Origin of the sequence: Streptomyces sp. NPDC001270 (assembly GCF_042896695.1) — a bacterium.
Classification (GTDB): Bacteria; Actinomycetota; Actinomycetes; order Streptomycetales; family Streptomycetaceae; genus Streptomyces.
This window is the reverse complement of sequence record NZ_JBIAXM010000005.1, coordinates 1-57,671: the sequence shown is the minus strand read 5'-3', so window position 1 is coordinate 57,671 and position 57,671 is coordinate 1. Positions and strand designations below refer to the sequence as shown.

The 57,671-nt window shown below is 72.6% G+C and carries 45 protein-coding genes and 2 pseudogenes (1 of these 47 running past the window's edge); 31 read left to right on the top strand and 16 right to left on the bottom strand.

Going from position 1 to position 57,671, the window contains the following annotated elements; all coding sequences use genetic code 11:
* Positions 1-939: the 5' portion of a helix-turn-helix domain-containing protein gene (locus tag ACFY2B_RS10280; RefSeq protein WP_390762705.1), read on the bottom strand. Its footprint begins 51 nt before the window's first position; 939 of the gene's 990 nt are visible here — the first part of the coding sequence; the start codon lies at positions 937-939; its stop codon lies beyond the left edge, outside the window.
* Between the two features lie 1,175 nt (positions 940-2,114).
* Between ACFY2B_RS10280 and ACFY2B_RS10275 the strand changes: the two genes are divergently transcribed.
* Both ACFY2B_RS10275 and ACFY2B_RS10270 read left to right on the top strand, forming a co-directional pair.
* Entirely contained in the window at positions 2,115-3,374 is a 1,260-nt protein-coding gene (locus tag ACFY2B_RS10275; protein WP_390762704.1) for a protein phosphatase 2C domain-containing protein, read from the top strand.
* Between the two features lie 91 nt (positions 3,375-3,465).
* Complete coding sequence (locus tag ACFY2B_RS10270; protein WP_390762703.1) at positions 3,466-5,208, top strand: pyruvate dehydrogenase; 1,743 nt, start codon at positions 3,466-3,468, stop codon at positions 5,206-5,208.
* A 234-nt stretch (positions 5,209-5,442) separates the two neighbouring features.
* Here the strand turns inward: ACFY2B_RS10270 and ACFY2B_RS10265 are convergent, their stop codons facing one another.
* Together ACFY2B_RS10265 and ACFY2B_RS10260 are read right to left on the bottom strand one after the other, a co-directional pair.
* A complete protein-coding gene (locus ACFY2B_RS10265) occupies positions 5,443-6,798 on the bottom strand; it encodes a hypothetical protein (RefSeq protein WP_390762702.1) in 1,356 nt (451 codons plus the stop codon).
* 721 nt (positions 6,799-7,519) lie between these two features.
* Positions 7,520-7,718, bottom strand: a pseudogene (locus ACFY2B_RS10260) (IS200/IS605 family accessory protein TnpB-related protein); the annotation flags it as partial.
* Between the two features lie 652 nt (positions 7,719-8,370).
* On the opposite strand from ACFY2B_RS10260, the gene ACFY2B_RS10255 reads away from it, so the two are divergent.
* Complete coding sequence (locus ACFY2B_RS10255) at positions 8,371-8,853, top strand: ATP-binding protein (protein ID WP_390762701.1); 483 nt, start codon at positions 8,371-8,373, stop codon at positions 8,851-8,853.
* 87 nt (positions 8,854-8,940) lie between these two features.
* On the opposite strand, the gene ACFY2B_RS10250 is transcribed toward ACFY2B_RS10255, so the two are convergent.
* On the bottom strand, positions 8,941-9,981 hold the full coding sequence (locus ACFY2B_RS10250; RefSeq protein ID WP_390762700.1) for a DUF2637 domain-containing protein: 1,041 nt from the start codon (positions 9,979-9,981) through the stop codon (positions 8,941-8,943).
* A 406-nt stretch (positions 9,982-10,387) separates the two neighbouring features.
* Here ACFY2B_RS10250 and ACFY2B_RS10245 point away from each other — a divergent pair, with 406 nt between their 5' ends.
* The gene (locus ACFY2B_RS10245) at positions 10,388-11,221 is read left to right on the top strand and encodes a GntR family transcriptional regulator (protein ID WP_390762699.1); all 834 of its coding nucleotides are present in this window, start codon (positions 10,388-10,390) and stop codon (positions 11,219-11,221) included.
* A gap of 85 nt (positions 11,222-11,306) precedes the next feature.
* Here ACFY2B_RS10245 and ACFY2B_RS10240 read toward each other — a convergent pair whose 3' ends face one another.
* Together ACFY2B_RS10240 and ACFY2B_RS10235 are read right to left on the bottom strand one after the other, a co-directional pair.
* Positions 11,307-12,074, bottom strand: coding sequence for a hypothetical protein (locus tag ACFY2B_RS10240; protein ID WP_390762698.1), 768 nt, complete (start codon positions 12,072-12,074; stop codon positions 11,307-11,309).
* A 167-nt stretch (positions 12,075-12,241) separates the two neighbouring features.
* On the bottom strand, positions 12,242-13,993 hold the full coding sequence (locus tag ACFY2B_RS10235; RefSeq protein WP_390762697.1) for a PucR family transcriptional regulator: 1,752 nt from the start codon (positions 13,991-13,993) through the stop codon (positions 12,242-12,244).
* A 343-nt stretch (positions 13,994-14,336) separates the two neighbouring features.
* Between ACFY2B_RS10235 and ACFY2B_RS10230 the strand changes: the two genes are divergently transcribed.
* The 5 genes from ACFY2B_RS10230 (at position 14,337) to ACFY2B_RS10210 (ending at position 21,097) form a co-directional block, all read left to right on the top strand.
* A complete protein-coding gene (locus ACFY2B_RS10230) occupies positions 14,337-15,227 on the top strand; it encodes an FAD binding domain-containing protein (protein WP_390762696.1) in 891 nt (296 codons plus the stop codon).
* Positions 15,227-15,796: a (2Fe-2S)-binding protein gene (locus ACFY2B_RS10225; RefSeq protein WP_390762695.1), complete on the top strand. Its 570-nt coding sequence runs from the start codon at positions 15,227-15,229 to the stop codon at positions 15,794-15,796. Before ACFY2B_RS10230 ends, ACFY2B_RS10225 begins: the two co-directional genes overlap by 1 nt.
* On the top strand, positions 15,793-18,180 hold the full coding sequence (locus tag ACFY2B_RS10220) for a xanthine dehydrogenase family protein molybdopterin-binding subunit (protein ID WP_390762964.1): 2,388 nt from the start codon (positions 15,793-15,795) through the stop codon (positions 18,178-18,180). The genes ACFY2B_RS10225 and ACFY2B_RS10220 overlap by 4 nt, the downstream gene beginning before the upstream one ends.
* Positions 18,181-18,405: 225 nt before the next feature.
* Positions 18,406-19,863, top strand: coding sequence for an NCS2 family permease (locus ACFY2B_RS10215; RefSeq protein ID WP_390762694.1), 1,458 nt, complete (start codon positions 18,406-18,408; stop codon positions 19,861-19,863).
* Positions 19,864-19,945: 82 nt separating this feature from the next.
* The gene (locus ACFY2B_RS10210) at positions 19,946-21,097 is read left to right on the top strand and encodes an XdhC family protein (protein WP_390762693.1); all 1,152 of its coding nucleotides are present in this window, start codon (positions 19,946-19,948) and stop codon (positions 21,095-21,097) included.
* A 293-nt stretch (positions 21,098-21,390) separates the two neighbouring features.
* Here the strand turns inward: ACFY2B_RS10210 and ACFY2B_RS10205 are convergent, their stop codons facing one another.
* Together ACFY2B_RS10205 and ACFY2B_RS10200 are read right to left on the bottom strand one after the other, a co-directional pair.
* Entirely contained in the window at positions 21,391-21,831 is a 441-nt protein-coding gene (locus ACFY2B_RS10205; RefSeq protein ID WP_390762692.1) for an SRPBCC family protein, read from the bottom strand.
* Between the two features lie 62 nt (positions 21,832-21,893).
* Positions 21,894-22,661, bottom strand: a complete 768-nt coding sequence (locus ACFY2B_RS10200) for a polysaccharide deacetylase family protein (RefSeq protein WP_390762963.1) — start codon at positions 22,659-22,661, stop codon at positions 21,894-21,896.
* A gap of 183 nt (positions 22,662-22,844) precedes the next feature.
* Between ACFY2B_RS10200 and ACFY2B_RS10195 the strand changes: the two genes are divergently transcribed.
* From ACFY2B_RS10195 to ACFY2B_RS10165, 7 genes are all read left to right on the top strand, one after another.
* Positions 22,845-23,486 (top strand): phosphoribosyltransferase, encoded by a 642-nt coding sequence (locus tag ACFY2B_RS10195; RefSeq protein ID WP_390762691.1) that lies wholly within the window; start codon positions 22,845-22,847, stop codon positions 23,484-23,486.
* A 48-nt stretch (positions 23,487-23,534) separates the two neighbouring features.
* Positions 23,535-24,005, top strand: a complete 471-nt coding sequence (locus ACFY2B_RS10190; RefSeq protein ID WP_390762962.1) for a TIGR03668 family PPOX class F420-dependent oxidoreductase — start codon at positions 23,535-23,537, stop codon at positions 24,003-24,005.
* 385 nt (positions 24,006-24,390) lie between these two features.
* A complete protein-coding gene (locus ACFY2B_RS10185) occupies positions 24,391-26,118 on the top strand; it encodes a trypsin-like peptidase domain-containing protein (protein WP_390762690.1) in 1,728 nt (575 codons plus the stop codon).
* Complete coding sequence (locus ACFY2B_RS10180) at positions 26,115-28,373, top strand: tetratricopeptide repeat protein (protein WP_390762689.1); 2,259 nt, start codon at positions 26,115-26,117, stop codon at positions 28,371-28,373. The genes ACFY2B_RS10185 and ACFY2B_RS10180 overlap by 4 nt, the downstream gene beginning before the upstream one ends.
* A gap of 31 nt (positions 28,374-28,404) precedes the next feature.
* Entirely contained in the window at positions 28,405-30,006 is a 1,602-nt protein-coding gene (locus ACFY2B_RS10175) for a VWA domain-containing protein (protein WP_390762688.1), read from the top strand.
* Positions 30,007-30,058: 52 nt separating this feature from the next.
* Positions 30,059-31,135, top strand: coding sequence for a hypothetical protein (locus ACFY2B_RS10170; protein ID WP_390762687.1), 1,077 nt, complete (start codon positions 30,059-30,061; stop codon positions 31,133-31,135).
* Complete coding sequence (locus tag ACFY2B_RS10165; protein ID WP_390762686.1) at positions 31,132-32,445, top strand: extracellular solute-binding protein; 1,314 nt, start codon at positions 31,132-31,134, stop codon at positions 32,443-32,445. Before ACFY2B_RS10170 ends, ACFY2B_RS10165 begins: the two co-directional genes overlap by 4 nt.
* Before the next feature lie 80 nt (positions 32,446-32,525).
* Here the strand turns inward: ACFY2B_RS10165 and ACFY2B_RS10160 are convergent, their stop codons facing one another.
* The 3 genes from ACFY2B_RS10160 to ACFY2B_RS10150 are packed head-to-tail and all read right to left on the bottom strand — an operon-like array spanning position 32,526 to position 36,477.
* On the bottom strand, positions 32,526-33,983 hold the full coding sequence (locus tag ACFY2B_RS10160; protein WP_390762685.1) for a benzaldehyde dehydrogenase: 1,458 nt from the start codon (positions 33,981-33,983) through the stop codon (positions 32,526-32,528).
* 50 nt (positions 33,984-34,033) lie between these two features.
* The gene (locus tag ACFY2B_RS10155) at positions 34,034-35,650 is read right to left on the bottom strand and encodes a thiamine pyrophosphate-dependent enzyme (RefSeq protein WP_390762684.1); all 1,617 of its coding nucleotides are present in this window, start codon (positions 35,648-35,650) and stop codon (positions 34,034-34,036) included.
* Complete coding sequence (locus ACFY2B_RS10150) at positions 35,647-36,477, bottom strand: FadR/GntR family transcriptional regulator (RefSeq protein ID WP_390762683.1); 831 nt, start codon at positions 36,475-36,477, stop codon at positions 35,647-35,649. Before ACFY2B_RS10150 ends, ACFY2B_RS10155 begins: the two co-directional genes overlap by 4 nt.
* 344 nt (positions 36,478-36,821) lie before the next feature.
* On the opposite strand from ACFY2B_RS10150, the gene ACFY2B_RS10145 reads away from it, so the two are divergent.
* Positions 36,822-37,253, top strand: a complete 432-nt coding sequence (locus ACFY2B_RS10145; protein WP_390762682.1) for a heme-binding protein — start codon at positions 36,822-36,824, stop codon at positions 37,251-37,253.
* A gap of 612 nt (positions 37,254-37,865) precedes the next feature.
* Here the strand turns inward: ACFY2B_RS10145 and ACFY2B_RS10140 are convergent.
* Positions 37,866-38,150, bottom strand: coding sequence for a hypothetical protein (locus tag ACFY2B_RS10140; RefSeq protein ID WP_390762681.1), 285 nt, complete (start codon positions 38,148-38,150; stop codon positions 37,866-37,868).
* 170 nt (positions 38,151-38,320) lie between these two features.
* Between ACFY2B_RS10140 and ACFY2B_RS10135 the strand changes: the two genes are divergently transcribed.
* Positions 38,321-38,758, top strand: a complete 438-nt coding sequence (locus ACFY2B_RS10135; RefSeq protein WP_390762680.1) for a Fur family transcriptional regulator — start codon at positions 38,321-38,323, stop codon at positions 38,756-38,758.
* A 33-nt stretch (positions 38,759-38,791) separates the two neighbouring features.
* The gene (katG, locus tag ACFY2B_RS10130; RefSeq protein ID WP_390762679.1) at positions 38,792-41,005 is read left to right on the top strand and encodes a catalase/peroxidase HPI; all 2,214 of its coding nucleotides are present in this window, start codon (positions 38,792-38,794) and stop codon (positions 41,003-41,005) included.
* Positions 41,006-41,111: 106 nt separating this feature from the next.
* Here katG and ACFY2B_RS10125 read toward each other — a convergent pair whose 3' ends face one another.
* The 3 genes from ACFY2B_RS10125 to ACFY2B_RS10115 all read right to left on the bottom strand — a co-directional run bounded on the left by ACFY2B_RS10125 (position 41,112) and on the right by ACFY2B_RS10115 (position 43,335).
* The gene (locus ACFY2B_RS10125) at positions 41,112-42,326 is read right to left on the bottom strand and encodes a hypothetical protein (RefSeq protein ID WP_390762678.1); all 1,215 of its coding nucleotides are present in this window, start codon (positions 42,324-42,326) and stop codon (positions 41,112-41,114) included.
* A gap of 126 nt (positions 42,327-42,452) precedes the next feature.
* Positions 42,453-42,869, bottom strand: coding sequence for a VOC family protein (locus ACFY2B_RS10120; RefSeq protein ID WP_390762677.1), 417 nt, complete (start codon positions 42,867-42,869; stop codon positions 42,453-42,455).
* 70 nt (positions 42,870-42,939) lie between these two features.
* On the bottom strand, positions 42,940-43,335 hold the full coding sequence (locus ACFY2B_RS10115; protein ID WP_390762676.1) for a helix-turn-helix transcriptional regulator: 396 nt from the start codon (positions 43,333-43,335) through the stop codon (positions 42,940-42,942).
* Between the two features lie 439 nt (positions 43,336-43,774).
* Between ACFY2B_RS10115 and ACFY2B_RS10110 the strand changes: the two genes are divergently transcribed.
* The 8 genes from ACFY2B_RS10110 (at position 43,775) to ACFY2B_RS10075 (ending at position 53,772) form a co-directional block, all read left to right on the top strand.
* The gene (locus tag ACFY2B_RS10110) at positions 43,775-46,162 is read left to right on the top strand and encodes an ATP-binding cassette domain-containing protein (protein WP_390762675.1); all 2,388 of its coding nucleotides are present in this window, start codon (positions 43,775-43,777) and stop codon (positions 46,160-46,162) included.
* A gap of 723 nt (positions 46,163-46,885) precedes the next feature.
* Positions 46,886-47,737 carry a hypothetical protein gene (locus ACFY2B_RS10105; RefSeq protein ID WP_390762674.1) on the top strand — a complete coding sequence of 284 codons (852 nt, stop codon included), beginning with the start codon at positions 46,886-46,888 and terminating at the stop codon, positions 47,735-47,737.
* A gap of 96 nt (positions 47,738-47,833) precedes the next feature.
* Positions 47,834-48,778 carry a fumarylacetoacetate hydrolase family protein gene (locus ACFY2B_RS10100; RefSeq protein ID WP_390762673.1) on the top strand — a complete coding sequence of 315 codons (945 nt, stop codon included), beginning with the start codon at positions 47,834-47,836 and terminating at the stop codon, positions 48,776-48,778.
* A gap of 17 nt (positions 48,779-48,795) precedes the next feature.
* A complete protein-coding gene (locus tag ACFY2B_RS10095) occupies positions 48,796-49,380 on the top strand; it encodes an NADPH-dependent FMN reductase (protein WP_390762672.1) in 585 nt (194 codons plus the stop codon).
* Positions 49,377-50,993, top strand: a complete 1,617-nt coding sequence (locus ACFY2B_RS10090) for a DHA2 family efflux MFS transporter permease subunit (protein ID WP_390762671.1) — start codon at positions 49,377-49,379, stop codon at positions 50,991-50,993. Before ACFY2B_RS10095 ends, ACFY2B_RS10090 begins: the two co-directional genes overlap by 4 nt.
* Positions 50,990-51,421 (top strand): heme-binding protein, encoded by a 432-nt coding sequence (locus ACFY2B_RS10085; RefSeq protein WP_376535352.1) that lies wholly within the window; start codon positions 50,990-50,992, stop codon positions 51,419-51,421. The genes ACFY2B_RS10090 and ACFY2B_RS10085 overlap by 4 nt, the downstream gene beginning before the upstream one ends.
* A 222-nt stretch (positions 51,422-51,643) precedes the next feature.
* Positions 51,644-53,173 carry an MFS transporter gene (locus ACFY2B_RS10080; RefSeq protein ID WP_390762670.1) on the top strand — a complete coding sequence of 510 codons (1,530 nt, stop codon included), beginning with the start codon at positions 51,644-51,646 and terminating at the stop codon, positions 53,171-53,173.
* Positions 53,174-53,373: 200 nt separating this feature from the next.
* Positions 53,374-53,772 (top strand): isochorismatase family protein, encoded by a 399-nt coding sequence (locus ACFY2B_RS10075; RefSeq protein WP_390762669.1) that lies wholly within the window; start codon positions 53,374-53,376, stop codon positions 53,770-53,772.
* Here ACFY2B_RS10075 and ACFY2B_RS10070 read toward each other — a convergent pair.
* Positions 53,737-54,750, bottom strand: coding sequence for a helix-turn-helix domain-containing protein (locus ACFY2B_RS10070; RefSeq protein WP_390762668.1), 1,014 nt, complete (start codon positions 54,748-54,750; stop codon positions 53,737-53,739). The genes ACFY2B_RS10075 and ACFY2B_RS10070 overlap by 36 nt on opposite strands.
* A gap of 357 nt (positions 54,751-55,107) precedes the next feature.
* Here ACFY2B_RS10070 and ACFY2B_RS10065 point away from each other — a divergent pair, with 357 nt between their 5' ends.
* The 4 genes and pseudogenes from ACFY2B_RS10065 to ACFY2B_RS10050 form a co-directional block, all read left to right on the top strand.
* Positions 55,108-55,257 carry a hypothetical protein gene (locus ACFY2B_RS10065; RefSeq protein WP_390762667.1) on the top strand — a complete coding sequence of 50 codons (150 nt, stop codon included), beginning with the start codon at positions 55,108-55,110 and terminating at the stop codon, positions 55,255-55,257.
* A gap of 254 nt (positions 55,258-55,511) precedes the next feature.
* Positions 55,512-55,601, top strand: a complete 90-nt coding sequence (kdpF, locus tag ACFY2B_RS10060; protein WP_009326374.1) for a K(+)-transporting ATPase subunit F — start codon at positions 55,512-55,514, stop codon at positions 55,599-55,601.
* 8 nt (positions 55,602-55,609) lie between these two features.
* Positions 55,610-57,274 carry a potassium-transporting ATPase subunit KdpA gene (gene kdpA, locus ACFY2B_RS10055; protein WP_390762666.1) on the top strand — a complete coding sequence of 555 codons (1,665 nt, stop codon included), beginning with the start codon at positions 55,610-55,612 and terminating at the stop codon, positions 57,272-57,274.
* Positions 57,275-57,306: 32 nt separating this feature from the next.
* Positions 57,307-57,671, top strand: a pseudogene (locus ACFY2B_RS10050) (potassium-transporting ATPase subunit B); the annotation flags it as partial.

The following is a 57,671-nucleotide window of genomic DNA, read 5'->3' as shown; positions in this document are numbered from 1 at the left end:
CAACTGCAGCCGGGTCGTCACCCCGGTCAGCTCCATCAGCCGCTTCACCCGCCGCTGTACGGTCCGCAGCCCGAGGTCCAACTGCTTGGCCACGCTGGCGTCGGTCAGCCCCGCGAGCAGCAGCGACAGCACCTCCAGGTCGGTGCCGTCGGGTCCGTCCGGCTGCTGCTCGCGGACGCCGGAGGCGCCCAGGCTGAGCGGCAGCGCCCGGCGCCACACCGACTCGAACAGTCCGGACAGCAGCTCCAGCAGGCCGCTGGCGTGCACCACGAGCGCGGCCGGTTCCGCCCTGTGCGCGGTGAGCGGGACCATGGCGAGCGCGCGGTCGGCCACCACCAGCTTGGTCGGGACCTCGTCCACCACCCGCACCTGCTCGTCCCGGCCGAGGGCCGCGGTCAGCTCGGTGATCCCGCCCGGCAGGTCGAGCACCGACCGCTCGACCACCACCCGGTAGCGGACGCCGCGTCCGGCGGCCTGCTCCTCGGCGTCGTTCTCGGCGCCGGAGACGACCATCGGATTCCCGGTCACCAGCGCACAGACCTCGTTGCTCGCGGCCAACTGCATCTGGAGGAACCGCTGGGCCACCGCGGCGGCGCCGGTCACCACCTCGACCAGATCGTGCACGGCGGGCTCAGCCGCCGCCGCCCGGTACTCCTCGGCGAGCAGCGCCGCCGCCAGTTCGGCCTTCTCCAGTTCGTGCCGCTGCTGGGTGAGCAGCGCGCCCAGTGCGACGCCGGGCGGCGCCGCCACCCAGCGGCCCGGACGGGCCGACGACTGGGCGGCGAGGCCCTGAAGTTCCAGCCGGCGCAGGGCACGCTCGGTGTCGTGCTCGGCCAGGGTCAGCCGCCGCGCCAGATCGGGCACGTCGGCGGCGCCCACGGACACCAGCGCCCGGTACGCCGATTCGTGCGTCTCGTCCAGACCTAAAGCTGCCAGCATCAGCCCGTCCCTCCCCGGCGCACCCGCGCCCCCGGCGGCGGGGCGTGGCGGAAATCGGCCACGGCGCAAACCCGCCTCGGGACATCATCGCCGTGGCACGGGTCACTCTGCCAAGGTGGCGCTACCGCGAAGTCGATCACTTCTTGGGTCGCCGCGTCGACGGTGGTCCGCGACCGGGCCACTTGGGTGTCGCCGGGCGGTTCTCCCGTGGGGGGTGGAACCGCCCGGCGACCCGCACCGGGACCGGCCCGTGCCCTGCTGAGTCGCGTATCGCCCAGCTCCGTACGGGAGTTCACGGTCTGCCTCGCTCGCCGTCGGCGGCGGACCCGGGCACCGGTTTTTCCCGATGCCCCGTTTTCCCGGGCCCCGCGCTGTCGACAATTAGGGTCATGAGCGAGCAGGGGGGCAGGCCCACCCGATCAGAGGACGACTGGTGGGGTCAGCTGTACGACGACTCCACCCACGACACGGGACCCGCACCGGCGGCGGACTCCCTGGACGACCGCTTCGCCTCGGCATCGAACACGGTGGCCGCGCACCCACCCGTGCCCGTCCCCGCTCCGTCCCCGGCGTCCGCGACCGCCCCTGCCGGTGACCCGGAATCCGGTCCGAGCAGCGGGTCCGCCGCCGGGACGGAGACCGGGGGCGGGTCCGGGAGCGGACCCGAGCGCGAGACCGGAGGTGGGGCCGAGGGCATGGTGCCGGCACAGCGCACCTCCGGTGTGCCGGAGGCGGGCCCGCTGGACACCGCTGAGGCGGACGCCGGTCCGCCGGACCCAGGTCTCCGGACCGGTCCGCCGGAAACCGGCCCGCCGGACCCAGGTCTCCGGGCGGCCGGTCCGTCGGGCGTTCCTCCCTGGGCCGCGGGCCCACCGGGCGCTGACCCCTGGGCGGCCGGACCGTCGTATGCCGGTCCGTCGGATGCTGGTCCCTGGGCTGCCGGTCTGTCCGATGCGGGTCTGTCCGATGCCGGTCTGTCGGATGCGGGTCTGTCTGATGTGGGTCCGACGGGTGGTGGTCTCCGGGACGTCGGTCCCTCGGGCGGTGGTTCATCGGGTGCGGATCCCTGGGCCGCCGGTCCGTCGGACGTCGGCCCTTCGGGCGGCGGCCTCCGGGACGCCCGTCCGTCAGGTGGGGGTCTGCGGAAGGCCGGTCCTTCGGGGGCCGCATTCCACGTGGCCGGTCCGTCGGGCGCCGCTCCGCAGGACGCGGTTCCCTGGGGTGCCGGGCCGCCGGAGCCCGCGCCACCGGCTGCCGGACCGCTGGACGCCGGACCGTCGGCTGCCGGACTCCCGCGGCAGCGGGCGCCCTGGGAACCGTCCCCCGCGGTCCCGGAGCCCCCGTCGAGCTTCCCGCCCGCGGGCCGCAGGCGCCGGACCCCCGCCGAGAGCGCCCCGCACCTGCCGCAGGACCCCGGTCCGGTTTCCGGCGCCGAGTGGGACAGCGCGGGAGCCGGGGCGCGGGGCGGGGCAGAGTACGTCGGGTCCGCGCCGCCCGCCTACGAGGCCGAGCCCACCGCCCTGCCCCCGGCCGATCCCGACGACCTCGGCGGACTCGTCGCGGACACCGTGCTCGACGGCGCCCGGTACGGGGTGTGCACCCTGCGGGCCGCGTCCGTGCGGGGCGACTCCGCGCGCTCCCGGGGCGAACCGCGCCGGGACGCGCTGCTCACCGCCCGGTTCGGCACGGGCGACCAGGCGCTGATCCTCGTCGCCATGGCGACCGGCGCGCGGGGCGCACCCGGCGCCCACCGCGCGGCGGCCGAAGCGTGCCACTGGATCGGCCGGGCCGTGGGCCGCAGCCACCAGCGGCTGGTCGACGACATCCACGCGGCCCGCCGCGACGACCTGAAGTCCGGCCTGCACCGGCTCACCGACCGCAGCCTGGGCAAGCTGCGCGCCAGCGCCACCGAGCAGGGGATTCCGCCGCAGGAGTACGCGGCCGACCTGCGCTGCCTGCTGCTGCCGGCCCACCCGGACTGCCGTACCCGGGTGTTCTTCGGCGTCGGCGAGGGCGGCCTGTTCCGGCTGCGGGACGGCGCCTGGCAGGACATCGAGCCGCGGGTCGGCCGGTCCGACACGACCGGTGACGCGGTGCCCGGCTTCGGCTCCCGGCCGGCCGAGCCCCCGGGCGGCGACCGGCTCACCATGGACCTGGGGATCCCGACACCGCCAAGCCCCTACGAACCCGCCCCCGAGCCGCCCCGCGAACCCTTCCGCTTCCGGGCCTCCGTCGCCCGGCCGGGTGATGCGCTGCTGATGTGCGGCGGCGGCCTCGCCGATCCGCTGCGCGGCGAGCCCGCCCTCAGCGCCTACCTGGCCCGACGCTGGTCCGAGGGCACCGCGCCCGGCCTGGCCGAGTTCCTGGTGGACACCCAGGTGCGGGTCAAGGGGTACGCCGACGACCGCACGGCCGCCGCCGTTTGGGAGGCGTAACCGCGGCCCCTGTGAATTCATGGAACTCCGAGCCGACCGTCGGATCCCCCGCGACCGGAGGGGTACGAGCCCGGAGGAGTACGCGAAAGCCATGGCCAAACAGAACGTCGCCGAACAGTTCGTAGACATCCTCGTCCGCGCCGGCGTGCGCCGCCTCTACGGCGTCGTCGGCGACAGTCTCAACCCGGTGGTCGACGCCGTCCGCCGCAACGCGGCCATCGACTGGATCCACGTGCGGCACGAGGAGACCGCCGCCTTCGCGGCCGGTGCGGAGGCCCAGATCACCGGCGTGCTGGCCGCCTGCGCCGGCTCCTGCGGCCCCGGCAACCTGCACCTGATCAACGGCCTGTACGACGCCCACCGCTCGATGGCGCCCGTACTCGCCCTCGCCTCGCACATCCCGTCCAGCGAGATCGGCCTGGGCTACTTCCAGGAGACCCACCCCGACCAGCTGTTCCGCGAGTGCAGCCACTACAGCGAGCTGATCTCCAACCCTCAGCAGATGCCCCGGCTGCTGCAGACCGCGATCCAGCACGCGGTGGGGCAGCGCGGCGTCAGCGTGGTGGCCCTGCCGGGGAACATCGCCGCCGAGCCCGCGCCGGAGAAGGCCGCCGAACTCGCCCTCGTCACCTCCCGGCCCTCCGTACGCCCCGGCGACGCCGAGATCGACGCGTTCGTCCGGATGATCGACGAGGCCGACAAGGTGACCCTGTTCTGCGGCAGCGGCACGGCGGGCGCGCACGCCGAGGTGATGGAGTTCGCCGAGAAGATCAAGTCCCCGGTCGGCCACGCGCTGCGCGGCAAGGAATGGATCCAGTACGACAACCCGTACGACGTCGGCATGAGCGGCCTGCTCGGGTACGGCGCCGCCTACGAGGCCACCCACGAGTGCGATCTGCTGATCCTGCTCGGCACCGACTTCCCGTACAACGCCTTCCTGCCCGACGACGTGCGCATCGTCCAGGTCGACGTGCGCCCCGAGGTGCTGGGCCGCCGCTCCCGGCTCGACCTGGCCGTGTGGGGCGATGTGCGCGAGACCCTGCGCTGTCTCGTGCCGCGGGTGCGGACCAAGCAGAACCGGCGCTTCTTGGACCGGATGCTGAAGAAGCACGCGGACGCGCTGGAGGGCGTGGTCAAGGCGTACACCCGGAAGGTGGAGAAGCATATCCCGATCCATCCCGAGTACGTGGCCTCCGTCCTGGACGAAATCGCTGACGAGGACGCCGTGTTCACGGTCGACACGGGCATGTGCAACGTCTGGGCCGCCCGTTACATCTCGCCCAACGGCCGCCGTCGCGTCATCGGCTCCTTCTCGCACGGCTCCATGGCCAACGCGCTGCCCATGGCGATCGGGGCGCAGTTCACCGACCGCGGACGCCAGGTCGTGTCGATGTCCGGTGACGGCGGGTTCGCCATGCTGATGGGCGACTTCCTGACACTCGTGCAGTATGACCTGCCGGTCAAGGTCGTCCTCTTCAACAACTCCGCGCTCAGCATGGTCGAGTTGGAGATGCTGGTCGCGGGCCTGCCCTCGTACGGCACCACCAACACCAACCCCGACTTCGCCGCCGTGGCCCGCGCCTGCGGTGCCTTCGGGCTGCGGGTGGAGAAGCCCCGGCAGCTCGCGGGTGCGCTGCGGGACGCCTTCAAGCATCCGGGTCCGGCCCTGGTCGACGTGGTCACCGACCCCAACGCGCTGTCCATCCCGCCGAAGATCAGCGCCGACATGGTCACCGGGTTCGCTCTGTCCGCCTCGAAGATGGTGCTGGACGGCGGCGTCGGCCGCATGGTCCAACTGGCCCGCTCGAACCTGCGCAACGTCCCGCGGCCCTGATCCGACGCACGGCGGGGCGATGTATCGGCGATGGACGAGCACGAGACAGACGAGTGATCGCACACGACAGCCCCCGCCAGGGACGACCCGGCGAGGGCTGTTTGCGTTGCCGTGTCAGACGAGGTCGCCGCGCTTCACAGCGTCGATGAACACGCCCCACAGGGCACTTCCGCGTTCCGGGGAACAACACCGCCGCACATCAACCGGTGGATCCGGGCTGAAGTTCTCCTGTCGTCATGACGATCCGACAGGCGATTGCAGGGAAATTCCAAGCAACGACAGCGCTTGAGTGCTGTCCAGATCGGGCGGAGCCATCATGCCGGATATGCTGCAAATTTGGCGACCGCCGAGTGAACCGATTCTGAACAGCGGATGATGCTTCCTCGCGTCGTTGGTTCTGTCGAGAGCCGTCTCCGGCAAACCAGTGATCCCTCTGTCGTTCGGTACTGGTGTGCGACCGAATGTACCTTTCTCCTCGCGCTGGCGAGCAGGTTTGTAGAGAAACTTCTTGGAGAGCATCAAGTGAGTGGCTGACAGCATCGCCGAAGCCCGGAGCCATAGATAGCAGCCGGCGATCTCCGGGAACTTGGAGAGCAGGCCGGCTATCTCGCCATCGCTCATCGCATCCAGATCCAGCTTCGTGATGCCAGCCCTATCGAGAAGAATATAGGGTAGCGGAGAATACTGCATCGCTCTGTTCAGCTGCTCTCGCTCGCCGGAGAGCAAGCCAGGGTAGATCTTTCTGATGTGGGCTTGATGCTTCGATGGCTGGATGCCACTCATCAAGTCGCGGGTGATGAACTCGATATCCTGGGTGCCGCTCGGAGGTACGTCGTCGACCTCCCAGTGAACGGCGAACTGTCGGAAGACGTCCATGAAGCGGCTGGCAGACATGGACCCACGCTCGTCTCCATGTTGAAAGTCGAGCATCAACCTGCGAGCTGCCATCAACATGTGGTTGGCCTGATTGAAGCGGTCGCGGATCTCGTCTGCCTCCATACCGGAACACCCTTGCTCCCAGATGGTCCGAAGCGCTCTGTTGGCCGCCATCTCCAGGGTCTCGCAGCGATCGAACAACTCAATGCATTGAACTTCACCTATGTCGCCCGTATAGGTTCGGGTGATGCCATCCTCATATACGCTAGGGATTCGTGCGACACACTCCCCGCTCCAGTACGCCCTCATATCCGGTGAGTTCCACTTAATCAGAGAAGCGTAGGCATCTCGATTCGGATGTCCAGTACCTGAGGCTGTAGCCAGTTGCGCGAAGTACGCCAAGAACGGCACCCGCTGATATCCGACTGCCAACTGGTCCAGACCGGTCGACGGATGGTTTTTCGCCCTGTCGAGATCACGTCTCTGGAAGTGCATCGCCACCGAGGAACCCCACATACCGAGCTCTACAAGCAATGTGCGGGCCTCGTCGTGCGAGACAGTATCGGTCTGCGGCAGGGTGAGAAGCAGTCTATTCATCTCCCTGACCATGATCTCTGGCTCGACCTCGCCGGCCAGTACCAGGTTGTTGAACCGAGGGAGTTCAGCAAGGGTCCATCTGCCTACAGGGTTGTCGGTTCTCGCTGTGCATTCCATATTTCATCGACCTTAGAAATCGGCGTTGTCACGTTGTTGGGTGTGGGGGCTTCTGACGGCGTGTCGGGGCGGCGGGGCCGGTTCGGGTCCTGTGCTCAGGCTGTGGTGGGCCGGCCGACGGCGCCGGTGATCTGCTCCCAGAGGGCGAAGCGGACGGTCATCTCGGCTCGGTAGTCGTGACCTATCTCACCATGGAGGCCCTGCGACGGATGTGCCAGTAGTTGAACCATTCGGCGGTTGCCTACTCGACCTGGGAGAGCGGCTCCAGGTCCGCTGGGGTTCGATCAACTCGGTTTTGTACAGGACGATCGTCGACTCCATGAGGGCGTTGTCCAAGGCGTCGCCGACCGAGCCGATGGAGGCGGCGATGCCGACTGCGTCCAGATGCTCGGCAAGCCTGAAACTCGTGTGTTGACCCCCGGCGTCCGAGTGGTGAATCAACTCTCCTGGCTGGATGGAATGTTGGTCGCGGTCGCGTTGCCAGACGCCGTCTCCAGGCAGGGGCCGCGCCGTTCAGGTGAGGGTGTCCCTCGTTCTCCTCCTGGCCGGCGGCACGCGTTCGCGCCCAGCGAGCCGGCTTCCGACGGCCGTATCCAGCGCGTCCCCGTCGATGCGCGGGAGGATGCGACGCACGGTGGCCTCGGCCGGGGCGACAGAGCCGCGGTCCGGCCCCTGGCATGGGCCACCGAACCGGGCCAGGACGTGCGGCGGGGCGTCGGCGGTCGGCCCGGACCTGGCCGAGCCGGTCCTCAAGCAAGCACATGCAGGCGGTGTGCCTTGCTGAACCATTCGTGCGGGGAGCGGTAGCCGCCCGGAGCCCGCTTGCTGCCCTTCTCCCCGACCGGCAGCGACAGCCGGTGCCGGATCGTCGCGATACCGGCTTCGAGGGACAGGACATGCGCGGCCTGGCCGCGCCGGGCCTCATCGTCGTCCAGCACCAGCAGGCGACGGCCCGTCGCGGGCAAAGCGGCCTCGACAAGCGCGACGTTCATCCGGCCGAGCCGGTCCTTGTGCTCCACCACCACGGTGGTCACGCGTGGTTACGCTCACTTACCCGACACCGAGGACCAGCAGGTGGAGACCCCTCGCCCCCTCCTCCGCTCAGGGGACGAGAACCCGCCCGACGAGTGCCCTGTGGAGAGGGGCGGGTGTAACACAGGCCCGCTCGGCTCCATCCCCGTGGGAGGAGGGCGGGGCATCTTCTTGCCCGCTGGCTGGACCTGCGCAACGTCCCGCGGCCCTGAACAGCCTCCACAACGTCCCGCGGCCCTGACCCGACGCACGGCGGGGCGATGTATTCCGGCCAGATTCACGTGCACGGGAGGGAGACCGGTTCCGGATTCCGGGCGTCCCGGCCCGTCGTGACGCGGCGCTCGTGGCGCCGTACCACCCCCTCGACGGCCGGATCCCGCCCCCGGCGGCACCCGCGCATCGGCGGCGCCACCGCACCACCGTGGCCGAACCGCCGGGCGTCGGCGGTCGCGCAGGACTGGCCGGTGACTCACGGGGCATGGATCCCCGTGAACGTGTTCGATCAGGAGGGGCAACGGCAACAGCGTGCGGGCGGGGGACATGAGAAGGCAGGCACGAGGGAGCGGTCCCGTGGCCATCGGGGTCTCCTCGGTGAAGGCGGCGGGGGAAGAGACCGGCGACGACACGGACCGGGCGCATCCGCCGCAACTGCGGCGCAGACTCGGCCGGGCGGATCTGCGGGCCGTGCCCGAGGCCCGCAGGGAACTGCGGGAACTCCTGCGGCACTGGGGAAGACCGGGCCGCTCCGAGATCGCGGAACTGCTCACCAGCGAACTGGTCACCAACGCGCTCGTCCACACCGACCGGGACGCCGTGCTGACGGCCGTCGTCGGACCGCGCGGACTGCGTGTGGAGGTACGGGACTTCGTGGCCCGCAAGCCGGTACTGCGCGGGCCGGCCGCCGACGACGGCACGCACGGCCGGGGCCTGATCCTGGTGCAGTCCCTCGCGGACGCGTGGGGCGTACGGCCGCACGGTGTCGGCAAGTCGGTGTGGTTCGAACTCGGCGCGGAGGCCGCGTGAACGGGACGGGGGCGTGACCCGTGCGGTCACGCCCCCGTCCCGAGATGTCCGGTCCCGGCCGGTCACGTCCCGGCCGTACCAGCGGTACTAACCGAACTGCTGCTCCAGGTCCTTGAGCTTGCGCTCCAGGGAGTCGAGTCGCGGCAGGGCCATGGTGTCGTCCTCCGCGGTCAGGTCGACGGTGATCGGCTCAGCCCCTTTGCGGACCGGCTGGAGGGAGGGCCGAGAGGGTACGGGCAGCGGTTCCGGCGCCGCTATGGCAGGCTCCGAGGAGACCTGCGCGGACCCGCGCTCCATCGCCTGCACCTCGACCTGGTGGCCGGCGCCGCGGCCGATGAAGCCGCGGGTGCCGCGGCTGATGGCCTTGAGCTGGGCCCGCTCGATGCGCTGCTGATCGCGCCTGCGCAGTCGGGCCTCTTCCTTCTGCCGCTTGTCGTCGCGGACGTCGTCGACCGCCTCGTCCAGGCTGCGCACGTTCTCCAGCAGCATCAGCGACCACGCCTTGTAGGTCTCGCGGGGAGCGCGCAGCCAGCGGACGATGCGGATCTGCGGCAGCGGGCGCGGCACCAGGCCCTGCTCGCGCAGGGCGGCCCGGCGGGTCTGCTTCAGGGCACGGTCGAACAGCACCGCGGCGGAGAGGGACATGCCGGCGAAGAAGTGCGGGGCGCCCGCGTGACCCAGCCCCCTGGGCGCGTGCACCCAGTTGAACCAGGCAGCGGCGAACGAGAACGTCCACACGAGTATCCGGGAGCCGAGGGCCGCGTCGCCGTGGCTGGCCTCGCGCACCGCGAGGACGGAGCAGAACATGGCCGCGCCGTCCAGGCCGAACGGCACCAGGTACTGCCAGCCGTCGGTCAGGCCGAGGTTCTGCTCACCGAAGCCGACGAGGCCCTTGAAGGAGAGCGCGGCCGCGACCGCCGCGCAGCAGAAAAGGAGTACGTAGGAAGCCGAGGCGTACAGGGCCTCCTTGCGCCTGCGGCGCTCCTCGCTCCGTTCCCACGAGTCCTCGGTCTTCGTTTGCTCCCCGGACCGCTTGTTGCGCGCGAGCACCGCCACCGCTGCCAGCACGCCCAGGAGCAGTACGGCGCCCGGAAGCAACCAGTTCAGCGATATGTCGGTCAGTCTCATCTGGGGTCCCTTGCATTGGGAAAGGGCGTAACGCCCGCCATAGTGGCCCAATTCCACCGGCCCTCAGGGGGTTTCGGGGCAAGAGGCCGCCAAGGAGGTGCAAGGGGTTGCCCAGGGCGGCGTTCTGCTCGAACTGCCGCTTGAGGGGCGGGAGTTGAGTTCGAGTAAGACTACCCATACGCGTGGTTGAATCGAAAGTTCCTGCGACAGGTGAGGGAGTTGTGAAGGGGCACCGTCCCGGCGCGGGCGTTCTGGATGCGGATGATCTTAGTGGACGTGCGGGGGGCTCCGTCCGCGCGTCCCTCCGTGCGAGGAAGGTGAGCCTTGCCTTGCTTGATCTGCCGGGAATTTGACCTGTCGCCTCGTACGCCTAAGGTGCTTGACGGACAGGTAGCAACCCGTCGTAATGACCCCAAGTGCCGACAACCCGGAGGAGGAGTCCGTGGGGCACAGTGTGCACGACTCCGCCGGGACCGGGCTCCCGGCGACGCGGACGGAGGCGGCCCGGGTGCCCGCCCAGACCCGGCCCGCGGAGATGGGCCCGGGGCGGAGCGCCGCCGCGCCGTGCGCGCGCGGCGAGCACACCCACGGTGAGCCGTCGCCGCAGGCGCGGCCCGTCCAGCGGGCGTCGGTGCGCGGACAGATCCTGGACGCGCTGCGCGCGGCGCTGGCGGCGGGCGAGCTGGAGCCCGGCGAGGTGTACTCGGCACCGGCGCTCGGGGAGCGGTTCGGGGTGTCGGCGACGCCCGTGCGGGAGGCCATGCAGCGGCTCGCGCTCGAAGGCGCGGTCGAGGTGGTCCCGAACCGCGGCTTCCGGGTGGTCGAGCGCGGCGCGCGGGAGCTGGCCGACCTGGCGGAGGTCCGGGCGCTGATCGAGGTGCCGGTGCTGCTGCGGCTGGTCCGCACGGTGCCGCCCGAGCGCTGGGCGGAGCTGTGGCCGCTGGCCGAGGACACCGTGCGCGCCGCGTCCTCGGGCTGCCGGGCGGCATACGCCGAGTCCGACCGGGCCCTCCACCGGGCGCTGCTGTCGCTGTCCGGCAACGAACAGCTGGTGCAGATCGCGGAGGACCTGCACCGGCGGACCCAGGGCCCGCTGCTCGGCGGCCCGGCCCGGACCCAGCGGGCGGAACTGCTGGCCGACGCGGCACAGCACACGGCCCTCTTGGACGCACTGATCGCCCGGGAACCGGAGAGGGCCGCGATCCTCGTCACGGCCCACTTCACGACCGGCACCGCGTGAATCCGCGGCCCGTCCGGCCGCGCGATGCCGCTGCGGGCGGCGGCTGACGCCGACCGCCCGCCGGACCGGCCTCGTGGGCCGGTGGTCAGGCCGTCGCCGTGCCCGGGGCCGGTGGGGTCAGGTGTTCGGCCAGCCAGGTGGGGACTCCGCCGAGGAGACGGAACAGACGGCGGGCCTCCTCCCGCAGACGAGATGCCTCCGGTTCGGACTCGGTGTCGGCGAGCGAGGCCAGGGCCGGTGCCGTGCCGACCAGGTAACCCAACTCCTCGCGGATGCGCAGGGACTCCGCGAAGCCGTGGCGGGCCTCGGCCACCTCGCCGTCCCGCAGGGCGAGTCCGGCGAGATGCCGCCAGGTGAAGGACATCAGCAGCGGGTCGGCATGCGCGGCGGCGCTCGCGTGGGCACGCCGGTAGGCGGCCAGGGCCGCCTGCGGGGAGCGGGCCAGGTTCTCGGCCAGCAGCCCGCGCCGGAAGTCCAGCAGCGCCCGGCCGGGCGCCCCCGGCGGGATCAGCGCCGCCGCCCGGCCCAGTGCGGCCCGTGCCTCGTCCGCCCGGTCCCGCACCCCGTGCAGCGTGGCCGCGTAGGCGAGCTGGCCGCGTTCACAGGCCGCCGCGCCGCGTTCCTCGTCGCTCTGGGCCACCGCCTCCGCCGTACGCAGCGCGTCCTCGGCCTCCGCCCAGCCCCGCTCGGTGTACAGACAGCGCTCGACCAGCAGCCCGGCCCGCTGGAGCGCGGCCGGCGCGGTGTCCGGCCTGAGCAGGGCCGCCGCGTCGGCCCAGCAGGCCCGCGAGCGCAATCGCCATACCGCGGTCTGGAGCGGATCGTCACCGGCGGTCGTTCCGTTACCAGACATGGCGGAATGCGCCACGTTGCCCTCCCCTAGCGCGCCGTCGAGCTGTTGAGTGGTGGCGGCATTCCAGCACCAATTCCGTGGCCGGGCCAAGAGGGTGGGTGAAGGATTTCACAAAGTCGTGGGACAGAACGTCACCCGGCATCCGCCCGGCGCACGCCCGCGCGGCCTCAGCTCATGCGCAGTGCCAGGAAGAAATCGAGCTTGTCCTCCAGCCGCGCGAGGTCCCGTCCCGTCAACTGCTCGATCCTGCCCACCCGGTAGCGCAGCGTGTTGACGTGCAGGTGGAGCCGGGTGGCACAGCGGGTCCAGGAGCCGTCGCAGTCGAGGAACGCCTCCAGCGTCGGGATCAGCTCGGCCCGGTGCCGGCGGTCGTAGTCGCGCAGCGGGTCCAGGAGGCGGGCGGTGAAGGCCCGCCGTACGTCGTCCGGCACGAAGGGCAGCAGCAGCACGTGCGAGGCCAGCTCCTGGTGGCCGGCCGCGCACACCCGTCCGGGGCGCGCCGCGGCCACCCGGCGGGCGTGCCGGGCCTCCTCCAGCGCCCCGCGCAGCCCCTCCGCCGAGTGCACGGCCGCGCTGACGCCGAGGGTGACCCGGCCGTCGTCGTTCAGGCCGGCCGCCAGCGGTTCGCGCACGGCGGCCAGGAGCGCGTCGGCGTGGATCCCGGACTCCGAACCGTCGTGCTCGGCGGAGACGGCCGGCAGCGGGACCAGCGCGACGGCCTCGTCGCCGGTGTGGGCGACGGCGACGCGTTCGGCGGGCTCGGGGCCGTCGGGCTGTCCCGCGCCCGGTGCGCCCTGGGGCGTGTCCACCAGGATCTCCTCCAGCAGCGCCTGGGCGAGCGGACCGCCCGCGATGCCGTCCGCCCGGCGCCCGCCGGAGCCCTCGGCGGCCGGTCCCGCGGCCCCGCCGGGCACGTCCTCCCACTCCACCCGGGCCACCACCACCTGCCAGTGCGGGGCCGCGCCAAGACCGGGCAGCAGCACCGGCGCGGCCACCCGCAGGCGCGCGGCGATCTCCGCGGGCACCGCGCCGGCCTGCACCAGTTCCAGCACCTCCTGCGCGAGCCGCCGCCGCACCGCGCGCGCCGCGTCCCGCCGGTCCCGTTCGACCGAGATCAGCTGGGTCACGCCCTGGAGCAGGTCGAGCCGCTCCTCGGGCCAGTCCCCGGCGTCGGCCTCGACGGCGAGCAGCCAGTCCGACAAGACCGTCTCGCGCACGTCCCGGGCGGCCCGCGGGGAGCGTCCGCCGGAGCGGACCGGGAAGAGGGAGTACGTCGTGTGTCCGAGACTCACCCGGTGCGGCCCGCGACGGCCGGTGCGGGCGGCCCCCAGGTGCTCGGCGGCCAGCCGCACGCAGGTCTCGGCGGGCAGCGCGGGCCCGGCGCCCTTGGCGCCCGCGACGATCCGGCCGGTCGGGGAGAGCACCCAGGCCCGCAGGTCCAGGTCGGATCCGAGCAGGTCCAGGACCACGTCCGGGCCGCCGCCCGCCGGGCCCGCGGTCATCATCCGCCGGTGCCGGTCCACCACGGCCGCGAGGTCGCCGGCCCGCTCACCGGACACCTGGCGCACCACGTGCTCGGTGATCGTCGCGAACGCAACCGACTCGTTCACCGCGAACAGCGGCAGCCGGTGCCGTGCGCAGGCCGCCACCAGGTCGTCCGGCACCATCCCCAGCTCGGCCTCGCCGGCGGCGAGACCGGCGACCCGGGCCTGCACCAGGAGCCGTACGAAGGGCTCGGAGTCGGCGGCGTCCCGGCGCCAGGCCAGCCCCGTCAGCACCAGCTCACCGCCGGAGAGGTAGCGGCTCGGGTCGCGCAGATCGGTGGTCATCACGCCCCGTACGGTCCGCTCCAGCTCGTCCTCGCCGCCGAGCAGCCGCAGGCCCAGCGCGTCGGTGTCCAGCAGTGCGCGCAGCCGCATTTCGTCGCCGCCGTTCTCTGTCTCGAAACCTACGATGAATCTTGGTGGGGATTCGTGGGAGGAGCCCGGCGACCGGTGCGCGGGCCGCTCCGCACGTCGGCCCGACTGTGGCCCGCGTTTCCTCCGGAAAACGGAGGGGTTACTGATGACCTCTGTTCATACGAATCTACAAGATGTGCTTCCTGGCCAGCCAACTCCTTCATGGTTTCGGTGACTGACCCGGTCGGAGCACGGCACGGTGTACTGAGCCCACTCCGCGTGAACAGGACATGAACGAGCCGGGCGCACGGCACACGGATTGGTTCAATCGACACCCCCCACGAGACGAAGAAGAGAGCCGGTCATGGACTTCCTTCGCCCCGCCAGCTGGGAGGAGGCGCTCGCCGCGAAGGCCGCGCATCCCACCGCTGTGCCGATCGCGGGCGGCACCGACGTGATGGTCGAGATCAACTTCGATCACCAGCGCCCCGAGTACCTCCTCGACCTCAACCGCATCGGTGACCTCTACGAATGGGAGGTCGGCGCGGACACCGTGCGGCTCGGCGCCTCCGTCCCGTACACCCGGATCATGGAGCACCTGCGCGCCGAGCTGCCGGGCCTCGCGCTCGCCTCGCACACCGTCGCCTCCCCGCAGATCCGCAACCGCGGCGGTGTCGGCGGCAACCTCGGCACCGCCTCCCCGGCCGGCGACGCCCACCCCGCGCTGCTCGCCGCGGGCGCCGAGGTCGAGGCCGTGTCGGTGCGCGGCACCCGCCTGATCCCGATCGACGACTTCTACACGGGCGTGAAGCGCAACGCCCTCGCCCCGGACGAACTGATCCGCGCGGTGCACGTCAAGAAGGCCGACGGGCCGCAGCAGTTCGCCAAGGTAGGCACCCGCAACGCCATGGTCATCGCGGTCTGCGCCTTCGGGCTCGCGCTGCATCCCGCCACCCGCACGGTCCGCACCGGCATCGGCTCGGCCGCGCCCACCCCCGTCCGGGCCGAGGCCGCCGAGGACCTGCTGACCGCCGCGCTCGACGAGGGCGGATTCTGGGAGAGCGGACAGGCCATCACCCCGTCCCTGGCCCGGCGGTTCGCGGACCTGTGCGCCGCCGCCTGCAACCCCATCGACGACGTCCGGGGCACCGCGGGCTACCGCCGCCACGCGATCGGCGTGCTGGCCCGCCGGACGCTCACCTGGACCTGGGAGACGTACCGCGGCACCCGCCGCGCCGCTGAAGGAGCTGCGTGATGCGCGTCAACTTCACCGTCAACGGACGGCCGCAGGAGGCCGACGACGTCTGGGAGGGCGAGTCCCTGCTGTACGTGCTCAGGGAACGGCTCGGCCTGCCCGGTTCCAAGAACGCCTGCGAGCAGGGCGAGTGCGGTTCCTGCACGGTCCGCCTGGACGGCGTGCCGGTGTGCGCGTGCCTGGTCGCGGCCGGTCAGGCCGAGGGCCGCGAGGTCGTCACCGTCGAGGGCCTGGCGGACCACGCCGCACAGCGCTCCGGGGGCGGCACCCGGGGGACCACCCTCGACGAGGCGCAGCACTGGCGGGCGCAGGGCGCCGGTGCCCGGACCGGCGAGGGCGCCGGGCTCTCCCCGGTCCAGCAGGCGTTCATCGACGCCGGCGCCGTCCAGTGCGGTTTCTGCACCCCGGGTCTGCTGGTCGCCGCCGACGAGATGCTGGAGCGCACACCGAACCCGACCGACGCGGACATCCGCGAGGCGCTGTCCGGCAACCTGTGCCGCTGCACCGGCTACGAGAAGATCATGGACGCAGTCCGGCTCGCGGCAGCCCGCCAGTCCGAGGGGGTCTGACCATGCCGAACGGCGCTCCCACCAAGATCACCCAGGGCACCCGGACCAAGGGCGGCATCGGCGAGTCCACGCTCCGCCCGGACGGCGTCCTCAAGGTCACCGGCGAGTTCGCGTACTCGTCCGACATGTGGCACGAGGACATGCTGTGGGGGCAGATCCTGCGCTCCACGGTCGCGCACGCCGAGATCGTGTCGATCGACACCGCCGAGGCACTGGCCACCCCGGGTGTCTACGCGGTCCTGACCTACGACGACCTGCCGGCCGGCGTGAAGAACTACGGCCTGGAGATCCAGGACACCCCCGTCCTGGCCCACGGCAAGGTCCGTCACCACGGCGAGCCGGTCGCCGTCGTCGCCGCCGACCACCCGGAGACCGCCCGCCGCGCCGCCGCCAGGATCAAGGTCGAGTACCGGGAACTCCCGGTCATCACCGACGAGGCGTCCGCGACCGCCCCGGACGCGGTCCTCGTGCACGAGAACCGCACCGATCACCACAGTGCCCACGTCCCGCACCCCAACATCGTCCACCGTCAGCCGATCGTCCGCGGCGACGCGGCGGCGGCAGCGGCGCGGGCCGACGTGATCGTCACGGGCGACTACGTCTTCGGCATGCAGGACCAGGCGTTCCTCGGCCCCGAGTCGGGCCTCGCCGTGCCGGAGGAGGACGGCGGTGTGCACCTCTACGTGGCCACCCAGTGGCTCCACTCCGACCTGCGCCAGATCGCGCCCGTGCTCGGGCTGCCCGAGGACAAGGTCCGGATGACGCTGTCCGGCGTCGGCGGTGCGTTCGGCGGCCGCGAGGACCTGTCGATGCAGATCCACGCCTGTTTGCTGGCGCTCCGCACCGGCAAACCGGTCAAGATCGTCTACAACCGGTTCGAGTCCTTCTTCGGCCACGTCCACCGGCACCCGGCCCGCCTGCACTACGAGCACGGCGCCACCAAGGACGGCAGGCTCACCCATGTGAAGTGCCGCATCGTCCTCGACGGCGGCGCCTACGCCTCCGCCTCCCCGGCCGTGGTCGGCAACGCCGCCTCCCTCGGCGTCGGCCCGTACGTCGTCGACGACGTGGAGATCGAGGCCGTCGCCCTCTACACCAACAACCCGCCGTGCGGCGCGATGCGCGGCTTCGGCGCGGTCCAGGCGTGCTTCGCGTACGAGGCGCAGATGGACAAGGTCGCCGACCGGCTGGGCATGGACCGGGTGGAGTTCCGGCGGCTGAACGCGATGGAGCAGGGCACGATCATGCCGACCGGGCAGCGCGTCGACTCGCCCGCCCCGGTCGCCGAACTGCTGCGCCGCGTCAAGGCGATGCCGATGCCGCCGGAGCGCCAGTGGGAGAGCAGTGAGGGCGTCGACGTACGGCAGTTGCCCGGCGGCCTGTCCAACACCACCCACGGCGAAGGCGTCGTCCGCGGGGTCGGCTACGCGGTCGGCATCAAGAACGTCGGTTTCTCCGAGGGTTTCGACGACTACTCGACCGCCAAGGTGCGGATGGAGGTCGTCGGCGGCCTGCCAGTGGCCACCGTGCACACGGCGATGGCGGAGGTCGGCCAGGGCGGCGTCACCGTCCACGCGCAGATCGCCCGCACCGAGCTGGGCGTCACCCAGGTGACCATCCGGCCCGCCGACACCCAGGTGGGCAGCGCCGGTTCGACCTCCGCGTCCCGGCAGACCTATGTCACCGGCGGCGCCGTGAAGAACGCCTGCGAGCTGGTGCGCGAACGGGTCCTGGACCTGGGCCGGCGCAGGTTCGGCAGCTACCACCCCGCCTGGGCGAACGCCGAACTGCTGCTGGAGGGCGGCAAGGTGGTCACCGACGCGGGTGAGGTGCTCGCCGACCTGGCGGACGTCCTGGAGGGCGAGGCCGTCGAGGTCGAGGCCCAGTGGCGGCACCGGCCCACCGAGCCCTTCGACCTGCGCACCGGGCAGGGCAACGGCCATGTGCAGTACTCGTTCGCCGCGCACCGCGCGGTCGTCGAGGTGGACACCGAGCTGGGGCTGGTCAAGGTCGTCGAGCTGGCCTGCGCCCAGGACGTCGGCAAGGCGCTCAACCCGCTGTCCGTGATCGGCCAGATCCAGGGCGGCACCACCCAGGGGCTGGGCATCGCGGTGATGGAGGAGATCGTCGTCGACCCGAAGACGGCGAAGGTCAGGAACCCCTCCTTCACGGACTACCTGATCCCCACCATCCTCGACACGCCGACGATCCCGGTCGACGTGCTCGAACTCGCCGACGAGCACGCCCCGTACGGGCTGCGCGGCGTCGGCGAGGCACCCACCCTGTCGTCGACCCCGGCCGTCCTCGCGGCGATCCGGAACGCGACCGGGCTGGAGCTCAACCGCACACCGGTCCGGCCGGAGCACCTCACCGGCCTGTCGTAGCCGAACCGCCGCCGTCGCGGCAGCCGTGCCTCCCCCCTGCCCCGCGGGCCGGGGGAGCCGGCGGCACGGGTGTCCGCGGCGGCCCCGGCGCCGGGCGATCCTTCACTCCGGTGCCGGCCGACAAGCGTGCAGTACCGGGCCGTCCCCCGGGTCGTGCACATCCCAAAACCCGCGTACGCCGAGTGCGCTGCGCGGATGTCCCTGTGAACCTTGGGAGACGGCACCATGACCCAGCAGTCAGTGGCGACCGGGAACACGGCCGAGGACGCGGGCGCGGGCACCCGCGTCCCGGCCGGCAGATCCTGGCTCGACCGGTACTTCCACATATCCCGGCGGGGATCCACCCTCGCGCGCGAGGTGCGCGGCGGCATCACCACCTTCATGGCGATGGCGTACATCCTGCTGCTCAACCCGCTGATCCTGTCCGGCAAGGATGTGGCCGGGGACACCCTCGGCCGGCCGGCCCTGATCACCGCGACCGCGTTCGCCGCGGCCCTCACCACGCTCCTGATGGGCTTCGTCGGCAGGGTGCCGCTCGCCCTGGCCGCCGGCCTGTCCGTGTCCGGCGTGCTGTCCTCGCAGGTCGCCCCCCAGCTGACCTGGCCGCAGGCGATGGGCATGTGCGTGCTGTACGGAGCGGTCATCATGCTGCTCGTCGTCACCGGCCTGCGCGAGATGATCATGAATGCGATCCCGCTCGCGCTCAAACACGGCATCACCATGGGCATCGGCCTGTTCATCGCCCTCATCGGCTTCTACAAGTCCGGCTTCGTGCACCAGGGCAAGGCCACCCCGCTCAGCCTCGGACCCGCGGGCGAACTGGCCGGCTGGCCGGTCCTGCTGTTCGCCGGCACCCTGCTGCTGATCTTCATGCTCCAGGCCCGGAACGTGCCCGGCGCCATCCTGATCGGCATCATCAGCGGCACGCTCGTCGCCGCGGTCCTGGGCGGCTTCGGCGTCGTCGACGCCGGGCAGTGGGCGAACGGCGCCCCCGAACTGCACGGCGGCGCCGTGTCGATGCCCGACTTCTCGCTGTTCGGGCAGGTCGAGTTCGGCGGCTGGGGCCAGGTCGGCGCGATGACCGTCGGCATGATCGTCTTCACCCTGGTGCTCGCCGGGTTCTTCGACGCGATGGCCACCATCATCGGCGTCGGCACCGAGGCCGGGCTCGCCGACGGCAAGGGCCGGATGCCGGGCCTGTCCAAGGCGCTGTTCATCGACGGCGCCGGCGGCGCCATCGGCGGGGTGGCGGGCGGCTCCGGCCAGACCGTGTTCGTCGAGTCGGCCACCGGCGTCGGCGAGGGCGCCCGCACCGGCCTCGCCTCCGTCGTCACCGGCCTGTTCTTCGCGGCCTGCCTGTTCTTCACCCCGCTGACGGCGATCGTCCCGCAGGAGGTCGCGTCCGCGGCGCTCGTCGTGATCGGCGCGATGATGCTGATGAACGCCCGGCACGTGGACTGGGGCGACCGGGCCACCGCGATCCCGGTGTTCCTCACCGTCGTCCTGATGCCCTTCACCTACACCATCACCACGGGCGTGGCCGCCGGTGTCGTCTCGTACGTCGCCATCAAGGCCGCCCAGGGCAGGGCACGGGAGGTCGGCGCCTTCATGTGGGGCCTGACGGTGGTCTTCCTCGTCTACTTCGCCCTCCACCCCGTCGAGGGCTGGCTGGGCGTGCACTGAGCGCTCCGCCGGAAGGCCGGCCGGCACCGCTCGGCCGTCCCGTCCCACCCCGTCGCACCGACCGTCGTAAGGAGACCGAGACATGCTGGACATCGCCGACGAACTGCACCGGTGGGTCGAGCAGGGCCGTGACTTCGCCGTGGCCACGGTGGTGGCGGTCGGCGGCAGCGCCCCGCGGCTGCCCGGCGCCGCCCTCGCGGTGGACACCGAAGGCACCGCGATCGGCTCGGTCTCCGGCGGCTGTGTGGAGGGCGCCGTCTACGACCTGTGCCGCCAGGCGCTCCAGGACGGCGAGAGCGTCCTCGAAAGGTTCGGCTACAGCGACGAGGACGCCTTCGCCGTTGGCCTGACCTGCGGCGGCGTCATCGACATCCTCGTCACACCGGTGCGGGCGGCCGATCCCGTCCGCCCGGTGGCCGCGGCCGCGCTGGCCGCCGCCGCGGGCGGTGCGGGGGCGGCGCTCGCGCGGATCGTCGCGGGCCCGGCCCGGCTGAGGGGGCGGGCGCTGCTCGTCCGCGCGGACGGCACCGTCGAGGGCGGCTTCGGCGCCCACCCGGAACTGGACCGCACCGTCGCCGCGGAGGCCGGCGCCCTGCTGGACGCGGGCCGCACCGGCACCCTGGAGATCGGCGCGCGGGGTTCCCGCTGCGGCGCCCCGCTCACCGTGCTGGTCGAGTCGTCCGTCCCGCCGCCCCGGATGCTCGTCTTCGGGGCGATCGACTTCGCCTCGGCCCTGGTGCGGGTCGGCAAGTTCCTGAACTACCACGTGACGGTGTGCGACGCCCGCCCCGTCTTCGCCACCCGGACCCGCTTCCCCGAGGCCGACGAGATCGTCGTGGACTGGCCGCACCGCTATCTGGAGCGCACCGAGGTGGACGACCGGACCGTGCTGTGCGTCCTCACCCACGACCCCAAGTTCGACGTGCCGCTGCTGCGCCGGGCGCTCGGCCTGCCGGTGGCCTACGTCGGCGCGATGGGCTCCCGGCGCACCCATCTGGACCGTGCGGAGCGGCTGCGCGAGGCCGGTGTCACCGAACTCGAACTGGCCCGGCTGCGCTCCCCGATCGGCCTCGACCTCGGCGCCCGCACACCGGAGGAGACCGCCCTGTCGATCGCGTCGGAGATCGTCGCGAGCCGGCGCGGCGGCAGCGGAGCCTCCCTGACCGGCGCCCGCACCCCGATCCACCACGAGCCCGCGGGCGTCCCGCCCCGCCGGATCGGCTCGGTCGCCTGACCGGCGCCCCGCTCTCCCGCCCGTGGCCGCCCCGCCCGGCGACCGCCGGACCGGGCCCGGAACGTCCCCGTGGACCGGCCCGAACGAGAGGTTTCCGTGACGGCCTGCTGATCGGCGACCAGGGCCTGCTGTGGCGACCAGGGGAGTGCCGACCGGCGACCAGGGCGTGCAAGGTGTGCGACCAGGGGCGTGCAGGGCATGCGACCAGGCGAGTGCACGGCGTGCGACCGGGGACTGCCGCGTCGGCCGGTGCCCGCGGCCAGGCGGTCGTCACGCTCCGCGCCGGGCGCTGATCAGGCCGTTCTGAGCAGTGAGTTGACCTCGCGGCCGAACACGGCGCGGGCGGCTGCGGCCAGCGGCGGGTCGAAGAGGGCCGGGAGCCCGCGCAGGCGCAGCTCCTCCCGCCACAGCACCCGGGTACGGCCGCCGGGACCCGGGCGTACCTCCAGTTCGGCCCAGCCGGCCACCACCCGGCCCCGCTTGACCAGCCGGACCAGGCCGGGCTCGGCGTCGGTGGGCGGACGCCACACCGTGACCTCCATCGGGTCGTCGAAGCCGAGCGGACCCACGCCCGTGCGGGCCACGAACCGCGTGCCCACCCGGGTCGGCGGCTCGGTGACCATGACGACGCGGGTCAGCGGCACCGTGCCGGCGTGCCGGGACCACCGCGTGAGCCGGCGCCACGCCTCGTCGATCGGAAGCGGTGCGGTGCGCTGGAGAACGAAGTCGGCCACGGGCCGATCCTAGGGAACACCCGCACGGCACGGTCCGCACGCGCGCGCGGCGGCGCGGACGCCTACGGCCGGTAGATCTGGCCCGGTCGGGGCTTTCCCGGGGCCAGCAGCTGCGAGACCGTCACGAAGACGTACCCGCGTTCCTTCAGCCCGTCGATGACGCCGGGCACGGCGGGCACGGTGCCCGGGTAGATGTCGTGCAGCAGGATGATCCCGTCCCGGGACGCCTGGTCCAGCACGCGCCGGGTGATCAGCGCCGAGTCGTTCGTCGTGTAGTCCTTGGCGGTCACGCTCCACAGGACCTGCGCGATCCCGAGCTTTCGGCAGACACCGGTCACGGTCTCGTTCGTCCGGCCCTGCGGCGGGCGCATCAGCACCGGCCGCTGTCCGGTCAGCCGCTCGATCTCGTCGCTCGGCCGCAGCAGTTCCTCGCGTATCTGCTGCTCCGAGAGGCTGGTGAGGATCTTGTGGTCCCAGGTGTGGCTGGCGACCTCGTGGCCCTCGGCCGCCATGCGCTGGACGAGTTGCGGGTACTTCACGATGTGCCGCTTGCCGAGCAGGAAGAAGGTCGCCGGAACCTTCTTCTCCTTGAGGATGTCGAGGAGACGGGCCGAGTTCTCGCTGGGGCCGGCGTCGAAGGTGAGCGCGATGCACTTGGCCTCGCGGCAGTCGACGGTCCCGAACCGGGCCTGGGACGCCGGGTCGGCCTGCGCCCGGGCCGCGCTGGGCGCGGTGGTGTCCACCTTGGCGCAGCCCGTCAGCGCGGTGGTCAGACACCCGGCGGCGACGATCGAGACGGCCAGCCGGAACCAGGACGGCCATCGTCTCATCTTGTTGTTCGAAGACTTGCTCGGAAAGGGCATGACTGGACTATACGCACAGCGTATATACAGGGTTTATAGAGGGGGTGCACAGCCGGGACATAGCCGCACCGGGCCCGTCGTATCACCATGGAAGGAGAGGGGGAGCCGGCTCCGGCGGAGCGGACGGACCAGCGGCGGAGAGGACGGGCCATGCGCTTCCACGACCGACGGCAGGCCGGCCGGGAACTCGCCGGGCGGCTCACCGCACTGCGGGAGCGGAGCGGTCTGCCGGATCCCGTCGTCCTGGCCCTGCCCCGCGGCGGCGTCACGGTGGCCGCGGAGATCGCGCGGGCCCTCGGCGCCCCGCTCGACGTACTGCTCGTCCGCAAGATCGGCGCACCGCGCCACGAGGAGTTCGGCGTCGGCGCCATCGCCGGCGACGACCCGCCCTGCTACGACGAGATCAGCCTCAAGCGGCTCGGCCTGGACGAGGCCCGGCTCGCCCCCGTGGTGGCACGGGAACGGAACGAACTGCACCGGCGTGAGCTGCGCTACCGCGAGGGCCGCCCGCCGCCCGCACTCGCCGGCCGCACGGTGATCGTCGTCGACGACGGCCTGGCCACCGGCGGCACCGCGCGCGCCGCCCTGCGCCACGTGCGGCGGCAGGCGCCCGCGCGCCTGATCCTGGCGGTCCCGGTCGGCGCGCCCGAATCGCTGGCCGCGCTCCGCGGGGAGGCGGACGACGTCCTGTGCCTGCACGCGCCGTACTCCTTCAGCTCCGTGGGCCAGTGGTACGAGGAGTTCGGACAGTTGACGGACGACGACGTGCTCGACGCGCTGCACGGGAAGTGAACCTGCGGCAGGCGCGCCCCGAGCCACGGCAGACCGAGGAGGCCGATGGTGCCGGAGATGACGGCGGACGAGGCTCGGCGGCGGTTCACCGCCGCCCGGGTGGCCCGGCTCGCGACGGTGGACGAGGCCGGCCGGCCCCATCTGGTGCCCGTCGTGTTCGCGGTACGCAACGCGGCGGGCGGGGACTGTACGGACGGCATCGTGACGGCCGTTGACGGCAAGCCGAAGACCACGACCCGGCTGAAGCGGCTGCGCAACATCGCCGCCCATCCGGCCGTGAGCCTGCTCGTGGACGCCTACGGGGAGGACTGGGACCGGCTGTGGTGGGTCCGGGCCGACGGCGAGGCCGGCGTCCTCGGCCCCGACGCCGCCGACCCCGTCGTACGCGCCGCGCACCGGGCCGCGCTCGGCCGGTTGCGCGACAAGTACACCCAGTACCGCGACCACCCGCCGACCGGCCCCGTCATCGCCGTCAACGTCACGCGCTGGACCGGCTGGCGCGCGGGTCCGCCGGCCTAGGCCCCGCCTGCCGCCGTCAGGCACCGACCGGTCGCGGGGCCGGGTCCGCCGGCTCCCGTCACCCGGGCGTCCACTCATCCGCCCGGGCCTCGCGGACGGTGCCGTCCGGCTCGATCACATGGGTGGTCCAGTACTTCTCCGACTTGTCGTCGACCGTCAGTACCGTCCCGGTCCTCGGGCCGCAGGCTGATCCGGACCTCCAACCACAGAGGGAGCCCGCGTGGGTTCGGTCTCCCACCTGCGGCGACGGCCGGGGCGGAGCACATGTGCCGGCCCGGCCGCCGCCCGGCCCGCCCTCCCCGTGTCGTCCCGGCCCCCGCCCGTCCGCCGGGACCCGGCGCATCACAGTGGTAGCGCGAAGGCACGGGGAGTAGCCTCGGGAAACATGACGCTCACGGGGGAGCGGGTCGTCGAGTCGCGGTGGCGTACGCCGAGTTGGGTGGCACGCATCCATCGGACCGAGGGATCGGTCATCGGTGCCGGTGTGCTGCTGAGCCCTGACCGGGTGCTCACTGCGGCCCACGTCGTCCGACCGGGACGGCGGTACGTCGTCCACTTCGTGGGCGCCCCCGGCGTCCCGGCCGTCGACGCCGCCGTCGACGACGAGGCGTACGTACCGGAGGAAGTGGACTCCTTCGGCGACCGCAGCGGAGACCTGGCCCTGCTGCGCCTCGCCGTGCCCCGGCCCGCCGACCACCCCACCCGGCTGTTCCGGCTCGCGGCCCCGCCGGCGGGCGTCGAGATGTACGGCTTCCCGGAGGGCGACGACGTCGGCCGCTGGTACAGCGCCGCCCCGCTCGGCGGGCGGGGCCGGGACAGCCGGGTCCAACTGCGCCCGCACACCCCGCAGGAGCTGGCGAGCCCCGGCTTCAGCGGCGCCGGCGTCGTCGACCTCGCCACCGGCCAGGTGCTCGGCATCGTGCTCAGCGCCGACGAGGGACACGAGGCCAACTTCACCCACATGAGCCCCACCGAGACCGTGTTGAGCCACCTCCCGCAGGTCGCCGACTGGACGGACGGCCCGTCCGCGGTGGATCCGCAACTGCGTCCCGGAGCGGCCGTCGGCCGGCTCGACGTGCCGTTCGCCACCGAGCTGGCCACCTGGTTCGCCGGCCGGGGCTGGCCGGTGCTGGTGAGCGTCGTCCCGGCCGACGGCGACCGCGCCTGGAACCTCCAGCGAGCCATCGCCCTGGCCACCCGGGAACTGCGCACCACGCAGCGGACGAGCCGGTTCGCGGGCGACCCCCCGCACACCGTGCCCCCGCCCGGCGGCCACGATCTCGCCCTCGTCGTACGGGGCATGACGGTCCGCCAGATCACGGACCGCCTCGCCGAGCGGCTCGGCATCCGCACCGACCCCGTGGTCCCGTTCCCCGACCGGCTCGGCACACTGCGCCTGACCCCGGCCGCCGTCCTCGTCGGCGTGGACGAGTCCGCCGAACCCGGGCCGCTGCTCGGCATGCTGGAGCAACTCGCCGCACAGGGCGCCCGGTTGCTGCTGGTCTTCCGCAGCCCGGACGGGCTCGCCGCGCAGGCCGAGGAGACCCTGGTGGGCCGGCCGCTGCGCGAACGCCGGGCCCGGCTGCACCGGGCACTCGACGCGATCGTGGACCGGCTCGGCCCCGGCCTCGACCAGCGCCTCAGCCGGGTGCGGCCCGGCCCGGACCCGGCCGACACGGAACTGGTCGACCGCGCCATGCAGGGTGTCTGGCTCACCGGCATGCTGCGCGAGCAGCTGACCGGCACCCGCGACGGAGAGCCGGAATCCTCCGGCGCCGACGCCCTGTTCCGCCACGAGGCCACCGTCGAACGCCGCAGAAGACGACTGGAACGCGCCACCGAGCATCTCGACGCCCGCCTGGTACGCCTGCGCGAACTTCGGCTGCGGCTCACCGCGGAGTGGGGGCTGTGGCGGCAGAAGGCGGGCCCGGCGGGCACCGGCCCGGACCTGACGGCGTACGAGCTGTACGAGAGCGCCGCCGCGCTGCTGCGCGCGGCACCCTGCGACCTCGACGCGGCGGAGACGGCCGTCGCCACGTTCGCCGAGCACTGCTCGAAACGACCTGATCCGTCCCGCTCCGCCCACGACAGCGAAGGGGAGGGCACGTCATGACGTCATGCACCCGGTCCGGCTGCCGGGGCCGCATCATGGCCACCGGCTTCTGCGACACGTGCGGCCGCCAGGCCCCGCCGGACCCCGCGCCACCGCCCGACGCCGACCTCGACGCCCCGGCGAGCCAGCGCACCGAGCGCTCCCGCCGCGCCCCGAAGCCCGCCTTCCCCGGCGTCGGCGAACTCGACCAGCACGGACTGGTCGTCCTGCCCGAGGTGGCGGCCCCCGAACACCCGCTGGACGAGGACCCGCAGCCGCCCACCGGCGGGCGGCGCTGCGGCGCGAACGGCTGCTCCATGATCATCGGCGTCGGCTACGGCGGCCAGCCGCCCCGGGCCGACGGGCGCTGCCCGCGCTGCGGCACCCCCTACTCCTTCCGGCCCCAACTGCACGCGGGCGACCTGGTCGCGGACCACTACGCGATCCTCGGCTGCCTCGCCCAGGGCGGACTCGGCTGGGTCTACCTCGCCGAGGACACCCGCGTCACCGGCTACCGGGTGGTGCTCAAGGGACTCATCAACGTCCACGACGCGCTGGCCCGCAGGACCGCCGCCGAGGAACGCCGCTCGCTCACCGAACTGCACCACCCCGACATCGTCCGCATCGTGACGTACGCCGAACACGCCCTCGCCGGCCAGTCGCCCACCGGCTACCTGGTCATGGACTACATCGGCGGGCGCTCCCTGCGGGACCTGTTCGCCGCCGACGACGCCGAGCGCCTCTTCCAGGGCCGCCCCCGCCTCGACCACGTGCTCACCTACGGGTGCAAGATCCTCGGCGCCCTCCAGTACATGCACGAACGCGGGCTGCTGTACTGCGACATGAAGCCCGCCAACGTCATCCACTTCGGGCGCGGCATCAAGGTCATCGACCTCGGCGCGGTCCGCGCGGTGGGCGACCGCACCTCCGCCTACGTCTACACCAGCGCCTTCGCGCCGCCCCCCGAGGAGGTCGAGGCCCGCGGCTGGCACGTCGACAGCGACCTCTACACCGTCGGCGTGACCCTCCAGATGCTCGCCGGCGCCACCGAGCGCGCCCCCGGTCTCGCCGGTGACTCCTTCGACAGGCTCGTCGCCCGCGCCACCCACGCGGAGCCCCGGGCCCGGTTCCGCTCGGCGGCCGAGATGTCCCGGCAGCTGTGGGAGGTCCTGCGGGAGTTCCGCGCACTGCGGTTCGGCGAGCAACTGCCGGAGAGGTCCACCCGGTTCCGGGCCACCGACGCCGCGCTCGACGCCGGGCTCGGCGCGATCCCCGCGCTCGGCCACTGGACGGACCGGCCGCACGGGCACCTCCCCGCGCTGGACGTCTCGCCGCCGTCCGCCGCCGAAGTGGCCGCCGCCCTCCCCCAGCCCGTGCCCGACCCCGACGACGGCGCGGCCCTGCTGCTGGACGCGTTCGAGCCGGACGCCCCCGACCGGGTCGCCGAGCAGCGGCGCCGCTCGTCCCGGCTGGGCACGCCCGAGACCGCGCTGTGGCTGTGCCGCGCCTATCTCCGACGCGGCGAACAGGACCGGGCCGAGAAGTCGCTCGCCGAGGCCGAGACCCAACTCGGCGAGCGGCAGGCCCCGTACGACTGGCGCATCGCCTGGCACCGCGGCGTCCTGCACCTGAGCAAGGGGAAGGTGCGCGCGGCGGGCGCCTGCTTCGCGCAGGTGTACCGGGCGCTGCCCGGCGAGTACGTCCCGAAGCTCGCCCTCGGCTACTGCGCCGAACAGGACCGCGAGTCGTCCGCGGCCCGGCCCGTGACGTTCTACGAGGCGGTGTGGAAACGGGACTTCGCCCACGCGCCCGCCGCCTTCGGACTGGCCCGCTGCCGGCTGGCGGCCGGGGAACGGGACGAGGCGGTCCGCGTCCTCGACGACGTGCCCACCACCTCCCGGCACCACGACGCCGCCCGCGTCGCCGCCGTCCGCATCCGCACCGGCGCCCTGCACGGCCGTCCGCCGTCCGTGGCCGACCTGCGGGACGCGGCCCTGCGCCTGCCCGAACTGCGGCTGGACGGCGGCGCGGCCGAGGGCGAATCACGCGCCCGGCTGGTCGCCGAGGTGCGCGAGACCGTCCTCGCCCACTGGCCGGAGCGGGGATGGGGGGAGCAGTACCCGGTCGGGCCGGTCTTCGGCGCCGGCCACCAGGACTCGCTGCGCGGACTGCTCGAACAGTCCTTCCGGCAGCTCGCCGGGCAGGCCCGAACCGCCGACGAGCACGGCAGGCTGCTCGATCTGGCCCACGCCGTCCGGCCCATGACCACCTTCTGAACACCCACGAGCCGTCGAGGGGGAGACCGCGATGACCGACACCGGTGGCACGGACAGGGCGACGGGCGAGCCGGGAGCCGTCGAGGTGACCCTGGCGGTGGGCCAGAACAAGTACCTGTCGACCGCGCCGACCGCTGCCGGTCCGCCGGGCGAACAGGTGATGTACGCCGTCCTGGAGGTCGGCGTCGGCACCACCGGCGGCGCGCCCGTCCCGCCCCGGCCACCCGATGCGGGCGCCGCGCTCGCCGAGGTGCTGATCATCGACACCTCCAGGTCGATGCTCTACCCCGACAGCAAGCTGCACGCCGCCAAGGACGCCACCGTCGCGGCCGTCCGGCGGCTGCCCGACGGCACCGCCTTCGCCGTGCTGTCCGGGCGGTTCGACGCGACCGTCGTCCACCCGGGCTCCGGCACCGAGGCGATGGCCGTCGCCGGGCCCGACCAGCGCGAGGCCGCCGAGCACGCGATACGGGTCCTCGACGCGGACGGCGGCACCGCCATCGGCACCTGGCTCGACCTCGCCCGCCGCCTGCTCCAGGAGCAGCGCGCGCCCGTCAAACACGTCCTGCTGCTCACCGACGGGCGCAACGAGCACGACGCCCGCGCCGCCATCCGGCTGGAGAACGCGCTCACCGCCTGCGCGGGCGGCCGGATCAGCTGCGATGCCTGGGGCATCGGCGACGACTGGGACGCGGAGCTGTTGCTGCGGATCACCCGGCGGCTGCACGGACGGGCCGGCGCGGTCCGGCAGGAGTCCGAACTGACCGCCGTCTACCAGGAATTGATCGACGACCTGCTCGGCACCTCGGTCCCCGAGCTGCGGATCCGCCTGATCCCCACCCCCGGCACCCGGATCCGGCAGGTCAAGCAGATCGTGCCGGGCGAACAGGAACTCCCCGCCACCGCCGACGAGTCCGGCGCGCGGGAAGCCGAGTACGTCACGCGCGGCTGGGGCGACGAGGTGCGCCACTACCAGGTCGTGCTCGCCGCCGACCCGTCCGACCGGGACCTCGGCGAGGACCTCCAGCTCGCCGCCGTGGAACTGTCCGTCCCGGACATCGGCCGGCCGGTGCGGCTGCCGCCGCCGCGGCCGATCCTGGTGCACTGGACGGACGCCCCCGCGGACGCGTCCAGACCGCACCCCGGGATCCGCCGCCACCAGCTCTACCAGCAGGCGAACGCGGCTGTGCTGCACGCGCACCAGGCGTGGCGGCGGGGCGAGACCGGCCGGCCCGACGCGGACGCCGCGCTGGCCCGAGCCGTGGCGCTGGCCGGCGAACTCGGCGACGCGCAGCTCCTCGGCGCGCTGCGGAAGGTCGCCGACACCGCAGGACCGGGCGCGGCGCGGGTACGGGACGGGCTCAAAGGCGTCGACTGGCAGCACCTGATCCTCTCCAGCGCCATGACCACCCCGCACCGGTCCCCGGCCGCCGGGCCCGGGGCGGAGGGGGAGGGCACGGGGGACGCACCGGCCGGCGCCGAAGGGACCGGCGGCGGGACCGCCGACGGGGCCGGTGCCGGGGCCGGTGGCGGGACCCTGGCCGAGTGCCCGACCTGCCACTGGCTCGGGCCGCCCGGCTCCCGTTTCTGCGGCGGCGACTGCGGCCGGGAACTCGGCAGGCCGCCGGTATGAACGGGCCCGGCCCCGCGCACCAACTGCCGTCCGTCACGGAGGTGAGTCCACCATGAGCGCGGAGAACACCACGGACGTCCCGGCGCGGCCCTCCGCCGCGCGCCCCGAGCGGACCCGCCCGCCGTCCACGCCGACCCGCCTGTTCCGGCTGCTCGCCCCGGTCCTGGTGCCTGCCGCGGCACTGGCCCGCAGGCCCGGCACCCCGGGCACGGCCACCGCCGGCGACGGCAGCACCACCTCCCGCGAACTGGCCCTGCGCCGACGGCTGCTGCTGGTCCTGTCCGCCGCGGTCAGCGTCGCCCTGTTCTTCTCCTACCAGGGCGTGCACGGCGACGCCGACCCGCTGCGCACCGCCAGCGGCCCGGCCGTCCTCGCCATCGACACCGCACAGCACGCCCTCACCGAGGCGCAGACGACCGCCGCGTCCCCGGCCACCAGCGAGTTCCAGAAGCAGATCTCGGTGGCCGTGCAGTCCCTCGCCGTCGCCGCCTCCGAAGGCGCGGGCGGCACCACGGGCCGCCAGGCCCTGCAGACGGTCGCCGGCCTGATCACCGTGTACGCGGGCATGGTCGGAAAGGCCCAGTTCGAACCGGCGGACTCGGTGCTGCGCCGGGCCTATCTCGGATACGCGACGAGCATCCTCGCGGACAAGGACTCCGGCATCACGGCACGGCTCGGCCTGCTCCAGGCGGAGCAGCGGCGCGTCGTGCGGCAGCAGACCTCCTTCGGACGGCTGCTGTGGCTCGGCTGGAGCGTCACCGCGCTGCTCGTCCTCGCGCTGGCCGCGGCCCTGGCGGAGACCCAGGTCTTCCTGCGCGGCCGGTTCCGCCGCCGCTACAACCGGCGGCTCCTCACGGCCGCCGCCGTACTGCTCGGCGGCTTCGTGACGCTGACCCTGTTCACCTTGTGGACGCACCAGGGCATGGCGGACACCCGCGGGCTGCTCGACCGCCCGCTGTCCGGCCAGGCCATCACCGACGCGGGCCGGCGGACCGCGTCCTACCTGGCGAACACCGGCTTCCGCGCCGCGGCGGCGGTGTGGATCGCGATCGGAGGCATCGTGCTCATGGCGCTGGCCGAGGCGGGACTGCGCCCGCACATCAACGACTACCGGTTCAGGCCGCGGTGAGCGCGCCCGGAAACGGCCCGGCGGCCGTCCCCGCCGCCCGTCGCCGTCCCTCCCGGCGGGCCGTCCGCACCGGCACCGTCCTGGCGAGCTGCCTTGCCCTGCTGGTGGCGGCGGTCGTCGTGGCCGTACGGGTCTACGACCGCGAACCGACCGTCACCCTGCTGGCCAACTGGACCGGCGAGGACGAGCGCGCCTTCCGGGAGGCGGTGATCGCCCCCTTCGAGCGCAAGTACCGCGTCCACGTCGACTACCAGGGCAGCTCCGCCCAGAGCCAGGTGCTCAGCGCCGACGTGGAGGCCGGGACACCACCCGACGTGGTAGTGCTCACCGGCCCCGGCGAACTCGCCTCCTACGCCGCCCAGCGCCGGCTGAAACCGCTCGACGGCCTGGTCCCCGAGGGCGGCTTCAGCGCGTCCTGGGCCACCCCGATCGACGGGCACGTCTACTGGTTCCCGCTCAAGGCGGACCTCAAGAGCATCGTCTGGTACCCGGGGGACATGACCGAACGGCAGCGCCGGGACGCCGCACGGCAGCCGGCCCAGTGGTGCCTGGGCCTGGGCGCGGGCGCCACCAGCGGCTGGCCCGGCACGGACTGGATCGAGGACCTGCTGCTCCAGCAGTCCGGCTGGCGCACCTACGACAAGTGGGCACGCGGAGACCTGCCCTGGACCGACACCGCGGTGCGCCGGGCCTGGACGACCTGGCGGAACCGGGTCGCCGGCGGCGGCGAGAACGAGCGGCTCGTCAGCCGGGCCCTGGAGACCCACTACCAGGACGCCTCCGCGTACGTCGTGAAGGACCCGCCCCAGTGCAGCCTGGAACACCAGGCGTCGTTCATCGGCGCCAACGAGAACTGGAAGAAGGCCGACGGACACTACGAGGCGTCCGGCACGCTGCTGGGCACCGGCTACTCCGACGCCTGGGAGGTCTCCGGCGACCTGGTCGCCCTGCTGCACGAGACACCCGCGGCGCGGCAACTGATCCGCTATCTGTCCTCGACCGACGCCCAACGGGTGTGGAGCGCCGAGAAGTCCGGCTTCTCGGTCCAGGCCGACGTACCGGCCGGTTCGTACGGCGCACCGGGCACCCAGCAGCGTCGGCTCGCCGACACGCTGCGGGACCCGCGGGCGGTGCACTGCTTCGACGCCTCCGACGCGATGCCGCCCGCCGTGCGTGACGCCTTCGCCCTGTCCGCCATCGACTTCCTCGCCCGTCCGGGCGACCTGACGTCGCTGCTGAAGACGCTGGACACGCTGCGCACCGACCCGAAACTGACCTGGCTGCCCTCGGTCTGCGACCGCGCACCCTGAGCGGGCGGCACCGGAAGCGGAGCCGCCCGCGAGGCCGGGCGAGGTGCGCGGCCGTGGTGACGGGCGCGGGGCGGCCGGGCTCAGAACGGGTAGGCGGGCTGCTCGGACCTGGCGGTGATCCAGCGGGTCTCGGTGAACGCCTCGATGTTGGCGTCGCCGCCGAAGCGGGCGCCGGTGCCGGAGGCGGCGACACCGCCGAACGGCGCGACGGCCTCGTCGCTGACGGTCTGGTCGTTGACGTGGACGATCCCGGTCGGGATGCGCTCGGCCAGTTCCAGACCGCGCATCGCGTCGGACGTCAGGATGCCGAGCGACAGACCGTACGAGGACGCCGTGGCCAGCGCCACCACCTCGTCCAGGTCGCGGAAGGCGCGGACGGGGGCGACCGGGCCGAAGACCTCCTCCGCGTAGGCGGGGGAGGCGTCGTCGACGTCGGCGAGCACGGTCGGCCGGTAGAACAGGTCCTGGTAGGTGCCGCCCGCCACCAGCCGGGCGCCGTTGCCGACACTGGCCGTGACCAGGCCGTGGATCTTGTCCCGCTGCCCGGCGTCGATGACCGGCCCGAGCGCCACCTGCTCCTTGGCGGGGTTGCCGACCGGCAACTGCTCGGCCTTCTCGGCGAGGCGCGCGACGTACTCGTCGGCGACCGAGGCGTGCACCAGATGGCGGCCGGTGGTCATGCAGATCTGGCCCTGGTGGAAGTAGGACCCCCAGGCGGCCGTGGACGCGGCCCGCTCCAGGTCGGCGTCGGGAAGCACGATCAGCGCCGAGTTGCCGCCCAGTTCCAGGTGGGCGCGCTTGAGGTGCTCGGCCGCCGCCGCGCCGACCTTGCGGCCCGCCGCCGTGGACCCGGTGAAGGAGATCACCCGCACCTGCGGCGCCGCCACCACCGCGGCCCCGGTGTCCGCGCCGCCCGGCAGCAGGTGCAGCAGGTCCGCGGGCAGCCCGGCCTCCTCGAAGACCCGCATGACGGACACCCCGCCGCACACCGCGGTGCGCAGGTCCGGCTTGAACAGCACGGAGTTGCCGAGCGCGAGGGCGGGCGCGACCGAGCGGATGCCCAGGATGAGCGGCGCGTTGAACGGGGCGATGACACCGACCACCCCCGCGGGCACCCGGCGGGCCAGGCTGAGCCGGGGCTCCGCCGAGGGCAGGATCTCGCCGAGGGGGCGGGAGGCCAGGGTCGCGGCCTCGTAGCACTCCTGGGCGGCGGTCGTCGTCTCGAAGGCCGCCTTCCCCGGGATGCTGCCGCCCTCGCGGATCAGCCACTGGCCGATCTCGTCGGCGTACCGGGTGAACAGGTCACCGGCGCGGCGCAGCACGGCGGCGCGTTCGGTGTACGGGGTGCGGGCCCAGGCCGACTGGGCCCGGGCGGCGCGCTCGGCGGCGTTGGCGACGTCCTCGGGGGTGGCGACGCCTATGGTGCCGAGGAGCTCTCCGGTGGCGGGTTCGACGACGGGTGCGGTGCCCCCCGTCATGGCCGTCCAGGTGCCGACGTGGGCCTTGCCGGACCACTGGGTGGGATCGAGCAGGGACATGATGGTCTCCGGGCTGCGGGTCGGGAACGGTGGCGTGGGGGGAATGGGCGTCAGGGCCGGAAGCCGGCGCCTACGCCGACGGAGATCTCCAGGAGCAGGGGGCGGGTGCGGTCGGCCAGGGTGGGGCCGAGGTCGTCGAGCGCCGCGCACAGTTCGGCGTGGTCGCCGATCCGGCGGGCGGGGCAGCCGAGGGACTCCGCGAGACCGGCCACGTCGATCTCCTCGAACGGGGGCCACGGCGGCTTGCCCCCGTGCTGTTCGGCGAGCTTGTCCATGACCGCGTAGCGGCCGTTGGCGAGGACGACGAAGACGACGCCGACGTCGTAGTGCACGGCGGTCCACAGGGCCTGGATCTGGTAGAGCGAGGAGCCGTCGCCGACGACGGCGATCACCGGGCGGCACGGCTGCCCCATGCGCACCCCGATCGCGGCGGGCAGCGCGAAACCGAGACCGCCCATGGCGGCACTGAGGAAGCCGAGCGGTGCCCGGGCCGGCAGCAGGGCGTGCAGGTCGGGGCGGGAGGACGGGGTCTCCTCCACGACCACGGTCTCGGGGGGCAGCCGTTCGGCGAGCGCCGCGAGGACCTGGGACGGGCTCAGCGGCTCGCCGGGCCGCGGCGGCTCGGGGCGCCGCGGGCGGGGCACCGCCGGGCCGGCCGCCGGTCCGCGCGCCGGGGTGCGGCGGGCGAGCCGGTCGCAGAAGTCCGGCAGCGGGGTGAGCACCGCGAGTTCGGCGGGCGCGCGCCGCGCCTCGGCCGGGTCGTCGGTGACGACGACCACCCGGGCGTCCGTCAACTTCCCCGGCGTGTACGGGTATTGCCGCAGGAACGGGGCGCCGACGCACAGCACCAGGTCGTGCGGGGCGAGGACGTCACGCAGCCGGGGCCGGTCGGCGGGCAGGTGTCCGGCGAACTGCGGGTGGTCCTGGGGGAAGCCCGCGCGCGCCCCGAACGGTTCCTGCCAGACCGGGCAGCCGAGCCGTTCGGCGAGGGCGGTGAGCGCGCCCCAGGTGCGGGCGTCGTCGGCGCCCGCACCCACCACGAGCACCGGGGCCGATGCCTCGGACAGCAGCCCGGCGACCTCGGCGACGGACGACGGATCGGCGCCGGCCGCGCGGCGCAGCACGGCCGCGGCGGGCACGGGCAGGTCGTCGGCGGGCTCCGCCCAGTCGTCCATGGGCACCAGGACCAGCGCGGGGCCGCGCCCCTCGTGGGCGGCGTGCGCGGCCCGGCCGATCGCGCCGGGTACGTCCTGGGCCCGCACCGGCGACTCCACGCTCACCGGGTAGTCCCCGGCCAGGCCCGCGAGCCGGCCGGCGAGGAACGGCTCCTGGGCCAGGTGACGGCGGTCCTGCTGGCCGACCAGGACGACCAGGGGCGCCCGGTTGACGCGCGCGGTGGCGAGCGCGCCGACCGCGTTGCCGAGCCCCGCGGTGGTGTGCAGCAGGACCAGCGCGGGTCGTTCGCGGGCCAGCGCCCAGCCGGTGGCGGCGCCCACCACGGAGCCCTCGTGCAGGGCCAGGACGAACTCCAGGTCCGCGGGCAGATCGGCGAGCAGGGACACCTCGGTCGAGCCGGGGTTGGAGAAGAGGGTGGTCAGCCCGTGCCGGCGCAGTTCGTCGAAGGCGGCGTCCCGTACGGTGCGGGGCGCTGCGGGGGCCTCGGTCATGACAGTGTGCTCCGGTGGCTCGCCACCTGACCGCCCAGCCCGACGTTCGTCCGGAGCCAGGACAGCAGGGCGTCGCTGAGTCCCGTCTCGGCACGGGCCTCCTCCTCGCCCTGGCGGCCGGCCCGGACCTTCTCGATCGTCTCCAGGTGGTATGCGCGGATGACCTGCGCCGCGTGGGCCGGGTCCCGGGTGGCGACGGCGGTCACGATCCGCATCCGGCCGGGCTGGAGGGAACGCGCGATCTGGCCGAAGTCGCCGCCCTCGCCGCCGGACAGCTTGACCGCGAGCCCGATCTGCATCTCGGTGATGAACCGGCACAGGGCGGCCAGCAGGGGGTTGTGGGAGATCTCGGCCAGGGTGGCGAAGAACTGGTACAGCGCGGCGGCCAGCGCCTCGTCGTCCGTCGTGCGGGAGATGGCCTCGGCCGCCTCCCGCAGCCGTTCGATCTCCTCGTCGGAGGCTTGTTCGGCGGCGAGTTCGGCGGCGTAGCCGTGCAGGGCGCCGAGCAGGCCCAGCACCTCACGGGCGCCGACCTTCTCGACCTGGACGACGGAGGCGATGGACATCGCCAGCATGGTGTCGCCCTGCGCGTTGACCGTCGCCCGGCTGCCGTTGCGGGTGGTCACCAGTCCCATCGCGGTGAGAACCCGGATCGCCTCGCGGATGGTGGGGGCGCTGACGTCGTAGGACGCGGCCAGATCCCGCTCGGACGGCAGCCGGGAGCCGTTCGGCAGGGCACCGCTGAGGATCTGTTCGCGGAGGTCCTCGACGATCTGGTCGGCCACCCGGCCGCGGAAGATCCTCGCGGGGGTGTGAGGCACGGACATGTCACTCCCAGGGGTCTCTTGAGCCGCGTGGGCTCGGCCCGGGCACTTCGGCGGGCCACTGAAGCAGACGCTAACCTACTTGGTAGGTCCCGGCAAGCGCTGGCGGTTCACCGTTCTCGCTTCGAGTTGCCGTGATGGATGTGTCCGTTTAGCGTGGCATAAACCTACTAAGTAGGTACCGGACAGGTCGGAAACGAGGTACCAGGCAGGTCGAGTGGAGTTCCGCCGCGGTCCTGCGGCCCCGAAGGGCCCGTTCAGCGGCAGGCTCGGGTGGGCGTCTTGCCGGCCCGTGCGTCTCACGGCGTTCGGCCCCCGGAGGCGAGCAGGAAGAGGGAAGAACAGCCATGAGCACACTGACCCTGGCCCAGGCGTCCGAGATCGTCGACTCCGCGCTGGGTCACGCGCACGAGCTGGGCCTGCATCCGCTGGCCGTCACCGTCCTCGACCCCGGCGGCCACCCTCTGGTGGTCAAGCGGGAGGAGGCGGCCGGCATCCTGCGCCCGCAGCTCGCCCACGCGAAGGCGTGGGGCTGCCTCGGCACCGGCCAGGGCGGTGCGGCGAGCGCCCGGTACGCCATCCGCGACCCCGCGTCCTTCACCGCCCTGGCGGCGATCTCCGAGGGCCGGGTCGCCTCCTGCAAGGGCGGCGCCCTGATCCGCGACGCGGCCGGCGAGCTGCTGGGCGCGGTCGGCGTCAGTGGCGACCGCCCCGACAACGACGAGGCCGCCGCGGTCTTCGGCGTGGAGAAGACGGGCCTGATCGCCGACGTGGGCTGAGGCTGCCGACGGGCGGTGAGGGGGGAGGGGCTGGGGCCGCCGACAAGGCGGCGAGGGGCTGGGGACGCTTGGCGGGGAGACCGAGCGGCTGGTGGGAGTGGGGGGCTGGTGGGGGAGTGACGGCTGAGACCCGGCCGTCCCGAAGGGCAACCGGGTCCCGGGGCCGGTCTGTCGTGGCGGACGTAGATGTTGCCGTTGTCCAGGTTGCGCCACAGCAGGTCGGGGGGTCTTGTCGCCGTTGGTGTCCGCGACGTTGACGATGTCGCGTCGGGCCCGGGCGTCGGCGTTCATCTGCGTGGCGGTGCGGAAGGCGGTGCCGGTGTAGCCGGACAGGGTCCAGAAGGCGCCGCCGGCGCGCAGCACGAGATCGGGGAGCTTGTCCCCGGTGATGTCGCCGACCGCCTTGATCTCGGTCCAGGCCGAGGGGGCCGGAGCGTCCGCGGGCAGCAGGATCCTGATCCGCTCGTCGACGTCGAAGCTGCCGTAGCCGTCACCCGGGCAGAGCCAGAACGTGCCGTCCGGGGCGACGGCGAAGAGGTCGGTGATGCCGTCGCCGGGGTAGGCGTCGGCGTAGTGGGGGATCAGCGCGGCCTTGCCGGTGGCCGGGTCGTATCAGTGACACGCCTGGTGCAGCTTCTTGTCCGAGGTGTGCGACGCCGCCAGGCACTTGTCCAGATCGCCCTCCGGAAGCCCGACGCAGGTCCACAGGTTGCCGCCCGCGCTCACCTGGAGGATGTCGGGCAGTCCGTCGCCGCTGGTGTCACCGGGTGTGTCGCCCTTGCTGCCCGGCGGGACGCAGAAGACGTGGTTCGGCACGGCGCTCGTGTTGCCGGACACGTCGTAGGCGTACACGTTCAGCGAGTTGGGGCCGGCGTGCAGGGGACGCAGTGCGTCCACGGTGGCGGTGTCGTCGGTGGCCGTCCGCGTCTCCCCTCGGACGACCAGCCGTGCGCGAAGGACCGGCGCAACGTGACCCAGGTAACATCCGGACCGCGGGCGCCACCCCGCAAGACTTGCCCCTCTCGTTTTCTTGAACCGTTCGTCTTTGGGGCGATAGGTTGAGCGCCGTGACCGCAGCCCAGCCCTTCACCGCCGCTGACGAGCTGCGCGGTGCCGGTCTGCGGGTGACGGCCGCCCGCGTCGCACTGCTCGACACCGTCCGGCACGGCGACCACCTCGGTGTCGAGGCGATCGCCTCCGGTGTGCGCGAGCGCGTCGGGCACATCTCCGTCCAGGCCGTGTACGAAGGGCTGCACGCCCTCACCGCGGCCGGACTCATCCGCCGTATCGAGCCGGCCGGCAGCCCGGCCCGGTTCGAGGGCCGTGTCGGCGACAACCACCACCACGTGATCTGCCGGTCGTGCGGTGCCGTCGCCGACGTCGACTGCGCGGTCGGCGACGCCCCGTGCCTGACCGCCTCCGACAACCGCGGCTTCGCCATCGACGAGGCCGAGGTCATCTACTGGGGCCTGTGCCCCGGATGTTCCACCCCCAGCAGTTCCTGAGCACCAAGATGCGCCCAGTCCGGAAGGATTCCCATGGCCGAGAACAATGAGGCAATCGTCACTGACGCGAAATCGGAGGAGACTGGCGGCTGCCCTGTCGCGCACGGCCGCGCCCCTCACCCGACCCAGGGCGGCGGCAACCGCCAGTGGTGGCCGGACCGGCTCAATCTGAAGATCCTCGCGAAGAACCCCGCCGTGGCCAACCCGCTCGGTGCGGAGTTCGACTACGCCGAGGCGTTCAAGTCCCTCGACCTCGCGGCCGTCAAGCAGGACATCGCCGAGGTGCTGACGACGTCGCAGGACTGGTGGCCGGCCGACTTCGGCAACTACGGCCCGCTCATGATCCGTATGGCGTGGCACAGTGCCGGTACCTACCGGATCAGTGACGGCCGCGGCGGCGCCGGCGCCGGCCAGCAGCGCTTCGCCCCGCTCAACAGCTGGCCGGACAACGCCAGCCTGGACAAGGCCCGCCGCCTGCTGTGGCCGGTCAAGAAGAAGTACGGCCAGAGCATCTCCTGGGCCGACCTCCTGGTCCTCACCGGCAACGTGGCCCTGGAGACGATGGGCTTCGAGACCTTCGGCTTCGCCGGCGGCCGCGCCGACGTCTGGGAGGCGGAGGAGGACGTCTACTGGGGTCCCGAGACCGGCTGGCTCGACGACGCGCGCTACACCGGTGACCGCCAGCTGGAGAACCCGCTCGGCGCGGTCCAGATGGGCCTCATCTACGTCAACCCGGAGGGCCCCAACGGCAACCCGGACCCGGTCGCCGCGGCCCGCGACATCCGCGAGACGTTCCGCCGGATGGCGATGAACGACGAGGAGACCGTCGCCCTCATCGCCGGCGGCCACACCTTCGGCAAGACGCACGGCGCGGGCCCGGCGGACAACGTCGGCCCGGAGCCCGAGGGCGCCCCGATGGAGCAGCAGGGCCTGGGCTGGAGGAGCACGTACGGCACGGGCGTCGGCAAGGACGCCATCACCAGCGGTCTTGAGGTCACCTGGACCTCCACCCCGACCCAGTGGGGCAACGGGTTCTTCAAGAACCTCTTCGAGTACGAGTACGAGCTGACCAAGAGCCCGGCCGGCGCCAACCAGTGGGTGGCCAAGGACGCCGCGGAGATCATCCCGGACGCGTTCGACGCGGACAAGAAGCACCGCCCGAAGATGCTCACTACCGACCTGTCGCTGCGCTTCGACCCGGTCTACGAGCAGATCTCCCGCCGGTTCTACGAGAACCCGGAGGAGTTCGCCGACGCGTTCGCCCGCGCCTGGTACAAGCTGACCCACCGTGACCTGGGCCCGAAGTCGCTCTACCTCGGCCCGGAGGTCCCGGAGGAGACCCTGCTGTGGCAGGACCCGCTGCCCGCGGCCGAGGGCGAGGCCATCGACGCCGCGGACGTCACGGCGCTCAAGGCCAAGATCCTCGGCTCCGGCCTGAGCGTCTCGCAGCTGGTCAAGGCCGCGTGGGCGTCGGCCGCCACCTTCCGCGGCAGCGACAAGCGCGGCGGTGCCAACGGCGCCCGGATCCGCCTGGAGCCGCAGCGCGGCTGGCAGGCCAACGACCCCGACGAGCTGGCGCAGGTCCTGCGCACCCTGGAGACCATCCAGGGCGAGTTCAACTCCGGCGCGAAGAAGGTCTCGCTGGCCGACCTGATCGTCCTCGGCGGCAGCGCGGCCGTGGAGAAGGCGGCCAAGGACGGCGGCGTCGACGTCGAGGTGGCCTTCACCCCGGGCCGGGTCGACGCGACCGACGAGCACACGGACGCCGAGTCGTTCGCGGCGCTGGAGCCGTCGTACGACGGGTTCCGCAACTACGTCGGCAAGGGCAGCCGCCTGCCGGCCGAGTACCTGCTGCTGGACCGGGCGAACCTGCTCACGCTGAGCGCGCCCGAGACAACCGTCCTGGTCGGCGGCCTGCGGGTGCTGGACGCGAACCAGGGCGGGTCGAAGCACGGCGTCCTCACCGAGACCCCGGGCAAGCTGACCAACGACTTCTTCGTCAACCTGCTCGACCTGGGCACGACCTGGAAGTCCACCTCCGAGGACCAGACCACGTTCGAGGCCCGTGACGCCTCGGGCGCGGTCAAGTGGACCGGCACCCGTGCCGACCTCGTCTTCGGCTCCAACTCCGAGCTGCGCGCCCTCGCGGAGGTCTACGCGAGCGACGACGCGAAGGAGAAGTTCGTGAAGGACTTCGTCGCGGCCTGGACGAAGGTCATGGACCTCGACCGGTTCGACCTCGTCTGATCCTCCGGACGATCGTCACCGACGGAACGCCCGGACCGGCCTCGCGGCCGGTCCGGGCGTTCGCGTCGTCGTGGTCCGGGCCGCGGGGCCACCGGGTCCCACCCGGTCACAACGGCTGATGCGCGATCGCCGTCAGGAACGTTCCGTACGCCAGGGACACCGCCGTCAGGGTGCCGCCCAGCAGCAGGGCCTTCGGCCGCCGCGCGCGCCAGGTCCGTACGAGCGCCAGGGCGACCGGGATGAGCAGGGGGAACGCGGGCAGCAGGAAGCGGGGCTTGGAGGCGAAGGGGCCGGACACCGCCACCACCAGCAGCACCAGGGCGCCCGCGAACACCACCAGCGGCAGCGGGGCGCGCTCCAGGCACAGCAGGCAGAACAGCAGGACACCGGTGGCGACCACCACCAGGGCCAGCGGGTAGACGACCCCGCCGCCGTGCAGGAACAGCGCCTTGAGGAAGCGCAGGGCGCCGATCCCGAAGTCGAGGCGTGAGCTCCAGGCGCTCTGCACGCGGAAGTAGCCGTGGAACAGGTCCCCGGTCCGCCGGCCCACCCACAGCACGTAGCCCACCCAGCCCAGCGGGGCGAGCACGGCGCCCGCCCACAGGCCCGGCGGGACGCGGCCGCGGCGGCGCACGATCTCGTGTCCGGCGGCGACGAGCACGGCCGCCACCGCCGCGATGCCGCTCGGCCGGGACAGCCCGGCCAGGGCCGCCAGCGAACCGGCCAACAGCCAGCGGCCCTTGAGCACGGCGTGCAGACACCAGGCGGCGAGCGCGGCGAACAACGGCTCGGTGTAGGCGAGGGTGAGGACCACCGAGTGCGGCAGTGATGCCCACAGCGCCACGAGCGCGGTGGCGACGGCCCGCCCGTACACGTGGTGGCCGATCGCGTAGACACCCCAGGCGGCCACGACCGCCGCGCTCCAGGCGAGCAGCAGTCCGGCGGCGCCGGGGGAGAGCGGCACGACGGCCGTGACGGCCCGGACGAGGGCCGGGTACAGCGGGAAGAACGCCCAGTCCGTCTGCACCTCACCCGTCTTGGTGATCCAGATCAGCCGTCCGTAGCCGTGCGTGGCGATGTGCAGGTACCAGGTGGAGTCCCAGGAGTGGGCGAGGTTCTTGGTGAGCGGCCGGCCGGACAGCCGGCTCGTCGCGGCCACCGCGACGACACCGGCGGCGCGGACCGCCACGAACAGGGCGAGGGCCGCGAGGACACCGGCCGGAGCAGGGTGCCACCGGCGCCGCGCCCGTCCGGCCGGGGGCCGGTGCACGGGCGCGTACGGTACGGCGGGCTCGGGCAGCGGTGCGGAAGACGTGCTCACGCTTCGACCTTGAGCACGCCCCGCACCGGGCGCAATCGGGAGTCCTCCGTCCGCCCCGCCGGTACGTCGACGGGGGAGACCTGAGGGAGACGCCGGGGGAGACCCGCGTGGAACAGGGGAGCGGGGTCAGCCGGTGCGGCGCTGGTTGAAGCGGAGCATGTTGCCGGCCGGGTCGCGGAAGGCGCAGTCCCGGACGCCGTAGGGCTGGTCGATGGGCTCCTGGAGGACCTCTCCGCCGGCCGCCCGGATGTGTTCGAAGGTGGCGTCCACGTCGTCGGTGGAGAAGATCACGCCGCGCAGCAGGCCCTTGGCCAGCAGCTCCGCCATGGCCTGCCGGTCGGCGGGCGAGGCGCCCGGGTCGGCGAGCGGCGGTTCGAGAACGATCTCCACGCCCGGCTGCTCGGATGACCCGACGGTCACCCAGCGCATCCCCTCGAAGGCGACGTCGTTGCGCACCTCCAGGCCGAGGACGTCACGGTAGAAGGGGAGCGCCTTGTCATGGTCGTCGACTGCGATGAAGCACTGTGCGAGCTTGATGTTCATGCCCTCGACGCTACGAGGCGGCGGCCGGTTCCGCTTCTCCGTTCCTGACCGGTTGCGCGCGGGCGCCGGGTCAGGGCTTTCTGACCGGACGGGTGAGGACCTTGGCCACACACGCCGGTATCGCGGCGCCGGCCTCGTGGCGGCGGGCCCGGTAGGCGCTCGGGCTCTCGCCGACCAACTCCGTGAAGCGCGAGCTGAACGAGCCCAGTGACGTACATCCCACCTCGAAGCAGACCTCCGTCACACTCAGATCGCCCCGCCGCAGCAGCGCCTTGGCCCGCTCGATACGGCGGGTCATCAGATAGCTGTACGGCGTCTCGCCGAAGGCGGCGCGGAAGCTGCGGGAGAAGTGGCCGGGCGACATGAGGGCGACGGCGGCCAGCGCGGGCACGTCCAGCGGCCGGCCGTAGTCGCGGTCGATCGTGTCCCGGGCGCGGCGCAGTCTCACCAGGTCCTCAAGTCTCACGGAACCCAGCATCGCACGGGCCACCGACACCGCCCGGAGGGCCGCCGCCGCACCCGTCCCACGGCCCGGCGGCGCCCGACGGGGGCGTGGGACGGGGGGACCGGAATTCAAAAGGGGGTGGTCATACGGGTGCGGGAGCGGGCTATTCTCTGACCGCGGCCAGGCGGCCCGCCCCGGTCCGGGGCAGTGGCGCCCCGGTCTCCTCCCCCGCAGAGGCCGGACCTGGCTCTGGAACCCCGACCCCGCCCACGCCGTCCGGGCACCTCCTGGCGGCAGACCTCGGTTCCCGCGCCGAGCGCGCCCGGACGGAGCCGACCCGGCACGCTCGGCGCCCGGCCGGCGCCCCGAACGGGCCGCGGACCGTGCCGCGCCCGCGCCGGCCACGGCGGCGAGGACCGCGGAGCCGGCCCCGCAACAGCCAGCGACAGAGGGAGAGACGATGAGCAAGGCCACGAGCACGGACGCGCGGACGCCCGCGTCGCACACCGCCGACAGCCACGACCTGATCCGGGTGCACGGCGCGCGTGAGAACAACCTCAAGGACGTCAGCGTCGAGATCCCGAAGCGCCGGCTGACGGTGTTCACCGGGGTGTCCGGCTCGGGCAAGAGCTCACTGGTGTTCGCCACCATAGCCGCGGAGTCCCAGCGGCTGATCAACGAGACCTACAGCGCCTTCGTCCAGGGCTTCATGCCCACGCTCGCCCGGCCCGAGGTCGACGTGCTCGACGGGCTGACCACCGCGATCATCGTGGACCAGCAGCGGATGGGCGCCGATCCCCGCTCCACGGTCGGCACCGCGACCGACGCGAACGCGATGCTGCGCATCCTCTTCAGCCGCCTCGGCAAGCCGTACGTCGGCCCGCCCGGCGCCTTCGCCTTCAACGTGCCCTCGGTCCGGGCGAGCGGCGCGATCACCGTCGAGAAGGGCACCAAGAAGACGGAGAAGGCGACCTTCAGCCGCACCGGCGGCATGTGCCCGCGCTGCGAGGGCCGGGGCAGCGTCTCCGACATCGACCTGACCCAGCTCTACGACGACAGCAAGTCGCTGAGCGAGGGCGCGCTGACGATCCCCGGTTACAGCATGGACGGCTGGTACGGCCGCATCTTCCTCGGCTGCGGCTTCTTCGACCCGGACAAGCCGATCCGCAGGTTCACCAAGCGGGAGCTGCACGACCTGCTGCACAAGGAGCCGACCAAGATCAAGGTCGACGGCATCAACCTGACGTACGAGGGACTGATCCCGCGGATCCAGAAGTCGATGCTGTCGAAGGACATCGACGCGTTGCAGCCGCACATCCGGGCGTTCGTGGAGCGGGTGGTGACCTTCGCGACCTGCCCCGAGTGCGACGGCACCCGGCTGAGCGAGGGCGCCAGGTCCTCGAAGATCGAGGGGATCAGCATCGCCGACGCCTGCGCGATGGAGATCCGTGATCTCGCCGAGTGGATCCGCGGCGTCGACGAGCCCTCGGTGGCGCCGCTGCTCGGCAAGCTGCGGCACACGCTGGACTCGTTCGTGGAGATCGGCCTCGGCTACCTCGCCCTCGACCGGCCGGCGGGCACGCTCTCGGGCGGTGAGGCACAGCGCGTCAAGATGATCCGGCACCTCGGCTCCGCGCTCACCGATGTCACCTACGTCTTCGACGAGCCCACCGCGGGCCTGCACCCGCACGACATCCAGCGGATGAACGACCTGCTGCTGCGCCTGCGGGACAAGGGCAACACGGTGCTCGTCGTGGAGCACAAGCCGGAGCTGATCGGCATCGCCGACCACGTGGTCGACCTGGGGCCCGGCGCCGGCACGGGGGGCGGCACCGTCTGCTACGAGGGCGGCGTCGAAGGGCTGCGCGGCTCGGAGACCGTCACCGGACGCCATCTCGACGACCGGTCGGCCCTGAAGGGGACGGTGCGCGAGCCCACCGGTGTGCTGGAGATCCGCGGCGCGTCGGTGAACAACCTGACCGGTGTGGACGTGGACGTTCCGCTCGGCGTGCTCACCGTCGTCACCGGCGTCGCCGGGTCGGGCAAGAGTTCCCTGGTGCACGGCTCGATCCCGGCCGACGAAGGGGTGGTCACGGTCGACCAGAGTCCGATCCGCGGGTCCCGGCGCAGCAACCCGGCGACGTACACCGGGCTGCTCGACCCGGTCCGCAAGGCGTTCGCCAAGGCCAACGGCGTCAAGCCCGCGCTGTTCAGCGCCAACTCCGAGGGCGCCTGCCCCACCTGCAACGGCGCCGGCGTCATCTACACCGACCTGGCGATGATGGCGGGGGTCTCCTCGCCCTGCGAGGACTGCGAGGGCAAGCGGTTCCAGCCCTCGGTCCTGGAGTACACGCTGGGCGGCCGTGACATCAGCGAGGTCCTCGCGATGCCGGTGTCCGAGGCCGAGGAGTTCTTCGGCTCGGGCGAGCCGCGCACGCCTGCCGCGCACCGGATCCTCACCCGGCTCGCCGACGTCGGGCTCGGCTACCTCACCCTCGGCCAGCCGCTCACCACCCTCTCCGGCGGTGAACGCCAGCGCCTCAACCTGGCCACGCACATGTCCGAGAAGGGCGGCGTCTACGTCCTCGACGAGCCGACCTCGGGCCTGCACCTCGCCGACGTCGAGCAGTTGCTCGGCCTGCTCGACCGGCTCGTCGACTCCGGCAAGTCGGTGATCGTGGTCGAGCACCACCAGGCGGTCATGGCGCACGCCGACTGGATCATCGACCTCGGTCCGGGCGCCGGTCACGACGGCGGCCGGATCGTCTTCGAGGGCACCCCCGCCGATCTCGTCGCCGCCCGCTCCACCCTCACCGGCGAGCACCTCGCGGCGTACGTCGGCGGCTGACACGGGCCCGCACTCCTGGATTCCGGGCGGCTCGGCCGGGTCCGCCCACCTGAATCCGGACGGCTGAGCCCGGCCGGCCCACCCGGATTCCGGACAGTTGAGGCGGCGCGGCCGACCCACCCGGATTCCGGACAGTTGAGGCGGCGCGGCCGACCCACCCGCATCCCGTGGGACGAGCCCGGCTGCCCGCGCCGGGGCTCGTCCCACACAGCCGCTGCCGAGACGCGTTCCGGCAGCGGCTCTGCTGTGCACCGAACTTTAACCTACTTGGTAGGTTGGTGGCCAGGTGGTGGCTGGGGTGTCGGGCGCCGCGACATCGCCCCGCTCTGTCCCCGCGCCGGGCTCGGCCCCGCTGCGGAGCCCCGCGCCGCTGCGTGGCCCCACGTCATCGCGGAGTCTCATGTCGCCGTGAAGCCCCACGTCACCGGCGTCTCGGCCGTCATGGCACCTGTTCCGTCGGACGCGCCGGTGACCAGAGAGACGGTTCTCGCGAGGTCGGTGCCGGCCATCTGGGTGCTCCTTCGATTTCGATGAAAGCTCACTACCTACCTTGACACAAACCTACTAGGAAGGTTCTGTAGTTACGGCGATCGGAGGTCGTCGGACAGACGCGCCTCGGCCCGGCCGGGCGAGCGCGCATCCGGTGACCGCCGCCCGTAGTCGGACTCCGTCCCGCCCGCTCCGGGCCCGGGACGGCTGAGCACTCGAAAACGGAGGACAGCGATGAAGATCGCGCCGTACGACGAGAACGCGTTCAAGATGGACCATCCGCGGGGGACGGTGTCCTTCAACTACCTGCTGATGGGCGACCGGACCAAGCCGTTCGAGAACTACCGCTACATCCTCGGCCGCAACGAGGCCGACTTCACCATGCCGCGGCACTGCCACACGTTCGAGCAGATCCGGCTGCCCGTGATCGGCGACATGAACATCGGTGAGCAGGGCTTCCTGCGCGAGGGCGAGGTCGGCTACTTCCCGGAGGGCCAGACCTACGGGCCGCAGGACGACAAGCTGGAGGACCCCAAGCAGCTCCAGCTGGTGCTGCAGTTCGGCGGTGCCTCGGCGCTGGGCATGCAGGCCGGCCGCGGCCGCGGCCCGGACAACAAGGAGGCCCAGGCCGAGCGCCGTCCGCGCCGGGAGCAGAGGTTCCCCAAGCCGCGCTACAACGGCGTCGTCATCAGCAACCCGGACCACTTCAACTACCTGCCGGTGGCGGGCTGGCCGGGAGTCAAGCGCAAGCACATCGGCACCTACACCGAGCGGCAGTTCTGGATCGACTTCGTCAAGCTCGACGCCGGCGCCGAGTGGGTGTCGGAGAGCGCGGACGCCAAGCGGCTGACCGTGGTGCTCCAGGGCCGGGGCACGGCCGAGGGCACCGCGATCGGCTGGATGGGCGCGGTGGAGGCCGAGCCGGGGGAGAAGGTCCGCTACACCGCGACCGAGGAACTCGTGCTGTACACGGTCGGCCTGCCGCCGATCGTCCAGCCGGTCGAGCCCGACGACGACAAGTTCGTCACCGTCGTCACCGACGGCGGCATCCGCTTCGAGAACCCCAAGGACGCCGACAACGGCTGACGCACGGCTGCTCACCCGGACGATGGCTCGGGAGCGGGACCACCCCGGGCCACCGTCGGCTGCCTCGACCCCACTCATGGAAAGTCCTCGCACCCCGTGAAAATCGCCTCGCGCCGGACACCCTTCGGCGACCGCCTCTGCTTCGCCGATGTCGTACCCGGCCACCTCGTCGACATCCAGGCCGCCTCGGTCCGCCGGGCGGAGACAGCCGGTGTCCACCGGGACGACGCCCTGGCCCGCTCCCGGCACGTCGTCCTCGGCGACCTGCCCGCGCTGCTCCAGGCCGACCCGGACCTCGGTGAGATCCGCCGGGTGCACGACTGGGCCGTCGACCACGCCGGCACCGGTGAACTCGACGCCGACTGCCTGTGGTCCGACGAGCCCGGACGGCTCGGCACCCCGCTCGGGCGACCACGCACCGTCTGGCTCATGCTCGCCAACTTCCCACGCGGCGCCCGGCCCGGCGCGCAGCAGCCGCCGCGGGGCGAGCGCCCCACCATGCGGGGCTGCCTGAAGTCGGTGAGCGCCCTGGCCGGCCCCCGCGACGACCTGCTCCACCCGGCGATCAGCAGCAAGGTCGACCCGGAGGTGGAACTCGGCGTGGTGGTGGGCCGCCGCTCCCGCCACCTCGCCCAGGCCGACGCCCTGAACGCCGTGGCCGGTTACGTGCTGTTCTGCGACTCCGGTTCGCGGGACGTGTCCGAACTGGACGGCGGCCGCATGGACCGCGCCAAGGGCTTCGACACCTACGGCATCACCGGCCCCTGGTTCGTCACCCCTGACGAGATCGCCGACCCCCACGACCTGCCCATCCGGCAGTGGGTCAACGGCGAGTCGCGCCAGGAGGGCAGCACCGCCCAGATGTTCCACACCATCCCCGAGCAACTGGCCTGGCTCACCGAGGCGATCACCCTGGCGCCGGGCGACGTGCTGTCCACCGGCACCCCGTCGGGCCACGGGACCGTCGAGCCGGGCGACATCGTCCGCGGCGAGATCGAGGGGCTCGGAGTCATCGAGAACAAAGTCGTCCTCGACGACTGAGACACGGAGGGTCAGCAGTGACGCGACCGCAGCTTCAGATCATCGTCGGCAGCACCCGGCCCGGCCGCCGCGGCCTGCCCATCGCCACCTGGTTCCACGACCTGGCGGTCAGGCACGCCGGATTCGACGCCCGCCTCGTCGACCTCGCCGAGGTCGGGCTGCCGCTCCTCGACGAGCCGCGTCCGCCGCAGCGCGGCCGGTACGAGCACGACCACACCCGCCGCTGGAGCGAGACCGTGCGCACCGGCGACGCGTACGTCTTCGTGGTGCCCGAGTACAACCACAGCTACAACGCGGCCACCAAGAACGCCCTCGACTACCTCGCCCGCGAATGGGCCGGCAAGCCGGTCGCGTTCGTCGGGTACGGCGGGGTCGCGGCAGGCGCCCGCGCCGTGCAGGCGCTGCTGCCCGTGGTGGCCTCACTCGGCATGGTGCCGCTCTCCGGCAGCGTGCACATCCCCTTCGTACGGACGTCGATCACCCCCGAGGGCCGGTTCGAGTCCGCTCCCGGTCTCGACGAGAACGCCACCGGAGTGATCGACGAACTGCTGCGGCTGACGACGTCACTCGGAGCGGCCCGGACCACCCCACCGGTCGGATGAGCGCGCACCCGGCCACGGAGTCCGCGGGCGAGCCGCCCGAGGACGCACGCGGCCCGCGGATCGCCGTCAGCCAGCAGGTGGCCGTCGGGGTCGTGTACGTGGCCGGGCTGTTCCTGAGCACGCTCGACATGACCATCGTCAACGTCGCCCTGCCCACCATCGGCCGCGCCTTCGACGTCCCCGCCACGGCCGTCGACACCGTCTCCATCTCCTACCTGGTCAGCCTCGCCGTCTTCGTCCCCGTCTCCGGCTGGCTCGGCGACCGCTTCGGCGGCAAACGCACCCTGCTGACCGCCGTCGCCCTGTTCACCCTCGGCTCCGCACTGTGCGGCACGGCCACCGGCCTCGGCCAACTGGTCACCTTCCGGGTCCTGCAAGGCATCGGCGGCGGCATGCTCGCCTCCGTCGGCATGGCGATGCTGCTGCGCACCTTCCCGCCCGAGGAACGGGTGCGCGCCTCCGCCGTACTCAGCATCGCCAACGGCCTCGCCCCCACCATGGGCCCGGTACTCGGCGGCATCCTGGTGACCCACGTCTCCTGGCGGGCCATCTTCTACGTCAACGTCCCCATCGGCGTCCTCGCCGTCCTCTTCGGCCTGCTCTGCCTGCGCAACGAACCGGCCAGGCCCGCCGAGCGGTTCGACCTCGGCGGCTTCCTGCTCGCCGCGTCCGGCTTCGGACTCCTCATGTACGGCATCTCCGAAGGGCCCGAACAGGGCTGGGGCACCGCGCCCGTGGCCGCCGCCCTCGGCTGCGGCGCCGTCCTGGCCGCCGGGCTGACGGCCGTCGAACTGCGCAAGCGGTCACCGATGCTCGACCTGCGGCTGCTGCGGGACCGGCTGTTCGCCGCCGGCACCACCGTGCTGACCGTGCAGACGGTGACCTTCCTCGGCGCCCTGTTCACCCTCACCCTCTACCTCCAGGACGCACGGGGCATGACCCCGATGGCCGCCGGCCTCACCACCTTCCCCGAGGCCGTCGGCGTGGTCACCGGCTCACAACTCGCCAGCCGGGTGCTCTACCGCAGGCTCCGTCCCCGCCGGCACCTGATGCTCGGCACGGGCGCCACCTGTGTGGTCATCGCCGCGATGGGGCTGCTGCTGCGCGCCGGCACCGGCCGGTGGCTGATCGTGCTCCTGCTGTTCGGCATGGGGCTCGCCGTCGGACAGGTCTTCGTCGGCACCCAGTCCGCGTCCTTCGCGACGGTGTCGTCCTGGTCCTCCGGCCGGGCCTCGACCCTCTTCAACGTCGGCCGCAGGCTCGGCGGCGCCGCCGGAGTCGCCCTCGCCACCACCGTCCTGGTGACCGCGGGCACCACGGGCCCGCACCCCTCCCCGTGCGTGTCCGGCTACCACGCCGCCTTCCTCACCCTCGCCGCCGTCAACCTCCTCGGCCTGTACGCGGCCACCCGCGTCAGCGACGAGGACGCGGCGAGCACGATCCCCCCTTCCCCGAGCGGCACCCGCCAGAACGGACCCGACGACCAGGCCGACAACACACCGGACCAGGAACACGAACAAGCAGACGCACAAGCAGACGAACAAGAACCCGGCAACGAACCCGGCAACGAACCCGACAAGAAACCCAAGAAGGAGAAGGAGTCTCAACGATGAGCACACTGACCCTGAGCCAGGCGTCCGAGATCGTGGACGCGGCCCTCAGCCAGGCCCGCGAACTGGGCCTGCGCCCGCTGGCCGTCACCGTCCTCGACCCCGGCGGCCACCCGCTGGTGGTCAAGCGTGAGGAGACCGCGGGCATCCTGCGCCCGCAGATCGCCCACGCCAAGGCATGGGGCTGCCTCGGCACCGGCCAGGGCGGCGCCGCCGGTGCCCGCCACGCGACGCGCGACCCCGCGTTCTTCGCCGCCCTGGCGGCCATCTCCGAGGGCCGGATCGCCGCCTCCAAGGGCGGCGTGCTGATCCGCGACGCGGACGGCGTGCTCCTCGGCGCGGTCGGCGTCAGCGGCGACCGCCCCGACAACGACGAGGCCGTCGCGGTCTTCGGCGTGCAGAAGGCGGGCCTCACCGCCGACGCCGGCTGACGACCCCCGCCACCTCGGCGCCCGCACTCCCGGCCACCGGCCCGGGAGCCACGGCACAGGGGCCGGGACCGCAGCCCGTGCGGGTCCCGGCCCCTATCGGAAACGGATGCAGCTCCCCCAGCAAGAGCCGCATTCCCCGGGGGCCGCACACCTCGCGTGACAGCCGCCCCACGGCATCGAACTCCCTCTGAAGATGGCCGACGGGAAACACAGAGGTACACCATGGCAAAGACGCCGGAAGACCTCGGCACACCAGCTGAAACACCCGGGAACAAGGGACGTCCCGGTACCCCCGAATCCGCCCGGCTCAGCAGCAGGCACCGTGCTCAGGCCCTGGCCGTGTGCATCGCCGCCGCCTTTCTGACCCTCCTCGACGTGAGCATCGTGACGGTGGCGCTGCCCTCCATGGAGCACCATCTGCACCTGTCGTCCTCGCAGGCGACCTGGTCCGTCGCCGGTTACACCCTGACCTTCGGGCTCGTCCTGGTCCCGAGCGGCCGGCTGGGCGACGAGTTCGGCCGTAAGAAGATCTTCCTCATCGGCATGGTGCTGTTCACCATCACCGGCGTGCTGTGCGGGGTCGCGCCCGACGCCACCTGGCTCGTCGCCGCGCGCCTGGCCCGGGGCGTCGCGGCCGGCCTGGTCGCACCCCAGGTGGTCGGGCTGCTGCACCAGATGTACCAGCGGCGGGAACGCGGCCGCGCCTTCGGCTACTACGGCGCGAGCGTCAGCCTCTCCACCGCCATCGGCCCGCTCCTGGGCGGCATCATCCTGCGGAACGTCGGTGACGCGGAAGGCTGGCGCTGGATCTTCTTCGTGTTCATCCCGCTCGACGTGGTGGCACTGCTGCTGGCCGCACGCCTGCTGCCCGAGGGCCGGCGCGGCGCCCAGCGCCGCGGACTCGACCTGGTCGGCACCGTGGTGCTCGGCCTGGGCGTCACCGGCGTGATGCTGCCGCTGCTGCAGAGCGGGGCGTGGGCCGAGCGCCGCTGGTGGCTCGCGGCCTGCGGGATCGCCCTGCTGGCCGTCTTCGTCCGGTGGGAACGCTCCGTCACCCTCCGGGAACGGCAGCCCCTGGTCGACCTCGCGCTGTTCCGCGAGCGCACCTACTGGGTCGGCACCCTCGTCGCCGGAGCGCTCTACGGCGGATTCACCGGCATCTTCATCGTCGTGGCCCAGTTCCTCCAGCAGGGCCTGCACTACTCACCGCTCAAGGCGTCCCTGTGCACGGTGCTCTTCACGGTCGGCTCCGCGGCCTGCGGCGTCGTCACCGGCCGTCTCGTGCACCGCATCGGCCGCCCGCTGGTCGTCATCGGCACCGCCATGACCGCCGCCGGGCTCGCGGTGACCGCCCTGGTGGTCGGCGCTTCCGGCCCGGGGGACAACATGTTCCTGCGGATGGCCCTGCCGCTGTTCGTGGCCGGCTGCGGCGCCGGGTTCGTCATCGCGGCCAACCAGACGCTCGCCCTGCAAGGGGTGCCGCGCCGGGACGGCAGCACCGCGGCGGGTGTCTACCAGACCGGCATGAAGATCGGCACCTCGCTGGGTACGGCACTGGCCAGTTCCCTGTACTTCAGCAAACTCCTCGCCACGCACGGCGACTTCGCCACCGCCGCGCGCGCGGGTCTGCTGGGCGCGGCGGCCGTCGCCGCCGTCGCCTTCGTGGTGGCCCTGCCCGGCCTGACCATCCCCGGCCGGCAGGACGCGACACCGCGGGTGCCCGTCCTGGAGGAGGCCGAGTCCGTCAGGTGAGCCGGGCGACCGGAGGGCGCCCGCACCCCGGGCGCCCCCCGGCGCGGGGCCACCTCCGCGCGGGCCCTCCGGGTCCGCGGGGTCACCCCGGTCGAGGCCCTGGTCGTCGTCGACATGCAGCAGGGTTTCCTCACCGGCGAGGCGGCCGTCTCGTCCGCACCGTCTCCGGCCTGCTGCTCCGGGCCCGTCGCGCCCGCGCCGTGGTGATCCACCTCCAGAACGACGGTCCGGCAGGCGCCGTCGACGAGCCGGGCCGCCCCGGCCGGCAGCTGTGTCTCACGGCGCCGGACGAGGCCGTGATCCGCAAGACCGAAGACGACGGCTTCGCGGGAACGCCGCTCGGCGCCCTGCTGGAGCGCCGCCGCGTCCGCCGTATCGCCGTCGTCGGCCTGCTCTCCGAGATGTGCGTGAGCGCCTCCGTCCGCACCGCGCTCGCCCGTGGCCTCTCGGTCGTCCTGCCCCGGGACGCCCGCTCCACCTACCGGCTCGACGAGATCCCCGCCCACGTGGTCGCGCGGGTCGCCGAACACGCCCTCGGCGACGAGGTGGAACTCGCGGGTGCATTAGCGGTCGTGGACTTCGCCGCGCCCCCCTGCTGACCGCGGCGCCTGGCTGATCGCCCGGTACTCGCTCGGCGTCAGACCGACGGAGGTGCGGAAGGCACGGGTGAAGTCGGACGGCGCCAGGTATCCCCAGCGCGCGCCGATGACCGCGACGGGGACCGTGCGCTGCGCCGGGTCCGCCAGATCCCGCCGGCAGCGGGCGATGCGCTGCTGCCGTACGAACTCACCGACCGTCGTGCCGTGTTGCTGGAAGATGCGGTGCAGATAGCGGGTCGAGATGAAGTGCGCCGCGGCCACCGTGCCCGGCTTCAGACCGGGGTCGTGCAGATGAGCGGCGATGAAGGCGCCGATCTGCTGGAACAGCGCGCCCTGCCGGGACTCGGCCGGGAGCAGCGCCTGCCGGTCGCTGTGGTGGGCGAGCAGGGCCGCGGCGAGATCGACCGCGGTGGTGCCGAGCCGGGCGGTGTCAGCCGGAGTGAGATCGCCGTGCGTCTCCACCAGGCCGGTGAGCATCAGGCCGAGCAGCCGCCCGACGCCCGACCCCGAGTCCAGCGCCGTACCGCACAGCGGCGCCACGTCCTTCTCCGGCAGGGGCAGGAGCGTCCTGGGGAACTGGAGCAGGACGGTCCGGGTACCGGAGGACTGCGGGCCCGAGACGGCGGTGAACGGCCGCGAACTGTCGTACAGCACCAGTTCGCCGGGACCGAGCGCGGCGCTCGACCGGGCCTGCTCGATCCGCTGGTGTCCGGCCACGGTCAGCCCGAGCTGGTACTGCTCAGGATCGGACTGCCGGATCAGCCGGGCGGTCCGTCGGGACGACAGCGGCGTGTAGGACATGACCGACAACTGGACCGGACCGAGCGCCAGCGTCTGGATCTGGGCGCTCACCTGATCGGGTTCGTGGACCAGGAAGCGGATCAGGGTGTTCACCAGCGCGAGGCCCGTGACCTCGGCCCACGCCGCGGTCCGCTCGGCGGGCCGCAGACGGGCGGTGTCCAGCACTGTGGTGAGCATTCCCCTCCCCCGGTGATGCCGCATGGGAGCGTACGCCGGGAGCGGCCTCGCCCGCCACGGGGGTACCCGATGCCCGGCGGTCCGCGGACAGTGCGCTGTACGCCAAGCCGAGTGCACTCCTGGCCGATGAGGCGACCGGTGCCCGGATGCCAGGCTGGGCGCGGCACGGGGGCGCGGCACGGGGGCCGCGAGCCGGGCGGCGCGGTCGCTTCCGCGCCGCCCTCACCTGCCGGTGTGCCGACCGTGTCGTCGGCTGTGTCGCAGGCCGGGCCGTCCGCCGTGCCGTCCACCCGGCCGCGTCAAGACGGTGTCAGGACCGACGCGTTCCGCGCGCACACCGCCCGCGGTGGCCTTCCGGTGCCCACGAAGCCCGCTCGCCCGGACGACGGCCCGCCGTACGCCATCGCCCTGGATGCCGGCCGCGGGGTCCGCCGCCGGGCAGCGCTCGCCTTCGCCCAGGTCTGCGCGCCGTACGCCGGATCACGCCGGACCGTCCGATCGCTGTGAGGCAGGTCACCGACAGTCATGGCGGACCGGCCACCGGCGGCCGGCGGCCGTAAGAGGCCCGTCAAAGCCGAGCGGGCTGCCGTATGAGAGCTGTCAACGCGCGACCGGAACCGGCCACTCAGGCGTTTTCCTCGAACGGTCCGATTCAACCGAACCTCATTCCAGGAGTTCGCGATGGCCGATGTGGCCTTCGTCGTCACCACGATCGCGCTGTTCGCGCTGGTGGCCCTTGTCGCCAGGGGGGTGGCGAAGCTGTGACCGCTGAGAACGTCGTAGGTCTGGTGGTGGCCGTTGCCCTGCTGGGTTATCTCGTCCTCGCCCTGATCTTCCCGGAGAGGTTCTGAGAACAGACATGGGTCCGGTACTCGCGGGCGTGCTCCAGCTGCTCGCCCTCATCGGCGCGCTGGCGCTCGTCTACATCCCCGTCGGCAACTACATGGCCCGGGTCTACTCCTCCGACCGGCATCTGCGCGTGGAGAAGTGGATCTACAAGGGCATAGGCGCGAACCCGAACGCCGAGATGACCTGGCCCGCGTATCTGCGCGGTGTCCTCGCCTTCTCGGCGATCAGCGTCTTCTTCCTCTATCTGCTGCAACGGCTCCAGGGCATCCTGCCCGGTTCGCTCGGCTTCTCCTCGGTCAACCCGGCGCAGTCGTTCGACACGGCCGTGTCGTTCGTGACCAACACGAACTGGCAGTCGTACTACGGCGAACAGACCATGGGTCACGTCGTGCAGAGCGCTGGTCTCGCCGTGCAGAACTTCCTCTCCGCGGCGGTCGGCATGGCCGTCGCGGTCGCGCTGGTGCGCGGCTTCGTGCGCTCGCGCACGGGTGAACTCGGCAACTTCTGGACCGACCTGGTGCGCGGCACGCTGCGGATCCTGGTGCCGATGGCCGCCGTCGCCGCGGTGATCCTCGTCGCCTGCGGTGCGATCCAGAACTTCTCCGGCATCCACGAGGTCGGACAGTTCATGGGCGGGTCGCAGCAGTGGAACGGCGGCGCGGTCGCCTCCCAGGAGGCGATCAAGGAACTGGGTACGAACGGCGGTGGCTACTTCAACGCCAACTCGGCTCACCCGTTCGAGAACCCCAGCCCGTTCTCGAACCTCTTCGAGGTCTTCCTGATCCTCATCATCCCGTTCTGCCTCACCCGCACGTTCGGAGTGCTGGTCGGCTCGGTGAAGCAGGGTTACGCCATCCTCGCCACGATGTTCACCATCTGGCTGGGCTTCGTCGCCCTGATGATGTGGACCGAGTTCGCCCACCACGGCCCGGCGCTCCAGGCCGCGGGCGGGGCGATGGAGGGCAAGGAGGTCCGCTTCGGCATCGGCGGCTCGTCGATCTTCGCGGTGTCCACGACGCTCACCTCGACCGGCGCGGTGGACTCCTTCCACTCCTCGTTCACCGGACTGGGCGGCGGCATCACGATGCTGAGCATGATGCTCGGCGAGATCGCGCCCGGCGGCACCGGCTCCGGCCTCTACGGCATCCTGATCATGGCGATCATCGCGGTGTTCATCGCCGGTCTGATGGTCGGCCGGACACCCGAGTACCTGGGCAAGAAGATCGGTTCGCGGGAGATCAAGCTCGCCGCCTGCTACATCCTGATCACCCCGGCACTGGTCCTGGTCCTCACCGCGATCTCCATGGCGCTGCCGACCCCGCCGCACTCGATGCTCAACTCCGGTGCGCACGGGTTCTCCGAGGTGCTGTACGCCTTCACGTCGGCGGCGAACAACAACGGTTCGGCGTTCGCGGGGCTGAACGCGAATACGGACTGGTTCAACACCATGACGGGTGTCGCGATGCTGCTGGGCCGCTTCCTGCCCATGATCTTCGTCCTCGCCCTGGCCGGCTCGCTCGCCGAGCAGAAGCCCGTGCCGGTCACCGCCGGCACCCTGCGCACCGAGAAGCCGCTGTTCACCGGCCTGCTGGTCGGCGCAATCCTGATCATCACCGGCCTCACCTACTTCCCCGCCCTCGCGCTGGGTCCGCTCGCCGAAGGGCTGGCGTCGTGATGGCCACTCGTACACAGAAGTCAGAGGACTCCATGTCCACAGCCACTCCCACCAGGGCGCCGCACAGCGACGTACCCACCGGGCACAAGTCCGCCGAGGGCCGTGTCGGAGCGGGCCTCTTCGACCCCAAGCAACTGCTCAAATCGCTGCCGGAGGCGTTCCGCAAGCTCGACCCGCGGGTGATGATCAAGTCGCCCGTGATGTTCGTGGTGTGGATCGGCTCCCTGCTGACCACGGTCTTCTCCTTCAAGGACCCGGGTGACTGGTTCGGCTGGGCGATCAGTGCCTGGCTGTGGCTGACCGTGGTCTTCGCGAACCTGGCGGAGGCGGTCGCGGAGGGCCGTGGCAAGGCGCAGGCGGACACGCTGCGCAAGGCCAAGACGGACACCGTGGCCCG

Excerpts from the sequence above, each read along its gene's own strand:
- ACFY2B_RS10270 (WP_390762703.1), top strand. The coding sequence starts at position 3,466 with ATGGCCAAACAGAACGTCGCCGAACAGTTCGTAGACATCCTCGTCCGC.
- ACFY2B_RS10265 (WP_390762702.1), bottom strand. The coding sequence starts at position 6,798 with ATGGAATGCACAGCGAGAACCGACAACCCTGTAGGCAGATGGACCCTT.
- ACFY2B_RS10255 (WP_390762701.1), top strand. The coding sequence starts at position 8,371 with ATGAGAAGGCAGGCACGAGGGAGCGGTCCCGTGGCCATCGGGGTCTCC.
- ACFY2B_RS10250 (WP_390762700.1), bottom strand. The coding sequence starts at position 9,981 with ATGAGACTGACCGACATATCGCTGAACTGGTTGCTTCCGGGCGCCGTA.
- ACFY2B_RS10245 (WP_390762699.1), top strand. The coding sequence starts at position 10,388 with ATGACCCCAAGTGCCGACAACCCGGAGGAGGAGTCCGTGGGGCACAGT.
- ACFY2B_RS10240 (WP_390762698.1), bottom strand. The coding sequence starts at position 12,074 with ATGTCTGGTAACGGAACGACCGCCGGTGACGATCCGCTCCAGACCGCG.
- ACFY2B_RS10235 (WP_390762697.1), bottom strand. The coding sequence starts at position 13,993 with ATGCGGCTGCGCGCACTGCTGGACACCGACGCGCTGGGCCTGCGGCTG.
- ACFY2B_RS10230 (WP_390762696.1), top strand. The coding sequence starts at position 14,337 with ATGGACTTCCTTCGCCCCGCCAGCTGGGAGGAGGCGCTCGCCGCGAAG.
- ACFY2B_RS10225 (WP_390762695.1), top strand. The coding sequence starts at position 15,227 with ATGCGCGTCAACTTCACCGTCAACGGACGGCCGCAGGAGGCCGACGAC.
- ACFY2B_RS10215 (WP_390762694.1), top strand. The coding sequence starts at position 18,406 with ATGACCCAGCAGTCAGTGGCGACCGGGAACACGGCCGAGGACGCGGGC.
- ACFY2B_RS10210 (WP_390762693.1), top strand. The coding sequence starts at position 19,946 with ATGCTGGACATCGCCGACGAACTGCACCGGTGGGTCGAGCAGGGCCGT.
- ACFY2B_RS10200 (WP_390762963.1), bottom strand. The coding sequence starts at position 22,661 with ATGAGACGATGGCCGTCCTGGTTCCGGCTGGCCGTCTCGATCGTCGCC.
- ACFY2B_RS10195 (WP_390762691.1), top strand. The coding sequence starts at position 22,845 with ATGCGCTTCCACGACCGACGGCAGGCCGGCCGGGAACTCGCCGGGCGG.
- ACFY2B_RS10185 (WP_390762690.1), top strand. The coding sequence starts at position 24,391 with ATGACGCTCACGGGGGAGCGGGTCGTCGAGTCGCGGTGGCGTACGCCG.
- ACFY2B_RS10180 (WP_390762689.1), top strand. The coding sequence starts at position 26,115 with ATGACGTCATGCACCCGGTCCGGCTGCCGGGGCCGCATCATGGCCACC.
- ACFY2B_RS10175 (WP_390762688.1), top strand. The coding sequence starts at position 28,405 with ATGACCGACACCGGTGGCACGGACAGGGCGACGGGCGAGCCGGGAGCC.
- ACFY2B_RS10170 (WP_390762687.1), top strand. The coding sequence starts at position 30,059 with ATGAGCGCGGAGAACACCACGGACGTCCCGGCGCGGCCCTCCGCCGCG.
- ACFY2B_RS10160 (WP_390762685.1), bottom strand. The coding sequence starts at position 33,983 with ATGTCCCTGCTCGATCCCACCCAGTGGTCCGGCAAGGCCCACGTCGGC.
- ACFY2B_RS10155 (WP_390762684.1), bottom strand. The coding sequence starts at position 35,650 with ATGACCGAGGCCCCCGCAGCGCCCCGCACCGTACGGGACGCCGCCTTC.
- ACFY2B_RS10150 (WP_390762683.1), bottom strand. The coding sequence starts at position 36,477 with ATGTCCGTGCCTCACACCCCCGCGAGGATCTTCCGCGGCCGGGTGGCC.
- ACFY2B_RS10145 (WP_390762682.1), top strand. The coding sequence starts at position 36,822 with ATGAGCACACTGACCCTGGCCCAGGCGTCCGAGATCGTCGACTCCGCG.
- katG (WP_390762679.1), top strand. The coding sequence starts at position 38,792 with ATGGCCGAGAACAATGAGGCAATCGTCACTGACGCGAAATCGGAGGAG.
- ACFY2B_RS10120 (WP_390762677.1), bottom strand. The coding sequence starts at position 42,869 with ATGAACATCAAGCTCGCACAGTGCTTCATCGCAGTCGACGACCATGAC.
- ACFY2B_RS10110 (WP_390762675.1), top strand. The coding sequence starts at position 43,775 with ATGAGCAAGGCCACGAGCACGGACGCGCGGACGCCCGCGTCGCACACC.
- ACFY2B_RS10105 (WP_390762674.1), top strand. The coding sequence starts at position 46,886 with ATGAAGATCGCGCCGTACGACGAGAACGCGTTCAAGATGGACCATCCG.
- ACFY2B_RS10090 (WP_390762671.1), top strand. The coding sequence starts at position 49,377 with ATGAGCGCGCACCCGGCCACGGAGTCCGCGGGCGAGCCGCCCGAGGAC.
- ACFY2B_RS10085 (WP_376535352.1), top strand. The coding sequence starts at position 50,990 with ATGAGCACACTGACCCTGAGCCAGGCGTCCGAGATCGTGGACGCGGCC.
- ACFY2B_RS10080 (WP_390762670.1), top strand. The coding sequence starts at position 51,644 with ATGGCAAAGACGCCGGAAGACCTCGGCACACCAGCTGAAACACCCGGG.
- ACFY2B_RS10070 (WP_390762668.1), bottom strand. The coding sequence starts at position 54,750 with ATGCTCACCACAGTGCTGGACACCGCCCGTCTGCGGCCCGCCGAGCGG.
- kdpA (WP_390762666.1), top strand. The coding sequence starts at position 55,610 with ATGGGTCCGGTACTCGCGGGCGTGCTCCAGCTGCTCGCCCTCATCGGC.